We start from the raw sequence: 57,671 nt of genomic DNA, 5'->3' as shown, positions 1-57,671 counted from the left end.
TGCTGCTCGTGCCCGACTACGCCACCGCCATGCGCCACGCCGCTGAAAGGGGGCTAATTGCCAGCGATAAGGTGGTGGTGAAGGCGGAGGAGATTTGAGAAACGGAAGTTTAACTAGCTGGTGAAATGAGCAAAATCATTGATTTAGGGCCCTGGGGCTATCTCAAGACAATCCCGAAGCCCTTACCCAGCTAGCTTCTGCTACCATACACTTACCCTATCTAAGCTATCAATCAGTTATAAACCTTGCTCCAAGCGATAGAACCAGGCAAATAGCTGCGCACTACCGGCAGGCCTATCGGCAACTGATTGCTTTGCTACCGGATGCTGATTTTATGCGCCTGGGCTCACGTATTCGCCCCACCGGCATAACGGCGAAATTGAGGGTGCATCAACTGCTGTCTCTGTTGCAACAGCCGTGCGTGAATGATATAACCATCCAATCCATTGACAACCTGCCTCCTAAGGCAACAATACTAAAACCTTTGTTTTGGAGCATCCAGGCCCGTTTTGCTATTCAGATTGAAAACCAAACGACAGGGATGCAAAAATTTGAAGACCGGTTGCTGTTGATTAGGGCCCCTACCGAAGAAGAAGCAAAGCAGAAGCTGTTGCGGAGCTTCGAGGCGTATGCAGAGCCTTACTTGAATTCTGCCGGTTTATTGGTACGCTGGCAATTCGAGGCTTTTACAGATAGTTACTGCCTCGATATAAACTCTTCAGAAGAACTTCTAAGTGAGCAAGGTGTAGAGATATTCTCGACTTTGGGCAATAGACGTTTACGTATGGGAATGGATTGGAAGTCAAACCCCTAACTACCTGTCGAACCCGTTGAAGTGTCTCGTAGCAACCGTCATATCGGCAGGTTACCGGGCGCTTACTGGGCATAAAAGTTATTATAGCATTCAGAGCCTTTCCATTTGCCCGTCATGCCGAGCGCAGCCGAGGCATCTCGCGTGCAGCAGTAACCCAATCCCGTGCAACGACGCACGCGAGATGACTCGGCTGCGCTCGGCATGACGGGCAAATTTGAATTCCTAAACAATTTCATATTTCACCTCTCGTTGATGCGCCTCCCACAACTTCTGTTCCTCCCCCTTTGCCTGGGCGTTTCGGCGGCGCGGGCGCAGCGGCTCACCATCGTGCACGCCAAGATAATTGACGTGGCCACGGGTGCTATTCGGCCCGACATGACGGTGGTTATCAACGGGCCGCGCATCGTGCGGGTGGGGCCCTCCGCTCTTAACAACCCCAGGACTGGCCGGGTCGTGGACGCCCATGGGCAGTACCTTATGCCGGGGCTGTGGGACATGCACACCCACGTGTACTTCGACGGGACGGCCAACGCCGGCACCGACCTGATTCTGCCGCTGCTGCTGGCCAACGGCATCACCGGCATCCGCGACATGGGCAGCCAGCTCGATTCCGTCCTGGGGGCCCGGGCGGCCGTGGCGGCGCACCGCCGGCTGGGGCCCCGGCTGGTGGTGAGCGGGCCGATGCTCGACGGGCCCAAGTCGCCCTACCAGGCGGCCATTGCCGTCGCCACGCCCGAAGACGGGCGCCGGGCCGTCGATATGCTCAAGGCCCGGGGCGTCGATTTCATTAAAATTCAGTCCTACGTGCCCCGGGCGGCGTATTTCGCCATCGCGGCCGAGGCCAAGGCCGTGGGCCTGCCCTTCGAAGGCCACGTGCCCGACGCCGTGAGTGCCGCCGAAGCCGTGGCCGCCGGTCAGCGCACCTTCGAGCACCTGATCGGCGTTTTCGAGGCCAGCTCGACCGACGAGGCCCGGTACGTGGCGGGCGCCGAGAAGTCGCCGGGCCGCCTGCTGGCCACCTACGACGCGGCCCGCGAAGTTGCCGCTGTGCAGCTACTGGCGGCGCAGCACGTCTGGCAGTGCCCCACCCTGTTCTGGGAGCGGGGCCAGTGGCTCGTCGATTCCCTTGCCTGGCGCGACGACCCCGACCTGGCCTACGCCGGCCGCAGCTGGGTGGCGCAGCGATGGCCCAAGGCCCAGGCCAGCATCGCGCGGACAATGGACACCGAGCCGCGGCCGGTACGGGCCCGCTTCGTCGCCCACGAGCTGGACCTGGTGCGCAAGCTGCACGCGGCCGGGGTGGGCTTCCTGGCCGGGACCGACGCGCCGGCCGGCGTGGACGTGCTGCCCGGCCCCAGCCTGCACCTGGAGTTGCAGCGCTTCGTGGCGGCCGGCTTCACGCCCCTGGAGGCCCTGCAAACGGCCACCCTGAACCCGGCCCGGTTCTACCACCGCCTCCAGGACTTCGGCAGCGTCGCGCCCGGCCGCCTCGCCGACCTCGTGCTACTCAGCGCCAACCCGCTGGCCAACATCGCTAACACCCAGCGCATCGCCGCCGTGGTCGCGGACGGCCGCTACCTGTCGCGGCAGGACCTGGACCAGCTATTGGAGCATTTGAAGCAGGTGGCCGCGGGGAAGTAGGTGGTGAAATGCAGGTCATGCCCGATTATGTCACCGCCATGCGCTCCGCGGGAGCTAATTGCAAGGAAAGTAGCGGCAGTGAAGGCGAAGGGATTTGATTTATTGTCCCTTGGAAGTAGGTATTGGAACAACCTCAGGCAAACAGTCAATACCGCCGCCCTCTTTCATCAAATAGCAGCGTCAATCGTTGTGCCTCAGAAACAAGCATCGATTCAAAATCAGGCCACTCGTGCAGCGGCTCGGCAGAAAAAGACGAATTGTGGTAGACTTTTTCCGATTGCAAATCCATGTAAAGCCACGATCCGTCCCTGTACCTACTCAAGAGTAACTGCTGAGTCTGCGCAATATGCGAGCGGCCGTAACAATTAATATCTCGCAGGTGGAACGGTTGCCAGGCAGCGTCTCCGGTTCGCATATAATTGTGGCGTAAACCGTGGATGGCAAGCTCACAGGAAAAAATATTAAAGCCATTATGGTAAGCGTAGAACTTATGCAGCGCAGGCGGTAACGCTACGCCTACCTGCTGTTCTAAAGCTAAAACATCTGCGATTGGAAGCGGAGCGAAACAAGTGTGTAACCAGGTATTTGGCGCGATATGTGGCACGTAGCCCAACAATTCTGTGCCATTAGCTAATAGTCGGCACCCAAATGCTCGGGCCGGGTAGATGAGGTGGTAGACCTCTTGCAGGTATGTTGGAAGCACAGAAAAAGATTTGAGCTGGGCTACGACGTGTGGTCGGCCACGATGACCCAGCGGCCCTGGATGCGCCGGAACACCAGCAGGAAGTGGCCGCCCACGTCGCCCAGCGGGGCGGGGCGGGCCAGGTGCCAGCCGCCCACCACCTCGGCCGCGTCGGGGCCCAGCGGGGTGATGCGCAGGCCGCTGAAGCCGAGCTGGCCCATGGCGGCCGCGTTGGGGTAGCTTTTTCGGTAGTGGGCCAGCGTGGGCTGCCAGCCGTAGGTGAGGCCCTTCTGGCCGATGAACACCAGCGAGTCGGACTGCCAGTAGCCCTGCATGAAGCCGGGGATGTCGCCCCGGTTCCAGGCGGCGGTTTGGGTGGCCAGCACCTGGGCGATGGCGGCGCGGGGCGCGGGCTGGGCCCCGGCGGGGGCGGCGGCCAGCAGGGCCCCCAATACGGGCAGGGCGGCGGGCTTCCAGGAGCAAACGAAGGGCATACGCGGCGGTCAGCAGAGGGGGCAGCGGTGCCCCGGCCGCAAAGATGCGCCGTGGCCCGCGTTGGGGCCCCGGGCTTTGCCGCCGCCAGCGCGTAGCTTGCCGGCTTAATTCCGTTTCCGTTTTTCCATGGCCGACGCTACGCCTACTTCCCCGCCCCATTTCCAGCGGGCCCTCACGCTGTTCGACGCCATCATGCTCGTCACGGGCAGCATGATTGGCTCCGGCATTTTCATCGTGTCGGCCAATATCGCCCAGCAGGTGGGCTCGGCGGGCTGGCTGCTGGTGGTCTGGCTCATCACCGGCTTCATCACCACGGCCGGGGCCGTGAGCTACGGCGAGCTGGCCGCCATGTTCCCCAAAGTGGGGGGCCAGTACGTCTACCTGCGCGAGGCGTTTGGCCGGCTGGTGGCGTTTCTCTACGGCTGGACGCTGTTTTTGGTGATTCAAACCGGCGTAATTGCCGCCGTGGCCGTGGCCTTTGCCAAGTTCCTGGGCGTGCTCTGGCCGTGGTCGAGCGTGACGCACGTGCTGGCCAAAGTCGGCCCGCTCGAGTTCAGCAGCGCCCAGCTGGTGGCCATTCTGCTGATTGTCGGCATCACGGCCCTCAACGCGCGGGGCGTGCGCACGGGCAAGCTCATCCAGAACGTGCTGGGCAGCACCAAGCTGGTGGCCCTGGCGCTGCTCATCGTGTTCGGCATCGCCCTGGGCCTGAACCACGCCGCCGTGCAGGCCAACTTCCACGACGTGTGGGCCGCCGTGCGCCACCCCGCCGCCGGGGGCCCGGCCGTGCCGCTGGGCGCGGGGGCCCTGGTCATCGCCATCGGCATGGCCATGTCGGGCTCGCTGTTTTCCTCCGACTCGTGGAACAACATCGGCTTCGCGGGCGAGGAAATCCAAAACCCCGAGCGCACGCTGGTGCGCAGCATGGTCATCGGCACGGGCATCGTCACGGCCCTCTACATTTTACTGAACGTGGTGTACTTGCTGGTGCTGCCGCTGGCCGGCTCGCCCGACGCCGCCACCGTGGCCGGGCGCGGCATCATGTACGCCAAGGACGACCGGGTGGCCACGGCCGTGGCCGAGTCGGTGCTGGGGGCCCCGGGGGCCTACGTCATGGCCATCCTCATCATGCTCAGCACGTTCGGGGCCAACAACGGCATCATCCTGAGCGGGGCCCGGGCCTACTTCGCCATGGCCAAGGACGGCCTGTTTTTCCGGGGCCTGGCCCGCCTCAACCCCGCCGGGGTGCCCAGCCGGGCGCTGTGGGCCCAGTGCCTGTGGGCCAGCGCCTTGTGCCTGAGCGGCAGCTACGGCCAGCTGCTCAACTACGTGATGTTCGCCGTGATTTTGTTTTACGTCGTTACCATCGTGGGCATTTTCGTGCTGCGCCGCACCCGGCCCGCCGCGCCCCGCCCCTACCGCGCCTGGGGCTACCCGCTGGTGCCGCTGCTCTACATCGGGCTGGCCTCGGCCTTTTGCGTCGTGCTGCTCGTGGCCCCCGACACGGCCGAGTATTCGCGCCGGGGCCTGGGCCTGGTGGCACTGGGCCTGCCGGTGTTTTTCCTGTTTGGCCGCCGCTTCGGGAGCCCGGCCGCAGAATAAACTGCGCCTGCACCCGCTGAAAAGAAGCGGCCGTTCCTGCGCAGGAACGGCCGCTTCTTTTATTCCCCGCCCCGACCCTAGCGGCGGCGCTTTTTCGCGTCGGGCCGGGGCGTGAGGGTCACGCTCACGGGCTGGCCGCTGCGGGCGTGCACCACCTCGTCTTCGTAGCCGCCGTAGCCGAAAAGCAAGGTGTTGTCGCCGGCGGGCACTTCCAAACTGTAATTGCCGGCCGCGTCGGTGCTGGTGCCCTGGCTGCTGCCTTTCAGCAGCACCGTGGCCCCCACCAGCGGCCGGCCGTCCTCGTTCAGCACCCGCCCCGCCAGCGCCCCGGTGGCCGGAGCCACCGGGGCGGCCGGGATGGCTTGCACCACCGGAGCCGGCTCGGGCTCGGCGGCCGTGGCCGGCGCGGGAGCCGCCGTGGCTGCCAACGGGACCGGGGCGACGGCCACGGGCGCTTTGGGGCTGGGCACGGCAGTGATCCCGGCGGCCTTCAGGGCGGCTACCGGGGCCGCCGCTTCGGCCACGACGGGCGCTTTGGGGGCAGGCTGGGGGCGGGCGGCCGTCACGGCCGCTCCTTCGAGCAGAAACGCCGGCGGGGCCGCCGGCATGGCCGCGCCTTCCTGGCCAGGAGATAGCACATATCCAAGAGTGAGTAGCACCACGATGGAGCCGGCAAACCACGTCAGGCGGCTACCACTTGTGCTGTGTAATTCATCGGCTATTAGCTCGAAATCGGTATTATATGCCTCGGAATCGACAGGGGGTATAGGGTTGATATCCATAAGGTGGTGAAAATAAAAAAATAGTAAGAAAATAAGCCCGTTGTGGCCACCAAAAGTACGCACTTGCTTGGCAAATGCACAACTCGGGCAGCCGCAACGGGCTTCTTTTCTTACTATCTAAGCCAAAGCGGGGGCCATTCAGGCATCCTGCGGGGTTTTGGCGGGGCCGGTGGGGGCTGCGTCGCCAAACTTCTGCTCGTGGGTGCGCACGTCGTGGTCCAACTCGTAGCTGCCTTCGGTTTCGAAGCCGGGGCCCTGCTGTTGTTCGCCGGGCTTGCCGTGTTCGGTGCCGCCCTGGGGCGTGCTTTCCGAGCCGCCGATGTGCAGGTTTTCGAGTTGGTCCTTCTGGTCGTCGCGCTGCGTGTAGCCGTGGGCCCCGGTGTAGCGGGCAGCGGTGGGGTCGTTGGTTTCCTTGCCGTTGCTTTGGCTTTTTTTGTATTCTTTCTCGCGCTCCTGCTGCTCGTTTTTGGAGGTGTCTTGGTCGGAGGCGGTGGGTTCCTGGGGTTGGTCGTCGGTGCCAAACAGGCTGTCGAGTATCATGGCGGGGGGCTGAAAGTGAGAAACCGGGTAGTGTACCCCCGGTGTACGCCGTGCGCCCCGCGGCGTTGCGGCCCCGGGCGCGGCCGGCCCGCTATTTTTGTAAACGGACCGGGCTTTTCCCGCCGCTCCCCGGGCCGCCGGCCCCGCTCTTTCACCGCCCCCGTCATGAACTTTTCCAAACTCTACCGCCCGTCGGCGCTCAACAGCTTCCAGTTCGTGGCCGTCACCGGGCTCGTCATGAGCGCCGCGGCCCACTGCATCCTGGCCGTGGGCGTGGGGCGCGTGCCGCCGGGCTTTAGCTGGCTGTACGTGTGCTGGCTGGTATTTTACGCCGGGGGCACGCTGCTCAATTACTTTGGCAAGCCCAACGCCGGCCATCATCACGACCATGGTGAGGACCACGACGAGGACCACGAACACTAATCAACTAATCAATCATTGTAAGCGGCAGTATAGTTGAAGATTAATATGTATTTCTGAACCGCCACTTGAAGTAAACTAGCGTGAGGGTGAAGAGCAAATTGAAGGCATTGCCCACCAAAATGGGTGTGTTGTGGAAGTACGCCCCGTAGGCCAGCCACAGCGCCATGCCGGCCGCGCCCACCGCCAGCATAGAGCCCGACAGGCCCGCGGCGGTGCGCTTTTGCCAGGTATGCAGCACCTGCGGGAAGAACGTGAGGGCGGACAAAGCCGCCGCCAGCAGGCCAATTAAGTTGAACAGGTGCGCCGCCGAAGTTGCCATGCCCCGCATACGCAGCCAGGCCCGCCGGGTATACGGGCGCCAAAGCCTCGGCCCGCCGCTCATTCCCCACCACTGGGCCACTACTTGGGCAGGCCGGCCAGCACCTCCTTGGCGTGGCGCACGTGGTCGGTGGCCCCGCTCAACGAGTTGAAAATGTACCGGACAACGCCTTCGCGGTCAATGACAAACGTGACGCGGCCGGGGAGCAGGCCCAGCAGGGCGCGGGGCACTTCGTAGAGCTTGCGCACCTGCCCGCCGGGGTCGGCCAGCAGCGGAAACGGCAAGCGGTGCTTCTTTGTAAATTTCTGGTGCGAGGCTTCGCTGTCGGAACTGATGCCCACCACGTCGGACCCCAGGTCCTGGAAGTCTTCGTACTGGTCGCGGAACGAGCAGGCTTCGGCGGTGCACCCGGGCGTATCGTCTTTCGGGTAGAAATACAGCACAAGGTGCCGGCCCCGGCGGTCAGCCAGGCGAAAAGGCGTGCCGTCGGTGGTATTGAGGGTAAAGTCGGGGGCGGGCTGGCCTACGTGCAGCATGGCGGTACGATGTTGAATAATGGATCTATTTAGCTGCTAACCAAGCTATTTACATTTGGCAACAGCCATTTTACAGGGTTTGACCCGGGCAAGCGGCCCGCAATTAACGACCCGCCACCGGTTGGCGCGGGCCGGGGCCCAACGCAACGGCCCCCGCGACGAGTCGCGGGGGCCGTTGGTGATAACCAAAAGAAACGAGCAGCGGTTAGATCGTGCCCATGGCCTGGATGGGCATGGTGGGCGAAGCGCTGCCGCCCACGGGCTCCAGCGTGACGGCGAAGGCCTGGGCACTGGCAATGTCTTTCATGCGCTCCAGGCGTTCGCCCGCGGCAGCGTCAGCCGTGAGCACCCCGGCGTCCACGGGCTTGCCGTTGTTGAGGGCCCACAGCTGGTATTGGCGGCCGGCGGGCGGGGCGGGCAGGTGCTGCACGTCCACGTACACGCGGCGGGTTTTGGCGTTAAACAGCACCCGGGCTTTGTCGGCGGGCGCGTCGGGTGTGCCGGCCAGCGCCACGAAGCGAAACTCGGCGTCGCGCAGTACTTCGTTTTGCTGGCGTATTTCGCCGAGCTTTTTCTCCACCACCATGGTGTTAGCGGCCAAGCGGTTCTGGTTGCCCTGCATGGCCACCAGCTCGTGGTCGGCGTTCTGCCAGCGGCTGTAGAGCACGCCGTTGCCCGCCAAGCTCAGCAGCAGGGCCACGGAGGCGGCAAGGGCCATGCGGGAGCGGCCGGCCGGAGCGGGCGCGGCGGCCAGGGGCCGCACCACGGCCTCGCCCGGGGCGGGCTGCGGCCGGGCCAGGGCGTCCACGTCGGCCCGCAGGCCGGCCGAGGCCACCGGAGCGGCCGCCACTGGGGTAGGCAGGGCCACCTGGGCCAGTACCTTGCTCAGCACCCGGTCGCGCATGCCGGTGGGCAATTCCCGGGCGTGGGCATCGGCGTAGTATTCGAAGGCGAGTTGGATGGAAGCCAATTCCTGGGCAACGGCAGGCTGGCGAGCCGCTTCGGCTTCCACCGCGGCTCGTTCATTGGGTGCCAGCAAGCCCAGGGCATATTGCTCCAGGATGCCGGACTCGATATAGGTTTGAGAATCTTCCACGTCGAGGGTTAGCGAATCAGTTTGCTCAATAATTTAATGGCCGTGCGGGCGCGGGTTTTCACCGTACCCAAGGGCAGCTTTAGCTCTTCAGCCACTTCGCTTTGGGTGTACCCTCCAAAGTAGAGCAAGTCGATGATCTGGCGCTGTTCCGGTACCAGGGTCTTAACAATTTCTTGAAGCCCGATGTGCTCCGGCCGAAAACTATCGGGGGCCGGCATTCGTTGAGCAGCGAGACTATCGTCGAGTCCCTGAGTGCGAGTACCTACGCGGTGTTGGCGCGAGCGGATTTTGTCGATGGCCAAATTCCGGCTGATGTTCAGCACCCAGGTGAACAAGCGGCCTTTGCCGGGGTCGTAGGCGGGGAAAGAATTCCATATTTTGACCAGGGCTTCCTGTAGCACGTCCTCGGCCACCTCGTCGGCCTTCACGATGCGGGAGATGACGCCGAACAGGGCCGGGGCGTAGCGGTCGTAGAAGAGCGTCAGGGCCGACTCGTCGCGGGCTTGCAGCCGCCGCACGAGGTCCTCTTCCGAGGCAGTGGGCAGGGAAATAGGCGGAATTTCAGACACAGGAAACGAGAGTGGGTACGGCCCCGCAGCGATTGGGGGCGTGAGATGGTGCGTGAAAGTAAGGCACGGGGCCTCGTCGCGCATACCGGCTGCCCCTCGGCAACCCCGAAGGCCTCAACGAGGTTTTAAACGGATATTGGCCCGGCCCGTTGCCGGGCCCCGCGTTTCCCGCCCCCATGCCCATCGAATCGTACAATCCTTACACCGGCCGCGTGCTCAAGCGGTTCCGCCCTTTCTCGTGGGCCAAAACCGCCCGCATCCTGGGCCAGGCCCACCGGGCGGCGGCCACCTGGCCCGCCACCAGCTTTGCCCACCGCGCCGCCGTGCTGCGCCGCGCCGGGGCCCTGCTGCGCGAGCGGGCACCCGCGCTGGCCCGCCTCATGGCCCTGGAAATGGGCAAGCCCGTGGCCGACGGCCGCGCCGAGGCCCTGAAGTGCGCCGCCGGCTGCGACTACTACGCCGCCCACGGCGAGGAATTTTTGGCCGACGAGCTGATTGCCACCGACGCCGGGCGCAGCTTCGTGAGCTGCCAGCCGCTGGGCGTGGTGCTGGCCGTGATGCCCTGGAACTTCCCCTTCTGGCAGGTGGTGCGCTTCGCCGCCCCGGCCCTGATGGCCGGCAACGTGGGCCTGCTCAAGCACGCCTCCAACGTGCCGCAGTGCGCCCTGGCCCTGGAAAAAATCTTCCACGACGCGGGCCTGCCGCCGGCTTGCTTCCGCACGCTGCTGATTGGGTCGGATTTGGTGGAGCAGTTGATTGCCGACGACCGGGTGCGGGCCGTGACGCTGACGGGCTCGGAGCCGGCCGGGGCCGCCGTGGCGGCGGCGGCCGGCCGCCACATCAAGAAAACGGTGCTCGAGCTGGGCGGCTCCGACCCGTTTATCGTGCTGGCCGACGCCGACCTGGCCCTGGCGGCCAAAACCGCCGCCCAGGCCCGCATGATCAACGCCGGCCAGAGCTGCATCGCCGCCAAGCGCTTCATCGTGGAAAAACCCATCGTGAAGGAATTCGTGGCCCAGCTCAAAACCCACCTGCTGGCCCAGCGCACCGGCGACCCGCTCGACGAGGCCACCCAGTACGGCCCCCTGGCCCGCCCCGACCTGGCCGACGAACTGGCCCAGCAAGTGGCCGACTCGGTGGCCCAGGGGGCCCGCCTGGCCCTGGCCGGCGGCCAGGACCGGCCGGGCACGGCCCTGTTCCGGCCCGCCATCCTCACCCACGTCAAGCCGGGCCAGCGCGCCTACCACGAGGAGTTCTTCGGACCGGTGGCCCTCGTGCTCGAAGCCAGAGACGCCGCCGACGCCGTGCGCCTGGCCAACGACTCGCGCTTCGGCCTGGGGGCCTCCATCTGGACCCAGGACCTGGCCAAAGGCGAAGCCCTGGCCCGGCAAGTCGAAAGCGGGGCCGTGTTCGTGAACAGCATGGTGAAGTCGATGCCCGAGCTGCCCTTCGGCGGCATCAAGAAATCGGGCTACGGCCGCGAGCTGTCGCGCCTGGGCATCCGCGAGTTCGTGAACCAGAAATCGGTGTGGATTGGCAAAGCCACCCCGCCCGGCGGGGCGAAAACGGAGTAAGTCAATCATTGGTTGTTGGCAAGAAAAGGCCGCCGTGCTTTTCTGCTAATACCCACCACTGACAAACACCTAACACCAGCCGCGGGCCTTGTACACGGCCCAGCCGGCCACTTCGTGCAGCAGCAGGCTCCACTGTTCCAGGGCGCTGGGGTCGGGCAGCAGCCAGTACTCGGGGGTGAGGCTGCGGCCGACGCTGCGGAAGTCGGCCGGAAACAAGCGCGGGTGCAGCCCCGCCCGCTCGAAGCAGCCCTGGGCCCGGCGCATGTGGAAGGCCGACGTCACCAGCACCAGCGTGTCGAGGCCGGGGTGGCGGGCCAGCAGCTGCCGGGTGAATTGCGCGTTTTCGTGGGTGTTGCGGCTGCGCTCTTCCAACCAGATGTCGGCGGGCGGCACGGCGGCCAGGCCCAGCAGGGTGGCCAGCGCCCGGGCCTCGCTGCCGGCGGCGCCCCCCCCGCCGCCCGACACCACGATGCGCCGCACCCGGCCCGCCCGGTACAGCCACAGGGCGTTGGTGAGGCGGTCGGCCCCGGCGTGCAGGTACACCCGGTCGTTGGGCCAGCGGCCCACGTCGGTGATGCCGGTGAGCAGCACCGCCGCATCGGCGCGGGCGGGCAGGGCGGCCAGCGGCACGGCGGGGCGCTCCCAGGCGCGCAGGGCCTCGTTGCTCAGGGCGGGGTTGGTGCCCACCAGCACCAGCCCGGCGGCGGCCCGCAGCCACTGCCGCTGCCGCCGCGGCTGCCGCGCCACCAGGGCCCCCAGCAGCAGGGTGGCCAGCCACACGGTGGGCAGCAGCACGGCGTCCAGAATTTTAGAAAGAAGAAAAAACAAGCGGCTTCGTTAAGATGAACGGGCGTAGGGCCCGGCACGCCAACGCCCAGCCGCGGGGCAGCTGGCCGGGCGTTGGCGAAGAATTTCGGGGCATCGGGGGACTATGAGGCGGCGCGCCAGCAACAGCCAGGCCCCGCGCCGCACCGGTCCCATACCCTATTTGCGCAGCATAAGTTCGCGGATGTAGCGCACCGGGGCACTGCCGTAGCCCAGGAACTGCTCGTGAAAAGTCTTTAGGTCAAAGGCTTTACCCCGCTTGCGCTTCAGTTCGTCGCGCAGGGCGTAAATCTCGGTATAGCCCGAAAAGTAGCTGCTCAGCTGCACCTGGCTGAGGGTGGCCCGCAGCCACTTGCCCTCGGCTTCGGCTTTTTCCTGGAAGCCCTCGCGCTCGAGCATCGCCACGGCGGCTTTTTCGGAAATGTTGTCCACCTGCACGGCGTGGTCGAGCACGGTGTTGAGCGTCACGCGCAGGTTCCACTTGTCCCAGAGCAGCCACATTTCGTCGGTGTTCTGGCCGTAGCCCTGCTCCAGCATCATGCGCTCGGCGTACACGGCCCAGCCCTCGATCATGGCCCCGTTGCCGAAAATGCTCTTCACCAGCGAGGGCGAGCGGTTGGCGTACACGAGCTGGGTGTAGTGCCCGGGAATGGCCTCGTGGATGTTGAGGATTTGCAGGGTGTAGTCGTTGTACTCGCGCAGGTAGCTCTCGGCCTGGGCCGGCGTCCAGGCGGCGGGCAGGGGCTCCACGTTGTAGTAGGTGTTGGCCCCCTTGTCGTAGGGCCCCGGGGCGCTCACGCTGGCCCCCGCCCCGCTGCCGCGCATGTAGAGCGGCGTTTCGCGCACCACCAGCGGCTTGCTGGGGTCTTGGGTCAGCAGCTTGTGGTCGTTGACGAAGGCCACCAGCACCGGAATCTGGCGCTTCACCGCGTCCACGAAGCCGTCGCGCGGGGCGTGCTTGCGGGTGAGCTGGTCGATGACGGCGCGCACGAGCTGCAGGGTGTCGGCGGGCGCGGGCTGGCCGGGCAGGTACTTGGGGAAGAGGCGGGCGGCGCGGCGGCCCATGTCGCGCAGCAGCTCGGTTTTGTGGGCCAGGGCCTGCCGGTACACCTCGTCGGCCGGGTAGCGCGACTGAATCTCATAGGCAAACTTGCGGTCGAACAGCGCTTTGCCAATGCGGAACGAGCGGAAGTGGCCGGCCTCCAGCACGTCGGTTTTCAGGAAGGCGACGTAGCGCTCGATGGCCAGCCGCGCCGTGGCCAGGCGGTCGGCAAACACCTCCTTTTCGTGGGCGCTCAGGCCCGAGCGGCGCACCGAGTCGGCCAGGGGCCCCAGCACGGCCAGCCCGCCGGCGTTTTGCTTGATGGCCAGCAGGGTGTGCTCGCGGGTGGGGCGGCGCAGGTTGTTTTTAGCGGCGTTGTAGTATTCGGGGGCCCGGGCCAGCTGGTCGGAGATGTTGCGCAGGCGGCGCTCGAGCCGGAAGTGGCGGCCGTTGAGCAAGTCGCCCACGCTGGCCCCCAGGTTGTAGGCGGCCGGGTTCCACTGCCAGGAGCGCAGCGTATCGTCCTGCCAGCGGCTGGCCCGCAGGTAGTTGGCCAGCAGGTGGTGGTCAATTTGGTTGCCGGGGGCCAGGCTGTCGAGCGGAAACGTGGCCAGGGCCTTCAGGTTTCGGGCTCCGAACGCCGCCGCCCGCCGCCGTTGCAGCGAGTCGGGAATGACCAGCAGCGAGTCGTACTTGTGGTAGCCCACGCTGGCGGCAAAGCCGGGGTCTTCCACCCACAGGCTCTTGATGAAGCCGGTTTTGAACTTCTCAAACCGGGCATCGGCCGTGGCCCGCACGACAGGCTTCTCGGCCGGTTGGCAGGCGGGCAGGGCGGCGGCCAGGCCGAGCAGGCCCAGGGCCCGGAGCGTAAAGCGGTGGAGCATATGGAAGCGAAAAAGGGCGAAAATGCCCGGCAATTTGCACCCAATTTCCACGCCGACGCGCGGCTCCGGCATTTCTGCCTCGAGCCGGCCGCCGGGGCTTCGACATCGGCCCGCAAAGCCCGGCACTGGCCGTACTTTCGCCCCATGCACGCCCCCTCGCTTCTCTTCGGTGCCCTGGCCCTGCTGGCCTGCTCCCAAAACGCCGACCGCCGCTCTGCTTCCGACCTGCGCCAAACGCCCGCCGCTACCTTCCCCGAAACCTTTGAGGCCGGCACCAAGGGGGCCTACACCGAGGCCGACGAGGCCCTGGCCACGGGCCCCTGGCACTTCCAGGACGGCCTCATCGGCAGCACGGCAGAGGACCACAAGGACGGCCAGCACGCGGCCCGCCTGCGCGGGCTGGGCCGCCTCACCATGCAGTTCGACGCCGCGGCCGGCGTGCGCCAAATCACCGTGAGCGCCGCCGCCTACGGCAGCGACGGGCCCAGCACCTGGGAGCTGTGGCTGAGCCGCGACGGCGGCCGCAGCTGGCAGCAGGCCGGGCAGCCCGTGACCACCGCCGGCCCCGAGCTGCAGCCCCACACCTTTGCCGGGGCCGCCGGCGAGCCGCTGCGCCTGGAGATTCGCAAAACCAGCGGGGCCAAAACCCGCCTCAACTTCGACGACGTGGTGCTGACCACCGCCACCGGGCCCGCCGTGGCCCTGGGCGGCAGCGCCAGCCCCGGGGCCAGCGGCCCGGTGGCCCCCGAGCGGCCCCGGCGCGGCCAGCGCGAGCCCCGGCCCACCGCGGCCCAAACGCCCACCACCGCCCCCGGCCCGGCCACCGACCCCGGCGACAACCTGCTGCTGGGCAACCCCAGCGGGGCCACCTCCGACCCTGCCAACGCCACCAACTACCTGCTGGTGCGGCCGCAGTTCACGAGCGGCTACAACGCCACGCGCGGCATTCCGGTGTGGACGAGCTGGCACGTGGGCCGGGGCGATTTGGGGCAGTCGCCGCGCCAGAACGACTTCCGCCCCGACCCCGCCCTGCCCCGCCAGTTCTACCAGGTATCGCCCCAGAGCTACGCGGGCTCGGGCTTCGACAAGGGCCATAACTGCCCCAGCGGCGACCGCACGGCCAACCTGGACGACAACTCGGCCACCTTTTTGATGAGCAACATGGTGCCCCAGGCCCCCCACAACAACCAGCAAACCTGGGCCCACCTCGAAGAATACACCCGCGCCCAGGTGCAGCGCGGCCTCGAAGCCTACGTGCTGATGGGCAGCTACGGCCGCGGCGGCACCGGCAAAAACGGCTTCGCCCAAACCCTCGACCAGGGCCGCGTGACCGTGCCGGCGCACATCTGGAAAGTGTTGGTCATCCTGCCCGAAGGCGACAACGACCTCCAGCGCATCGCCGCCGGCCAGGCCCGCATCGTGGCCATCGACACGCCCAACGACAACGGCCTCGACCCCGACTGGAAGCAGTACCTCACGTCGGTCGATAAAATCGAAGCCGCCTCGGGCCTCGACTTGCTCAGCACCCTGCCCCCCGCCGTGCAGGCGCAGCTGCAACAGGTGATGGACAGCGGCCGGGCCAATTAGCCCTTCGCGGCTACCAGCTCACCTGCCAGAAACTGCGTGATGGCCCGCACGTAGGCGTCGCCGTAACCTTTTTCCGGTTCTTTTTTCGACAGTTCTTCCATCGCCCCCAAGTGGCCGCACACGACGGGGAGTACCTCGCGCCGCTGCTGCCGGTGGGCCGCCCGGGCGGTAGCCATTGAATCGGCCAAGGTCGTCACGGGGTCTTCGGTGCCGGCGATGAACAGCCAGGGACAGTTGACTTTGGGCGCTACCCGGCCGTAACTCGTGGCTTCGGCGGGCAGCAGGATGACCGGCCGCTTGGGGCGCGCGTGCCGGTAGTATGCCACCACGCCTTGCGGATTGGCTACGTACCCTTCGGTTATTAGGAATTCACAGTGGGTGGTCGCGGCCACTTCCGCGCCCATTATTGAACCCATCGATAGGCCCATAATGCCCACGCGCTGCCGAGGTCCGCGCCGCCGGGCCTCGGCCAGGGCCGTGCGCAGGTCGGTGGTAAACTCGGGGTAGTACAGGTAGTCCTCGTTGATGGCAAAGGCCTCGCTGTGTCCAAAGCCGCGGTAGTCGAACAGCAGCACCTGGTAACCCTGCGCGGCCAGCGCCGCCGCCGGAAATATGCAGGAAGCCATGTTGCCAGCGTCGCCATACGCCACTACCACCGTTGTATGCTGGTCGGGCACGCCGGCCGTGGGCGCTATTATCCAGGCGGCCAAATGCACGTGGTCGGGCGTGGTGAGGGTCAAGTCTTGGTAACGAAGCCCTAGCGTGTCGGGCTTGGCCCACCACTTAGCCACTGGCTTCAGGGCCCAGGCCGACCAGGTTTGCAGCAAGAAGAAGCCGAGAAAAAGCAGACGAGCCATGCGGGTGGGGCTAAATAAGTGAAAAGCCTCAGCAAAATGCCGAGGCTTTTGAATAGACTTATGATGATGAAGGTGGTTGCATTCATTACCGGCTATCGTCGGCGGCCGGCGCTTGCCGAGCAGATTTATAGTGCTTCGGGACCGGACGCAGCCCCTGCAAATCGAGTGAGCGAACGGCTGGCCGCACAGATTTGCCATTCTTGAACCAGCGCTTCTCCACATAGGCGGTGTCTTTCTCGTTGCCTCCGTTGAACTGTACTATACGCCCCACCAGCACCGAATCGCCGTTCAATTGGGCCACCCATCCGTCCGTCACCGCTTGCAGAAAGCCCGCTGGGTAGTGCATCCGGCTGTGGCCGGCGCTGCCTATGTCCGTCGCTATATAAGTCGACTCGCACAAAAGGCCGCCTTTTTCATCGTACTGCTTCCAGTTGCCAAACGGAATGAATTTTAGTTTTCCGTTCGGCAGTGGCTTAACACGCAGGGGCCCTGCCCAATAGAGTTGACTTGGATGGAAACGCCAATAAGAAGAATGCATCTTATTTACTGTCCGTCCTGCGGCCAGTTCCGTTTTTTCGTTTGGGGTTAGGTGCGATTTATAGTCCGCCTGCTCAAAAGCCTGCGGTACGCAAGAGGCACCAAGCACCCCGCAGAAGCCCACCGCCAACCAACCGGATTTTAAAGAGAATAGCTTGCGCATATCGTTGTCGCCAAATGCTACCGCCCAAACCGGGCCCCGAAAAAGTCGCCCTTGTTCCAGGTGGGGCGGGCGGTGGCCTGGGCCACCTGGTAGCCGACGAGGAAATTGAGCTGCGCGTACTTGCGGCCCGCGTCCCAGTCGAAGGTGCCGCCGGCGAAGTTGTCCTGGGGCTTGTGGTAGGTCAGGGCCCGCCACTTTTGCACCTGCTCGCTGAGGTTGTTTTTGCCGTCGGCCGTCTTGTTGCCGTACTTGAGGTGCAGGGCCGGAATGCCTTGCACCACAAAGCTGTACTGGTCGCTGCGGATGAAGCGGTGCTGCGCCGGCTCGGGGTCGTCTTCCACCGCCAGGCCCAGGTAGGCGGCGGCGGCCACCACGGGCCCCAGCAGCGACGAGTGGGCGGCCCCCAGCGGCACCACGGCCAGCAGCGGCGCGATGATGGTGGGCATGTCGGTGTTCACGTCGGCCACCAGCGCGGCTTTCGGCACGGTCGGGAACCGGGCGAAATACGCCGAGCCCAGCAGGCCCATTTCCTCGCCCGTCACCAGCACGAACAGCACCGAGCGCCGGGGCTTGACCCGCAGCCGGCCGTAGGCGCGGGCCATTTCCAGCACCGTGGCCACGCCGGTGGCGTTGTCGTGGGCCCCGTTATAAATCGAGTCGCCGTTCACGGGGGCCCCCACGCCGAGGTGGTCGAGGTGGGCGCTGTGCACCACGTACTCGCTTTTCAGCCGCGCGTCCGAGCCCTCGATTTTGCCCACCACGTTGTAGCTGTCCACGTCCTGGTAGCGGCTGCGGTAGGCGGCCAGCAGGCGGCCCGGCAGCGCCTGCGAGGCAGGATGGCCGGCCCGCAGGGCGGCCAGCGCCTGGGCCGTGTCGGCGGCCGCGCCGGCAAACAGCGTTTGCAGGGCCGCCGCGCTTAGGGCCCCCACCAGCTGCGCCGGGCCGGGCGCGTAGCTGCGCGACACCGCCACCTGGCCGTCGGGGCCCAGCGCGCTCACCGCGCCCTTAGGGGCCGGCACCGGCAGGGCCCCGGCCTTGTAGTCGGCCAGCAGCACGCCCAGCGCGCCGTGGCGGGCGGCGGTTTCGAGCTTGGTGCGCAGGTCGCCGAAGTACTGCTGCTCGTTGTCGCCGAACTGCCGCTGCGGCTGGCGCGTGAGCACCACAATTTTTCCATTGGCGTCGAGGCCCGCGTAGTCGTCGTAGCCCAGCTCGGGGGCGCTGATGCCGTAGCCGGCAAACACCAGCGGGGCTTCTACCCGCACCTCGGCCTGGCCGGGGTTGGGGTACACCGTGAAATCGGTGCCGTAGGCCAGCGGCTGGGCGGGCCCCTGCGCGGGCTGCCGCAGCAGCAGGGCCCCGGGCTCGACGAAGGCCCGCCGCAGCCGCACTTTCTGGGTAAAGCCCCCGTTTTCGCCGGCCGGCCGCACGCCCATTTGCTGGAACTGGGCCGTTACGTAGTCCACGGCCATTTGGTAGCCGGGCGTGCCGGGCAGGCGGCCGCGCAGGCGGTCGTCGGCCAGGTACTGCACGTGGGCCTTGAAGCCAGCGGCGCTGATTTGTTGCAAGGTCGTCGCCACCGGCGTGGGCACGACCAGGGCCTGGGCCGCGGCGGGCAGGGCCACAACGAGGGCTAAAAAAAGTGTAAAGAAGGTTTGCACGGCGTCTTTGTTAAGTAGGAAATATCAAATTTTTACAAGCTGTTAACACAAGCTGCCATAGTCAAGGGCTAAAATCGGTGCTCGTGTTTTCACCCCCTGGGCCCGCGCGAAGACTTTAAACCTGTTCAAAAAATGCTGAACAACTCCCTGTAAACCGGCCCCAACGGCGTGCATCTGCAACCACCCCGGCCTCGGAGGCCCGCTTGGCTACGGCCCCGTCGGCGGCAGAAACACCACGTTGTTGAAGCCGGTTGCCGGGGCGGCGTGCGTGCCGAGCGACCCATCGGCTTGCACGTAATGCGGCCGGTAGCCGAACCCGGCCAGCCACTGGGCGATGCCGGCGGCGGAATGCTCCATCTGGGCCAGGATGCCCGGCTCCAGTTCCAGCAGCAGGGCGGGGCGCTGCGTGGCCAGCAGCCGCGCCATGCCCTGCAACGCCTGCCATTCCGCGCCCTCAATGTCCAGCTTCACCAGGCGCACCGCCGCCCAGCCGGCCGTGTAGGCGTCCAGCGTCGTGGCCGACACCGTGGCCAGCGCGTGCAGTTCCGCCGTGTAGGCGTACAGGGAGGCCATGCCCGAATTGCTCGCCGGGGGCAGGTAGATGGCCACGGGGCCGGGCGCGTTGCTCACGGCCATTTCCACCACCGTTATGTTGGCCAGTTCGTTCAGGGCCACGTGCTGGCGCAGGCGGGCCGCCGTATCCGGCACCGGCTCAAATGCGTGCACCCGCCCCCGGGGCCCCACCCGCCGCGCCGCCGCCAGGGCGTAGAGGCCAATGTTGGCGCCGACGTCGATGAACACGTCGCCCGGCCGCAAGTAGCGTTCCAGAAAGCGCTGGCCCGGCTCCTCGTAGCCGCCGAGAAAATAAATGTTCTGTTGAATCCAGTCCTCCAACCGCAAGTGCAGGCGCAGGCCCGGCCCGTAGCGCACCGTCTTGCGCACCCCGTCGAACAGCTGCCACGGCGCAAACACCCGCTGGTAAAACCCGAAATAGGTACCCCGCAGCGCCGGCAGCCGGAACAGCAGCCGGAACCCCGCGGCCAGCAGCGCTTTTATAAACAAGGACGGCCCTCGCCTCATGTTTGCGTAAGCACGGTTTTGAAGCCGGCCAGGCGGCCGTTGGCGTCGCGGCCCAGCGCGTAGGCGTGGATTTGCGGCCCGGGGCCCAGCAGGTACACCTGCACGCCGTCCAGCTCCTGCTTTAGGTACACTTGCAGGGCCTTGTAGCGGTTGGCCAGGGCCGCGTCGTGCAGCACGCCGTTGTCGGCGGTGTGCTGGCTTAGGAAGTCGGTCAATTCCTTGGTGCTCACCTTGGGGCCGGCCGGCTCGCCCAGCGCTTTCAGCAGCGCGGCGGGGGCCAGGTCGCCGGCCGGGGCGGCGTAGCTCACGGCTTCGAGCGGGGCCTCCGATTCGGAGACGAAGTTCAGGCCCGCCGTCAGCTTTTGCAGCTGCTGCACCGTGGCATCGTTGGCCGGCGCGGCGGGCGCGGCGCTGGCGGCGGCTTCGGCCAGGCCGCTGCCGCCGTCCACTTGCGCGGCAATGGCGGCGGCCAGGGCCTGCATCCGCTCGGGGGCCACCGTTGTTTTGGGGTTGGCGAAGTTCATGTCCGCCACCTTGTTCATCGGGATGAGGTGGATGTGGGCGTGGGGCACCTCCAGCCCCACCACGGCCACGCCGATGCGCTGGCACGGCACGGCCGCTTGCACGCCCTTGGCCACGCGCTGCGCAAACACGTGCAGGGCCGCCAGCTCGGCGGGCGGCAGGTCGAAAATGTAGTCGATTTCCCGCTTGGGAATCACCAGCGTGTGGCCTTCCACCAGGGGCGTAATGTCGAGAAAAGCCAGGTGCTGGCCGTCCTCGGCCACTTTGTAGGCGGGAAGCTCGCCCGAAACGATGCGGGAAAAGATGGAAGGCATTTTATTTAGCTGTTAGCTGCTGGCCGATGGCGGTTAGCTTTTTGCCAACGGCCCCGAACGATGCCGCTAATTAACGACAGAAGGCCGCCGACTTGCGCCCGCGGCCTCCCGATTCACTCTCAAAAAAGCTAACAGCTAGGAGCTAGAAGCTAACAGCTAGAGATACCCTACCGCGTAATCTCCAGCACTTCAAATTCGAGCTTGCCGGCGGGCACCGTGATTTCGGCCACGTCGCCCACCGATTTGCCCAGCAGGCCCTTGCCGATGGGCGACTTGACGGAGATTTTGCCACTGGCGAGGTTGGCTTCCTCTTCGGCCACCAGCGTGTAGTTCAGCACGGTGTTGTTCTTGGTGTTTTTCAGCTTCACCTTGCTCAGGATGAGCACTTTGCTGAAATCCATGTTGGTTTCGTCGAGTTCGCGGGCGTTGCCCACCACTTCCTCGAGCTTCGATATTTTCAGCTCCAGCAGGCCCTGGGCGTCCTTGGCGGCGTCGTACTCGGCGTTTTCGCTCAGGTCGCCTTTATCGCGGGCTTCGCGCAGGTCTTCGGCGGCCTTGGCGCGGCCCTTCACTTTCAGGTCTTGCAGCTCGTCTTTCAGTTTTTGCAGGCCCTCGGGGGTGTAATAATTGATGGTGGCCATGATGAATTGGGTGGGGTTGCGGGTTGGCTAAAAAGCAAGGAGAACGGCTGGCACGCGGCCAACCGTTCTCCCTGCGTTAGGTTCGGGGCAAAGATACTACAAACCCAATTACTCCCCGCTCCCCCCCGGCCGGCCGCCCAAAAACGCCGCCAGCTTGCCCACCAGCACCTCGTTGATGCGCTGGTAGCTCTGGTGCGTCCAGCCGCCGATGTGGGGCGTAAGCAGCACGTTACCAGCATTTTTCAGGAATTCGAACCGGGCCGCCTGGGCCCCCGAGAGCGTGGCCAGCCGCTCGTTTTCGAGTACGTCGAGCGCCGCCCCGTACAGCCGCCCGGTTTGCAGCCCGTCCACCAACGCGGCGTGGTCGAGCACCTCGCCGCGGGCCGTGTTCAGCAGCCACAGCGGCCGCTGGAAACCGGCCAGAAATGCCTCGTTTACGAAGTGGTGGTTGGCCGCCGAGTACGGGATGTGCAGGCTGAGCACGTCGGCGCGGGCCTGCAATTCGGCCAGCGGCACCAGCGCGGCGTGGGCGTCGGGGCGCACCGCCGGGTCGTGGTCGTGGGCCAGCACGGTGCACCCGAAGGCCCCTAGCCGCCGGGCAAACGCCCGCCCCATGTGCCCGTAGCCGAGCAGGCCGATGGTCTTCCCTCCCACTTCCTCGCCGCGGTTGGCTTCGCGCTTCCAAATACCCTGGCGTACCTGGCCGTCGGCCCGCCCGATGTGGCGCAACAGGTTCAGCAGCAGCCCCACGGCAAACTCGCCCACCGCGTCGCGGTTGCCCTCCGGCGCGTTCAGCAGCGTCACGCCCGCCGCCGCCAGCGCCGCCTCGTCGATGTTGTCCACACCGGCCCCGGCGCGGGCCACGTAGCACAGCCCCGGGCCCCGGGCCAGCAGCTCGGCCGTCACGCGCAGCTTGCTGCGCACCACCAGCCCGTCGTAGGGCTTGGCCGCCAGGGCCCCGGGCACCTCGGCTGCGGTGAGTTCAGGCCGGTAGTCGGCCGCCACGCCGATGCCGGCCAGCAGCGGCAGCAGCGTGGGATGCATTTCGTCGACGACGAGGCAGGTACTCTTCATTTAGCGCAAGGTCCCGCGAAGTTGAAAATTAAGTTTCGCGAAGGTTTAGTTGGTGTCAATCAGTCAAAAGCAAGTCTATATCCCTTAGCGAAACTTAATTTTCAACTTCGCGGGACGTTGCGCTAAAGGCCTCCACCAGCTTCGTCAACCCCACAAATTCCGCCACGCCCAGCTGCTCGGCCCGCTGGTCGAAAATCGCCCCGGCCATGGCCTCGGGCGAGAGGCCCAGGGGCCGCAGGGCGTTGCGCAGGGTTTTGCGGCGGGTGGAAAAGGCTTGCTTTACGACGCGAAAAAACAGCTTTTCGTCGCAGCCCAGGTGCTCGGTGGCGTTGCGGGTGAGGCGCACCACGGCCGACTCGACCTTGGGCGGCGGAATAAATACGTGCGGCGGCACCGTGAACAGGTACTCGATGGTGTAGAACGCTTGCAGCAGCACGCTCAGGATGCCGTAGGTTTTCGAGCCGGGCGGCTCGGCCAGGCGCTCGGCCACTTCTTTCTGGAGCATGCCCACCACCTCGCGCACCTGCTGCCGGTGGGCCAGCACCTGGAAAAAAATCTGGCTGCTGATGTTATAGGGAAAGTTGCCGATGATGGCCAGCGGCTGCCCCGGAAACAGCACTCCAATGTCTTGCTTCAAGAAATCAGTAGCGAAAATGCGCGGCGTGAGTGCCGGGTACGTGGCCTTCAGGTACGCCACCGACTCGGGGTCGATTTCCACCACGCTGGTCGTGAACGCCGCGTCTTGCAGCAGGAATTGCGTGAGCACGCCCGTGCCGGGCCCGATTTCGAGCACCTCGCGCACGTCGTCGGGCCGGCGCAGGGCCCCCACGATGCGGCGGGCAATGTTGGGGTCGGCCAGGAAGTGCTGGCCGAGGTGTTTTTTGGGCTTGACGGGGGAATGCATGCGCGGCAATGAGGCGGCGAAAGGGCCCGCCGGGCCCGCAAAGGTAGCCCGCGCCGGGGGGCCTGTACTTGCCCGAAACCCCATTCATTCCTACCTTGCCCACAAGTGCGGGCCGCCCCTGCCGCGGGCCCCGCCGGCCCGCCCGGCCCCGCACCTCGGATTTAATCGACCTTAAGCCTTGGCCAACACCAACAAGCGGATCTCCATCGCCGAACTCGCCGCGCAGCTGGGCTTGTCCACGTCCACCGTGTCGCGCGGCCTCAGCGACCACCCCAGCATCAGCGAGGCCACCAAGGCCCGCGTGCGCCAGCTGGCCCAGGAGCTGAACTACCTGCCCAACAGCCTGGCCGCCGCCCTGCGCAAGGGCCGCAGCAACACGGTGGGCGTGATTGTGCCGCACATCAACGGCTACTTTTTCCCGGCCGTGATGAACGGCATCGAGAAAATCGCCAGCCGCGCGGGCTTCAACGTGATGATGTGCCAGTCGAACGAGGACATCCGGCGCGAGCGCCAGAACGTGGAGGCCCTGCTCGCCTCGCAGGTCGAGGGCATCCTGGTGTCGGTGTCGAAGGGCACCGACCAGGACCTCAACCACTTCCGCCAGGTGCAGCACCAGGGCACGCCGCTCATTTTCTTCGACCGCATGCCCGACCTGCCCGGCAGCACGGCCGTGGTGCTCGACGACCACCTCGGGGCCTACGACGCCGTGACGCACCTCATCCGGCAGGGCTGCCGGCGCATCGCCCACTTCGCCGGGCCCCAGCACCTCAACACCAGCCGCAACCGCTACCTGGGCTACGTGGCCGCCCTGGAGGCCCACGGCCTGCCCTTCGACGAGCGCCTGGTGTACTCGCTGCCGCGCTCCAACCAGGAGTCGGGCCGCGACGGCATGGACTACCTCATGGGCCTGGCCGAGCGGCCCGACGCCGTGTTCGCCGCCTACGCCTTCCCCGCCGTGGGGGCCCTCGAAGTGCTCGAAAGCCACGGCATCCGCGTGCCGCAGGACTTTGCCATCGCCTGCTTCAGCAACGAGCCCTTCACCACCATGACCAACCCGCGCCTGACGGCCGTGGACCAGCGCGGCGAGCAAATGGGCGAAACCGCCGTCAACCTGCTCCTGCAAATCCTCAAGCGCAGCCCCAACTACTCGCCCCCGCGCATCGTGCTCAAGCCCCAGCTCATGCTGCGCGAGTCGTCGCTGTTCGGCCAGGAAGAGCCGGTGATACAGCGGGAGTTTTAGGGCCCCGGGGGCTCATTAAACGGAGCGAGCAGTAGCAAAAAGGCCGTCATGCTTCGGCTACGCTCAGCATGACGGCCTTTTTGCTACTGCAAAAGCTGGTAATTTATCCTCTCCGCCGCTACAGCGCCTTGGTGAAGCTGACCTTGATTTTCACTTGAAAATCGGCGATGACCTTGAAAATCTCTTTCAGCGTTACGCGCTCTACTTGGGTCAGTTCTTTGGGGTCGAGGTAATTGGTGGCGGGCATTCGGTCGTCGATGAGCTGGCGGGCTTGCTTTTTCAGGCGCATGCCCATCAGGTAGTAGTAGGCTTGCAGCAGCTCCTGGTACTCTTTTTCGGTGAACACGCCGCGCGCGCGCAGCTGGGCCAGGCGGGCCCCGGTGTTGGTTTGGAACACCTGGTGGCGCAGGGCGTACACGCGCACCAGGTCCACGATGGGGGTCATGGTTTTCTTGAGGTCGAACACCTGCTGGTCGCCCTGGGCGAAGGTGCGGAAGTTGCGGAAAAACGTGAGCGGCGGCTCGTACTGCAAGGCGTTGGTGGCCATGTAGTGCAGGAAACGGTCGAGGGGCCGCTCCAGCTCGGTGCGGATGTAGGCGCGCAGCTCGTCCATGATTTCGGGCTCGCCGTAGAGCAGGCGGCAGTCGAAAAACGTCGAAAACTGCATGGCCGTCTCCGGGTTCGAATCGTCGATCCAGGCGTGGTAGCTGCGTTTCCAGTGCGAGACTGAGTGCGTCCAGCGCGGGTTCTGGGCGATGAAGCCGCCCGTGCACAGGCTGAGCCCGATTTGGTCGAGGCGGTCGGACACAATGCCGGCGAAGCGCAGGAAGTATTCCCGCACCAGCTCGCGCTGCTCGTTGGCCTTGTCCTCGTACACGATGGCGTTGTCCTGGTCGGTGAGCAGGGTTTGCTCCTGCCGGCCCTCGCTGCCGAGCACCATGAACACGAACTTGGCCGGCGCGGGCCCCATTTCGGCCAGCACGCCCTCAATCACTTTCAGGGCGATGGTGTCGGCCACCGTCGTGATGACCTGGTTCACCAGCTCGGCCTTCACGCCGCGGCTCAGCAGCTGGTTCACGATTTCGGGCACTTTGCGCCAGCGCAGCCGCAGCTCGCGCGGCGACTGCGCCAGTTTCACGGCCTGGATGAACATGAACGGCGACTGCGCCAGGTCGCTCAGCAGCTTGTTGCGGCTCAGAAAGCCTACGAACTCGCCGCCTTTCTCGATGAGCAGGTAGCGCGTTTTGGTCTGGAACATCAGCAGGATGGCCTCGTGCACGAAGGCGCTGCTGGCGATGGACACGATGGGCGTGGCCAGGATGTCGGCCACCGGCCGGCGGGCGTCCAGGCACTGGGCCACCACGGCGTCGCGCAGCACGATGTCCGTCACGTAGCCCACGATGGCCCCCCCGGCGTCGCGCACAAACAGGCAGCTCACCTTGCCGCGGGCCATGCGCTGGGCCGCCTCGAAGATGGGCGTGTTGCCGGGGCACTCCACCAACTCGCGGGTTTCGAGGGTTTCGATTTTGCGCGAATAAATCTGGTCGGCGGCGATGAAGTTCTCCTCCGGCACCGCCGTGGGGCGGATGAAGTGGGCGTACTCCGCGTTCAGCATCCGCTCGCCGTAGCGGGTGGTGAAGTAGTGGAAGAAGTCCTTGTAGGCCAAGCACAGGGCCCGAAAGTCGCGCCGGTGCAGGAAGTACACCCGCGTGCCTTTGCGCGCCACCACCGTGCGGATGGAGCGCTTTTTGTTCAATAAAATGGACATGCCGCCGTAGCAGGCCCCCGGGCCGTATTCCTCCGGCAGGCGCTTGTGCTGCTCGCTGTCGTAGAAAAACGTTTCGTAGCTGCCGGCCACCAGCAGGTCCACGCCGCGCAGCTTGGTGATGTCCTGCTGGTAAATCAGGGTTTCCTTGGCGTATTCCACTTCCTGGAGCAGGTCGGCCACACCGGCCAACACCTCGGCGGGCAGCTCGTCAAACGGCTGCACGGTTCGCAGGAATTCGAAGCGGGTAGCCCTAACGGTCTTATCCATAATAGTATAGCAAAAGTAGTAAAACCCCCACTAGCCCGGCGGCCGCGGCGGCCCAGCGCCCGCCCCGGGGCCCCAGCCAGGCGAAGGGCCCCGGGGCTGCGACGGGCACCGCCAGCGGGGCCTGCTGGGCGAGGCTGGCTTCGGTGAGGTAGCCGGTGCGCCAGAGCTCAAAAAAAGCCTGGGCCGTGGCTTCGGCGTCGGTTTGGGCGTCGTGGTGGCGGTCCAGCGGCTCACGGAACAAGTGCTCGTACAGCTCGTTGAGGCGCAGGAACTGGCGGCCGGGCGGGGGGCCCAGCGTCCGCGCCAGGGGCCCCGTGGGCAGCATGGTGCAGAAAGTGGGCAGGCCCGGCAGCGGGTTGGGCAGCCCCGCCCGGTGGAAGCCCACGCCCAGCATGTGGAAGTCGAGCTGCACGAAGTGGCCCACCACCAGCGGCCGGTACCGTTCCAGGTCGGCCGCCAGAGCTCCCAGCACGGGGCCCAGCTCCTGCCCTTCGGCCGCCAGGAACTCGGTGCTGAGGCCGTGGATGGCCTGGGCCGTGGGCTGCATGGTGCCGGGGGGCACGCGCAGGTAGTGGTTTTCGGTTTTCACCAGCTCGCCGGCGCGGGTGTAGAGCACCCAGGCCAGCTGGGCCAGGTGGGGCCAGGCCGCGTCGTCGGCGTAGGGCCGGTGCCAGCCGGCGGGCAGGCCGGTGGTTTCGGTGTCAACGAAGAGCAGGTAGTCTTGCAACGGGCGGCGGCGGGGGGTGGGATTCGGCCAAATTTAGGGGCCCCGGCGGGCAAAAGCCGACGGCCGGGCCCCCGGCCGCGCCGCTTCTTGCGTAAACGGGCTGGTTCTTTCGCAAAGAAAGCCCACCTTCGCACCCGCATTCCTGCTCATCCCTCCCCGATATGAACCCACTGGTTGCCATCCGCCCCCTCGACCAAAGCATCTGGCTCGACTTCATCCGCCGTAAAATCCTCATCAACGGCGAGTTGCAAAAACTCATCACCGACGACCAGCTGCGCGGCGTCACGTCCAACCCCGCCATTTTCGAGAAAGCCATCGGCGGCAGCGACGACTACGACAACGCCATCAAGGCGCTGGCCCTGCAAGGCAAGTCGACCAACGACATCTACGAGGCCCTGGCCATTGCCGACGTGCAGGCCGCCTGCGACCTGTTCCGGCCGCTGTACGACGACGCCGCCAACGCCGGCGACGGCTACGTGAGCCTCGAAGTATCGCCCAAGCTGGTGAACGACACCGCCGGCACCATCGCCGAGGGCCTGCGCTTCTGGAAGGCCGTGGCCCGGCCCAACGTGATGATCAAGGTGCCCGCCACGCTGGAGGGCCTGCCCGCCATCCGCCAGCTGATTTCGGAAGGCGTAAACGTGAACGTGACCCTGATTTTCAGCGTGGAGCGTTATAAGGCCGTGGCCGAAGCCTTCCTCGCCGGCCTCGAAGACCGGGTGAAAGCCGGCCATTCCATCGCCCGCATCGACTCGGTGGCCAGCTTCTTCCTCAGCCGCATCGACGTGCTGATTGACCCGCAGCTGGAGAAGATGGTGGCCGCCGGCGGCGACCAGGCCAAAATTGCCGGGCCCCTGGTGGGCCAGGTGGCCGTGGCCAGCGCCAAGCAGGCGTACCAGGACTACAAAAAGATCTTCGCCGGGGCCCGGTGGGAGGCGTTGAAGGCCAAGGGCGCCGAATCGCAGCGCCTGCTGTGGGCCAGCACGGGCAATAAAAACCCAAAATACGACGACCTCAAGTACGTGGACGGCCTCATCGGGCCCCATACCGTGAACACCATCCCGCTGGAAACCCTGAACCTGTTCCGCGAAAAGGGCCAGCCCGCCGTGCGCCTGGAGGACGGCCTTGACCAGGTGGCCGCCGTGCTGAAGGCGCTGCCCACCGTGGGCCTCGACCTCGAAGCCCTGGCCCACGAGTTGGAAGTAGACGGCGCCAAGAAATTCAACGAGCCCTTCGGCAAGCTGATGGACTCGCTGGACAAGAAGCGCGTGGCCGCCCTGGCCGAAACCACGGCCCCCGCCACCATGCAGCTGGGCCAGTACCAGGCCGCTGTAGACGCTAAGCTGCAAGCGTTTAACACCGCCCAGTTCACCCAAGGCTTCTGGAACACGGAGGCTGCGCTGTGGACCGACGACGCGGCGGCCCAGCAGAGCATCCGCGACTTCACGGGCTGGCTGCGGGTGGCCGAAACGATGGTGTCGGCCGTGCCGGCCCTCGAAACCTTCGTGAACGAAGTGAAGGCCGCCGGCTTCCAGCACGTGCTCGTGATGGGCATGGGCGGCAGCACAATGGCCCCCATCGTGTTCCAGAAATCCTTCCCGCAGGGCGCGGGCGGCCTGCCCATCTCTATCCTCGATACCACCGACCCCGGCACGGTGCAGCACTTTGCCGACACGCTGCCGCTGGCCGACACGCTGTTCATCGTGGCCAGCAAGTCGGGCACCACGGCCGAGCCGCTGGCTTTCGGCGACTACTTCTACGACAAGGTGAAGGCCCTGAAGGGCGACAAGGCCGGCGAGAACTTCGTGGCCATCACCGACCCGGGCTCGAAGTTCATCGCCACGGCCAACGGCCTGGGCTACCGCCACGTGTTCCTCAACTTCGCCTCGGTGGGCGGCCGCTTCTCGGCCCTCACCTACTTCGGCCTGGTGCCGGCCGCGCTGTACGGCCTCAACGTGGGCGAGCTGCTGGAGCGCGCCATCCGCATGATGCGCGCCTGCGGGGCCTACGGCCCGGTGGACCACAACCCCGGCCTGGCGCTGGGCACGGCGTTGGGCGTGCTGGCCACGCAGGGCCGCGACAAGCTGACGCTGGTCACGCCGCCATCGCTAAGCGACCTGGGCCTGTGGCTGGAGCAGCTCACGGCCGAGAGCACCGGCAAGCACGGCAAGGGCATTCTGCCCGTGGCCGGCGAGCCCGTGGGGGCCCCGGAGGTGTACGGCCACGACCGGGTATTCGTGTACGTGGGCTACGAAAGCGAGGAAGACGCCGATAACAAAGCCAAGCTGAAGGCGCTGGAAGCTGCCGGCCACCCCGTTATCAGCATCGTGCTGAAGGATGCGCTGGACCTGGGCCAGGAGTTTTTCCGCTGGGAAATGGCCATTTCGGTGGTGGGCGCCGTGCTGCGCATCAACCCCTTCGACCAGCCCAACGTGCAGGAAAGCAAGACGGCCACCGACCGCCTGATGAAAGTAGTGGCCGACGAAGGCCACTTGCCCGAGCAGGAAAAAGCCCTGTCGGCCGGCGGCCTTGACTACTACGGCGTGCCCCAGGCCGCCGACGCCAAGCAGTTGGTGGCCAACTTCTTCAAGCAAGCCAAGGCGGGTGATTTCGTGTGCATCCAGGCCTACCTCACCGAGTCGCCAGCGCTGAACGCGGCCTTTGACAAGCTGCGCACCAGCCTGATGGCACGCCTGCACACGGCCACCACGTTTGGCTACGGGCCGCGCTTTTTGCACTCCACCGGCCAGTACCACAAGGGAGGGCCCAACACCGGCCTGTTCTTGCAGCTCACCCACGACCACAGCCCCGACCTGCCGCTGCCGGGCCGCTCCTACACCTTCGGCACCCTCGAAAATGCCCAGGCCCAGGGCGACCTGGAGGCCCTGCAGAAGTACGAGCGCCGGGCCCTGCACGTGCACCTCGGCGCCGACCAGTTGAAGGGCGTGCAGGCCATCCAAGCGGCTTTCGACGCCCAGGCCTAGCCGCCAACGCCCCGCAAAGGCCCGCCGCGCACCGCACGGCGGGCCTTTTTGCTAAGTTTGTGGTTAAATTGATTGTTCTGCTTTTTCTTCCGCCATGCTTCCTATCCTTGCCCACGCGGCTGCCGCGCCTTCCGGGGCGACCCAGGTGTTTCTGCTGCCCCCCGGCACCACCGCCCTGCCCGAAGCCGCCGTGGGCGACTTATCCGCCGCCGCCCGCACCTACGCCGAAACCGCGCTGGCCCACGACCAAACGCTGGTGCCCCTCAACCATTTCAGCCACCAGCATTACTACGTAGTGCTGGCCGATAAACCCACTGCCGACCAGGTATTGGAGGCCCTGCGCCGCAGCGGCCACCAGCTCCACGGCCTGCTAAAGGCAGCGCGGGTAACCGAGGTTTTCATCCAGAACCTGGCCGACGAGCCCGCCGGGGCCCTGGCCCTGGCCGAGGGCCTGGCCCTCACGGCCTACCAATTCGAAGGCTATAAGACCGACGAGAAATCGCGCCAGGCCCCGGCCTTGACCACAGTTAACCTAGTGGGCGATGCGGCCACCGAAACCCAAGTGGCCGCGCTGCAGGGCCTGCTGCAAGGCGTGGCCCTGGCCCGCGACCTGGTGAACGCGCCCGTCAATAAGCTCAACGCCGAGCAGTTTGCGGAGCGCATGGCGGCCGCCGGCGACGAAGCCGGCTACACCACCGACATCCTCGACCTGGCCCGCATCGAGGCCCTGCGCATGGGCGGCCTGCTGGCCGTGAATCTGGGCTCGCCCGAGCCGCCCACGTTCAGCATTTTGGAATGGAAACCGGCCAACGCGCAGAATGCCAAGCCCTACGTGCTGGTGGGCAAGGGCGTGGTGTTCGACACCGGGGGCCTCAGCCTCAAGCCCACGCCCAACAGCATGGACCTGATGAAGTGCGACATGGCCGGCGGCGCGGCTGTGGCCGGCACGCTCTACGCACTGGCCAAAAACCAGGTCCCGCTGCACGTCATCGGCCTGGTGCCCGCCACCGACAACCGCCCCGGGGGCCTCGCCTTCGTGCCCGGCGACGTCATCACGATGCACAGCGGCCTGACGGTGGAAGTGAAAAACACCGACGCCGAAGGCCGCCTGTTGCTGGCCGACGCCCTCAGCTTCGCCAAGAAATACGACCCCGAGCTGGTCATTGACCTGGCCACCCTCACCGGGGCCGCCGTGCGCGCCATCGGCACCGAGGGCAGCGCCGTGCTGGGCACCGCCGGGGCCCCCACGGTGCAGCTGCTGCACGCCGCCGGCCACCGCACGCACGAGCGCCTGGTCGAGTTCCCGCTCTGGGACGAATACGCCGACCACATCAAGTCCGACATTGCCGACCTCAGCAACCTGGGCAAGGGCGAGGCCGGCCACATCTCGGCCGCCAAGTTCCTGGAGCGCTTCGCCGAAGGCTACCCCTGGCTGCACCTCGACATTGCCGGCCCGGCCTTTCTCACCGCCCCCGACAACTACCGCGGCAAGGGCGGCACGGGCGTCGGCGTGCGGCTGCTGTACGAGTTCTTAACCAAGCAATTGACCAATTAAAACGTCATGCTGAGCGCAGCGCAGCGGAGTCGAAGCATCTCTCCCGCGGCAGTAAACCAATCGATTGGAATAGTTAAGCAGTAGAGATGCTTCGACTCCGCTCCGCTGCGCTCAGCATGACGTTCATTACCAACCTTATGCCTAAAACCCTCCCCCGCCTCGGTTTTTCCGTGGGCGACCTCGCCGGCATCGGCCCCGAAGTCATTTACAAAACGCTGCTCGACGAGCGGGTATTAAAGCTGTGCACCCCGGTGGTGTATGGCACGGCCACGGCCCTGTTCGACGAGTTTCCGGTGGCCAAAGACGCCGAGCCGCTGGCCTTCCGGCAGCTGCGCGACGCCGCCGACATTGCCCCCGGCCGCCTGAACGCCGTGACCTGCTGGGACGAAGACTTCCACCTGGCCCCCGGGCAGCCGTCGGCCGCGACCGGGCAGGCGGCCCGCGAGAGCCTGCTCGCCGCCTGCCGCGACCTCAAGGCCGGCCTGCTCGACGGGCTCGTGACGGCCCCCATCAGCAAGGAAAATACCCAGGGGCCCGACTTCCGCTACCCCGGCCACACCGAGTTCCTGACGGCCTACTTCGGGGCCCCCGAGAGCCTGATGCTGCTGGCCGACGAAGAATCGGGCCTGCGCGTGGCCACGGCCACCGGCCACGTGGCCCTGCGCGATGTACCCACCCGCCTCACGGCCGAGCTGCTGCGCAAGAAGATTCACTTGCTGCTCAAGTCGCTAAAAACCGACTTTGGCATCGACAAACCCAAGGTAGCCGTGCTCGGCCTCAACCCCCACGCCGGCGAAAACGGCTTACTGGGCCGCGAAGAAATCGACCTGGTGGGGCCCGTGCTCCAGCAGTTTCAGCAAGACGGCCACCTGGTGCTGGGCCCGTACCCGGCCGACGGTTACTTCGGCACCGGGCAGTTCCGGCAGTTCGACGCCACCCTCTCGCTCTACCACGACCAGGGCCTGGTGCCGTTCAAGCTGCTGGCCTTCGAGCACGGCGTGAATTTTACGGCCGGCCTGCCGGTGGTGCGCACCTCCCCCGACCACGGCACGGCCTACGGCATCGCCGGCCAGTTCCGGGCCGATGCGTCGTCGTTCCGGGCCGCTGTATTCATGGCAGCCGACATTTGGCGCAAGCGCCAGGAAGCCGCTGCGCCCCGCAGCGCCCGCTAAGGTCCTTGCTGGCAACCAGTTGATGCGCAAAATTCAGTCCATTGCTTGCCAAACCGCCGATTTTTTGCTACTTTTGCGCCCTGCAATTGAGTGCGCCGTGAAAAAAGAAAGCCAATACGACTTGAATCTGGTGAAGCTGGGCCCGAAAACGGTCCGTTTCGACTACGAGCTGGGGCCCGATTTTTTCGCCCTGTTCGAGCAGCCGCTCGTGGAGCAGGGCCAGCTGCACGCCGAGGTAGCCGCCACGCGCACCGAGCGCCTGCTTACGCTCGACTTCCACATTACGGGCACCGTGCGCCTGGCCTGCGACCGCAGCCTCGACGAGTTCGACCAGCCCCTGGACGTGGAAGAGCAGCTGTTGGTGCGCTTCGGCGACGAGGCCAAGGAGCTGGACGACAACGTGCTGCAAATCACGCCCGACACCCAGGTACTGCCGCTGGCCCAGCACTTGTACGATTACATCGGCCTGGCCCTGCCCATGAAAAAGCTGCACCCGCGCTTCCAAAACGAGCCCGACGACCAGCCCGACGCGCCTACTAAGCACATTTTTTCGACCCGGCGCGACGCGGATGATTCCGACGACGACGAGCCCGCCGACCCGCGCTGGGCCGCCCTGCGCAACTTGAATTAACCCGATTTAATAGGGCCGGCCCGGGGATGGCCGCCCCGCTAGCTGGCGCTGGCGTGTTACCATTTCGTTCCCCGGGCCGTTTCCGTCGGCCAAGCTCTTCACTAAAAATCTCAACTCTCAACCCTCTGCATCATGGCCCATCCTAAGCGCCGCACCTCCTCTGCCGTTCGCGACAAGCGCCGCAGCCACCACAAACTGACCCCTAAAGCCGTGACGCTGTGCCAGAACACCGGCGAGCTGCACTTGCGCCACAAAGCCTACGTGGTGGACGGCGACCTGTACCGCCACGGCAAAGTGGCCATCAAGAACTTCAGCAAAGTAGCGGCCGCCGCCGCCCCCGATACCGACGAGGAATAGCCCGCGAAGTCGTTACTTCGCGGCACCGGAGGCGTTCCGGGCCGGCCCTCCTCCCCGGGCGGGGGCTGGTTCGGAACGCTTTTTTGTGGGAACCCTATCCGCTGAATTCCTAATTTCTTGTTCATGAAAATTGCCCTGGACGCCATGGGCGGCGACTTCGCCCCCCAGGCTGCCGTCGCGGGGGCCCTGCTGGCGGCGGAACGGCTCGCCGGCAAAGCCACCATCGTTTTAATTGGCCAGGAAGACGCGGTGCGGCCCTTGCTGCCCACCACCGGCTTCGCGCCGGATGCTTTTGAGTTCGTGCCCGCCACCCAGGTCATCGAAATGGGCGAGCACCCGGCCAAAGCCTTCCAGCAAAAGCAGGATTCCAGCATTGCCGTGGGCTACCGCCTGCTGCACGGCGGCGAGGTCGATGCGTTTTGCTCGGCCGGCAGCACGGGGGCCATGCTCGTGGGGGCCATGTTCACGGTGAAGCCCGTGTCGGGGGTGCTGCGGCCGGCCATCGCCAACTTTGTGCCCAAGCTCAACGGCCAGTTTGGCATCCTGCTCGACGTGGGGGCCAACGCCGAGTGCAAGCCCGAGATGCTGGAGCAGTTCGGCGAGCTGGGCTCGCTCTACGCCCAGTACGTGCTGGGCATCGAGCACCCGTTGGTGGGCCTGCTGAACCTGGGCGAAGAGGAAGGCAAGGGCACCGCCCTCACCCAAGCCGCGTACCAGCTGCTGAAAATCAACCCCCACATCCACTTCGTGGGCAACCTGGAGGGGCGCGACCTGTTCAACGACAAGGCCCACGTGGTGGTGTGCGACGGCTTCACGGGCAACATTTTGCTGAAAATGGCCGAATCGGTGCACGAGATAATGGCCCACAAGAACATGCACGACCCGTTTTTCGACCGCTTCAACTACGAGGACATCGGCGGGTCGCCCATTTTGGGCATCAACGACAACGCCATCATCGGCCACGGGCGCAGCACGCCCATGGCCATCGGCAACATGCTGGTGCAAGGCTACAACATGGCCGCCTCCGGCATTGCCGACCAAATTAAAGCTACTTTTAAGTCCTGACCGGGGGCCGCGGCCTCCAACTGAAAAATCCGGCTCCGGCCGGATTTTTTGGTAATAAGCCTTTTAGGGCCGGGCTCCGCAGTCTGGCCGCGGCTTCCGTCCTCGTTTCTCCCGTCCCGCCCCTACTTTTGCCCGTATGAAGATTACCGCTGCCATTACCGGGATAGGTTCCTACGTGCCCGACTACGTGCTGACCAACTTGGAGCTTGAGAAAATGGTGGACACCACCGACGAGTGGATTACCTCGCGCACGGGCATCAAGGAGCGCCGCATTCTGAAGGGCGAGGACCAGGGCACTTCGGTGATGGGCATCAAAGCCGTGCAGCAGCTGCTGGAAAAAACCGGCACCCGCCCCGAGGAAGTGGACCTGCTGATTTGCGCCACCGTGACGCCCGACATGCTGTTCCCGGCCACGGCCAACATCATTGCCAACGGCGTGGGCATCGCCCGGGCGTTTAGTTACGACATGAACGCGGCCTGTTCCGGCTTTTTGTTTGCCCTGGCCACCGGGGCCCAGTTTGTGCAGTCCGGCACGTACAAGAAGGTGGTTATTGTGGGGGCCGACAAGATGTCGGCCATCGTGGACTACACCGACCGCGCCAACTGCATCATTTTCGGCGACGGGGCCGGGGCGGTGCTGCTCGAGCCCAACACCGAGGGCTACGGCCTGCTCGACCAGGTGCTGCGCACCGACGGCAGCGGCGAGGCGTACCTGTACCAGAAAGCCGGCGGCAGCCGCCGCCCGCCCACCCACGAAACCGTGGACCGGCGCGAGCACTTCATTTACCAGGAAGGGGCCACGGTGTTCAAGTTTGCCGTGAAGAGCATGGCCGACGTGGCCGCCCAGGTGATGGAGCGCAACCACCTCGGCAACGACGACGTGGCCTGGCTGGTGCCGCACCAGGCCAACAAGCGCATCATCGACGCCACGGCCCACCGCATGGGCGTGGGCCCCGAAAAAGTGATGCTCAACATCCAGCGCTACGGCAACACCACCAACGGCACCATCCCGCTGTGCCTGTCCGACTACGAAAGCCAGCTGCGCCGCGGCGACAACCTCGTGCTGGCCGCCTTTGGCGGGGGCTTCACCTGGGGCTCCGTGTACCTGAAATGGGCGTATGATTATCAAGCTGTTAGCTAATAGCTGTTAGCTGTTAGCTTGCGTTTATCGATTTTTAATTCTCTCCTTATTCCATCAAAAGCTAATAGCTAGCAGCTATCAGCTAATAGCTCAAAAATCATGGCTTCAACCGCCGACTTTCGCAACGGGCTCGTGCTCAACTACAACGGTGAGCTGCACGTCATCACCGAATTCCAGCACGTGAAGCCCGGCAAGGGCCCCGCCTTCGTGCGCACCAAGCTGCGCAACATCAAAACCGGCCGCGTGATTGACAACACCTTCAACGCCGGCGTGAAGGTGGAAACGGCCCGCGTGGAGCAGCGCCCGCACCAGTTCATCTACAAAGACGACTACGGCTACACGTTCATGGACGCGGCCACGTTCGAGCAGATTGTGCTGCCCGACGCCATGGTGCCCTTTGCCGACCTGATGAAGGAAGGCCAGGAAGTGACCATCCTCATGCACGCCGAAACCGAGCTGCCCCTCACCGCCGAGCTGCCCACCACCGTGGAGCTGATGGTGACCTACACCGAGCCCGGCCTGCGCGGCGATACGGCCACCAACACCCTCAAGCCCGCCACCATGGAAACCGGGGCCCGGGTGCAGGTGCCGCTCTTTATCGACCAGGACACCAAAATTCGGGTCGATACCCGCACCTACACCTATGTCGAAAGAGTCAAGTAAAGGCCCATCGCCCAAAAAGGACGCCCCTATGAAAGCCAAAGAACTACAGGAACTGCTCGATTTTATCGCCAAATCCGGCCTGAACAAGGTGAACATCGAGACGGAAGAATTCAAGATTTCGGTGCAGCGCGAGCCCAACACCAAGCAAGTGGTGAGCCTGAGCGCCCCGGCCCCCCAGGCCGCGCCCGCGGCGGCCTTGGCCCCGCTGGCCCCCGCCGCGGCCCCGGTTGCCGCCGCTGCGCCCGCCGCAGCGGCCGTGCACACCGCCCTGAAAGCCCCTATGATTGGCACCTTCTACCGCAGCAGCGGGCCCGATACGGCCGCTTTTGTGCAGGTGGGCGACGTGGTGGAAAAAGGCCAGGTGATTTGCATCATCGAGGCCATGAAGCTTTTTAACGAGATTGAAGCCGAGCAGAGCGGCCGCATCGTGAAGGCCCTGGTAGAAAACGCCACCCCGGTGGAGTACGACCAGCCGCTGTTTTTGATCGAGTAATCAAGCGCCTGTTTTGCCCCGTGTAGGGGCGGGGCTTGCCCCCGCCCGTCGTTCGCGCCGCCTAGGGCATCGTGCAGCGACGGGCGGGGGCAAGCCCCGCCCCTACTGAACTTTCATCTCCTCTCCACCCCCATGTTTAAGAAAATTCTCATCGCCAACCGGGGCGAAATTGCGCTGCGCATCATCCGCACCTGCAAGGAAATGGGCATCAAAACGGTGGCCGTGTACTCGACCGCCGACAAGGAAAGCCTGCACGTGAAGTTCGCCGACGAGGCGGTGTGCATCGGCCCCCCGGCCTCGGCCCTCTCGTACCTGAGCATGCCGAACCTGATTGCGGCGGCCGAAATTACCAACGCCGACGCCATTCACCCGGGGTACGGCTTTTTGAGCGAAAACGCGGAATTCTCGCGCATCTGCCAGGAAAACGGCATCAAGTTCATCGGGGCCTCGCCCGAGATGATCAACCAGATGGGCGATAAGGCCACCGCCAAGGCCACGATGATTAAGGCCGGCGTGCCGTGCATTCCGGGCTCGGTGGGCCTGCTCGATTCGGTGGAGCAGGGCAAGAAAATCGCCAACAAAATCAAGTACCCCGTCATCCTCAAGGCCACGGCCGGCGGCGGCGGGCGCGGCATGCGCGTGATCCACGCCGAGGAAGAATTCCAGAAAGCCTGGGACGACGCCCGCACCGAGTCGAAGGCCGCCTTTGGCAACGACGGCATGTACTTGGAGAAGTACGTGGTGGAGCCCCACCACATCGAGGTGCAACTCGTGGGCGACCAATTCGGCCACGTGTGCCACCTCTCGGAGCGCGACTGCTCCATCCAGCGCCGCCACCAGAAGCTGGTGGAGGAGGCTCCTTCGCCGTTTATGACCGACGATTTGCGCGAGCGGATGGGCGCGGCGGCCATCGCCGGGGCCTCGGCCATCGGCTACGAGGGCGTGGGCACCATCGAGTTCCTGGTCGATAAAAACCGGGATTTCTACTTCATGGAGATGAACACCCGCATCCAAGTGGAGCACCCCGTGACGGAGGAAATCATCAACTACGACCTTATCAAGGAGCAGATTAAGGTGGCGGCGGGCATCCCGATTTCGGGCAAGAACTACTTCCCCAAGATGCACGCCATCGAGTGCCGCATCAACGCCGAGGACCCGCGCAACGGCTTCCGGCCGGCCCCGGGGCGCATCACCACGCTGCACATCCCCGGCGGCCACGGCGTGCGCGTGGACACCCACGTGTACGCCGGCTACCAGATTCCGCCCAACTACGACTCGATGATTGCCAAGCTCATCACCGTGGCCCAAACCCGTGAAGAAGCCATTGTGAAGATGAAGCGGGCCCTGAGCGAGTTCGTGGTAGAGGGCGTGAAAACGACCATCCCGTTCCACCTGGCCCTGATGGATAACGAGCAATTTAAAGAGGGCTACTTCACCACGGCCTTTCTGGAATCGTTCGATTTCTCAGAAATTTAATTAATCAGTATTCGGGGGTTACTAAAAAGGCCTGTGCGATGGATTCGCACAGGCCTTTTTAGTAACCCCCGAATACTGATTATCAGCTACTTAAACTCATTATTTACGCAAACGTTTGTTTTAATAATTAGGGGCCGCTACCTTGCGCAAAATAACTGGGATTGGCCGGGGCCGTCCGTCCTTTTTAATCTTCCGTTTCATGTGTTTGCGCAGTGCAATGTTGTTAGTGGGGGCCCTGGGGGCCCTGGCGTTTCCGCGGGCGGCTGCTGGCCAGGCGGCGCACCGCGGCGACGTGTTTGTAGATAAGGCGGGGGTGTTGCGCTGGCAGCAGGGCAAGCAGGAAGTGGCCCTGTTCGGGGTGAACTACACCGCGCCGTTTGCCTACTCTTATAGGGCCCTGGGCAAGCTGGGCGTGGACCGCGAGCAGGCCGTCCGGCAGGACGTGTACCACTTGGCGCGGCTGGGCGTGGACGCGTTTCGGCTGCACGTGTGGGACGTGGAAATCAGCGATACGCTGGGCAACTTGCAGGAGAACGACCACCTGCGGCTGCTCGATTACCTGGTGGACCAGCTGGAACGGCGCGGCATCAAAATCATCCTCACCCCGATTGCCTACTGGAACAACGGCTACCCCGAGCAGGACACCGGCACGGGCTTTTCGAGCATTTACGGCAAGGGCGAAGCCTACACCAACCCGCGGGCCGTGGCGGCCCAGGAGCGCTACCTCACGCAGTTCCTGAACCACCGCAACCCCTACACCAAACAACTGAACTGGCAGGACCCGGGCATTATCGCCTTCGAGGTGTGCAACGAGCCCCACTACCACTTGCCCGAGGGGCCCGTGACGGCTTTCGCCGACCGCATGGCCGGGGCCATCCGGGCCACGGGCTGCCGCAAGCCGGTGTTCTACAACATCGCCGAGAGCCCGCAGGTGCACGACGCTATTTTGAACGCCCGGGTGGACGGGCTCACCTTTCAGTGGTACCCCGAGGGGTTGGTGGGCGGGCACGCACTGCGCGGCAATTTCCTGCCCTACGTGGACCGGTACCCGATTCCGTACGCCAACGACCCGCGCTTCAAGCGCAAGGCCAAGATGGCTTATGAGTTCGAGTCGGCCGATGTGGTGCAGCCGGTGATGTACCCGTTCATGGCCCGCAGCTTCCGCACGGCGGGTTTGCAGTGGGCCACCATGTTTGCCTACGACCCGCTGGCCCTGGCCTACGCCAACACCGAGTACCAGACCCACTACCTGAACCTGGCCTACACGCCGGCCAAGGCCATCAGCCTGCTCATTGCCGGCGAAGCATTTCGGCGCGTGAAGCGCGGGCAAGTCTTCAAAGGCTACCCGGCTGATTCCGTGTTCGACGCCTTTCGGGTGAGCTACCGCGAGCAGCTGAGCGAGATGAACACGCCCGCGGCGTTTTATTACACTGGCAGCACGGGCACGCGGCCGGTGGCCCCGGCCCAGCTGCGGCACGTGGCGGGCACGGGCGCGTCGGCGGTGGTGCGCTACGGGGGCACGGGGGCCTACTTCCTCGACCGGCTAGCCCCGGGCGTGTGGCGGCTGGAGGTGCTGCCCGACGCCGTGCCCATCCGCGACCCGTTTGCCAAAACCTCGCTGGCGCAGCCCGTCACGCAGATTTTGTGGAACGAGCAGCCGTTGCAACTCGCGCTGCCGGAGGTGGGCGATACCTACTCGCTGCGGGGCCTAAACGCGGGCAACGCCGTGCAGGCCACGGCCGCCGGGGGCCGCGTGGCCGTGCGGCCCGGCGTGTACCTGGTGGCCGCGGCCGGCCGGGCCGCGGCCGCCTACACGGCCCAAACTGCCTTTGGCACGGGCCAGCTGGGCGAATTCGCGGCCCCCGCCCCCACCGCGCTGGGCCCCCAGGTGCGGCACACGCCCCCGGCCCAGGCCGTGGCCGGGCAGCCCCTGCGCCTCGAAATAACCTTGACCGGCGCGGGGCCCCAGGACACCGTGCTGCTCGTAGCCCAGCACTACTACGGCCGCACCCAGGCGCTGCCGATGGCGGCCACCGGCTACGCCACTTACGCGGCCACCGTGCCCGCCGCGCTGGTGTACCCGGGGTTGGTGAGGTACTGGCTGGTGCTGCGGCAGGCCGGCAAAACCCTGACGTTTCCGGGGGCCTTCGCGGGCCAGCCCGCCGACTGGGACTACGCCCACCCCGAGCACTGGGAAGTGCCCGTGGTGGCCGCCGGGGCCCCGCTGCCGCTGTTCGGCGCCGGGGCCGACAAGGATGCGGCGGAGGCCCACGGCGTGGACAACCAAGGCTGGACCGACTACGTGACCACGCCCGCCGGAGCCCTGGCCCTGCGCCTGGTGCAGGGCCCCGCCAACGACAAGCGGCCGGCTTCGGCCGCGGGGGCACCCGTGGCCGCGCTGCGGATCTATTTCGGTGATAAGCTGGCCGGCCGCGCGGCTGATTTGGCCTCGTACCAGGCCGTGGTGGTGCGGGTGCGCCCGGGCGCGGGCGCGGGCCCGCTGCGCCTGTGCCTGGCCACGCGCGACGGCGCCGCCTATGCCGCCGACGTGCCCGTGGCCGGCCCCGATTGGCAGGACGTGCGCGTGCCGCTGGCGGCGTTCCGGCCCGCGCCGCTGCTGCTGGTGCCGCGCCCCTACCCCGGCTTCCTGCCCCTCACCTACGCCGCCCCGGGCGCCCCCGGGGCCCTTCGGCTGGCCGAAGCGGAGGTGCTGCAAGTGGTGCTGGGGGCCGCCCCCGCCGGGGCCGCGCCGCTCACGGTGGACCTGGAATCGGTTTCGTTGCAATAAGTTGTATTGTTTTTCTTCCCTTTTTAATTGCTGCCGACCATGCCAACTTTTACGCGCCTGTTATTTTTTACGGTCCTGGTGCTGGGCCTGGGCCGGCCCGCCGGGGCCCAGACCGTCCCCTTCGCCAAGGGGGCCGACGTGAGCTGGGTGACCCAGATGGAGGCGTCTAATTACAGCTTTTACACCACCGCCGGCGTCCAGAAGGACTTGTTCCAGCTGTTGCACGACGACTACAACCTGAACACCGTCCGGCTGCGGGTATGGGTGAACCCGGCCGGCGGCTGGAACGGCAAGGCCGACGTGCTGGCCAAGGCCCTCCGGGCCCAGGCACTGGGCCAGCGCCTGCTGATTGACTTCCACTACAGCGACGACTTTGCCGACCCGGGCAAGCAAACCAAGCCCGCTGCCTGGCAGGCCTACACCGTGGCCCAGCTGAAACAGGCCGTGTACGACCACACGACCGACGTGCTCAGCACGCTGAAAGCCAACAACATTACCCCCGAATGGGTGCAGGTGGGCAACGAAACCAACGACGGCATGCTGTGGCCCGAAGGCCGCATCTCGCAGGGCGGAGCCGTGAATTTTGCGCAGTTCATCGACCAGGGCTACCAAGCGGTGAAGGCCGTGAGCCCCACCACCAAGGTGGTGGTACACATCGCCAACGGCTACAACAACGCCACGTTTCGCTACATCTTCGACGCCCTGGCCGTGAACGGGGCCCACTGGGACGTCATCGGCCTGTCGCTGTACCCCTCGACCACCAACTGGCCCACCTACACGGCCCAGTGCCTGGCCAACATGAACGACATGGTGGGCCGCTACCCCGGCAAGGAAGTGATGGTGGTGGAAACCGGCATGCCGGCCGCCTACCCCATTCCCGCCCAGCAAATGCTGCTCGACCTCATCGCCAAGACCAGGTTGGTGGCCGGCGGCAAGGGCCTGGGGGTGCTGTACTGGGAGCCCCAGGCCTACAACTGGATGGGCTACGCCCTGGGGGCCTGGGGCACCGACGGCCGCCCCACGGCCGCGATGGACGCCTTCCTGGACGTGCCGCCGGCCCCGGGCCTCGTGTACAACCCGGGCTTCGAGTACACCGGGGCCACCCCCACGCCGCTGGGCTGGAGCACGGCCTCGGCCGCCGACGCCGACGCCGACTACACCGAGGGCGGCAGCCACAGCGGCTTTTTCCGCCTCACCCACTACAAGGCCACGGCCTACCAGGTGCGCACCTACCAGCTGCTCAGCAACTTGCCCAACGGTACGTACACCCTCAGCGGCTGGGTGACGAGCGGCGGCGGCCAGAACTCGTGCCAGCTCTACGCCAACGGCTTCGGAGGGGGCGAAAAAGCGGTAAACGTGCCCCAGGCCGTCAACTTCACGCAAATTCAGGTGCCGGGCATCGTGGTGACGAACGGGCAGTGCGAAATCGGCCTGCGCTCCGACGCCAACGCCGGCAACTATTGCAGCCTCGACGACGTGACGTTCACCGCTTCGCAGGCCCTGGCCACGGTCGCGGCGCGGGCCGCGCCCGCCGTGCAGCTGTACCCCAACCCCACCGCGGGCCCCTACGCCCTGGCCTTCGCCCTTGACCGCCCCTGCCCGGTGCGGGCCACGCTGCTCACCCTCACCGGGCAGGTGGTGCGGGTGCTGGCCGACGAGCCCCAACTGGCGGCCGGCCCCCACGTGCTGGCGCTGGGGCCGGGGGCTCCGCTGCCGCCCGGGGCCTACCTGGTGCGCCTGGCCTGCGGCGACCGAGTGACCGTGCAAAAGCTTATTCAGTTGTGAGCTAAGCCCAAGGACCAATACTTTTTTACCAGATGGTAAAAAAGTATTGGTCCTTGGGCCAAAATTTAGTTTATTTGCCACAATCGATTGCCTCGGGCCTCCCCGCAACGTTTTTTCTCCTTCACACCAATTTCTTCCTCACCGCATGAAAAACCTCTTCTCGCTTCTTACCGCTGGCACGTTGGCCTTGGGGGCCCTCAGCGCCCAGGCCCAGTTCACCGTCGACGGGGTGCTGTCGAGCACCGAAATCGGTACGGGTGTTGGCAAGTACCAGCTGGCCGGTTCTTACACTGGCACCCACCTCGAAGCCGACCGGGGCCTGCAAGCCTTGTACGTGGGCTACACCGCCACCACCCTCAACATCATGGTGGTGGGCGTGGGCGAATCAGCCTCGGGCAACTACCGGGCCCTGATTCTGTACCTGAACACGGCCGGCCGCACCGGCACCGCCAAGGGCACCAAGCTGATTGGGGGCAACGATGGTCCCTCACCCCTTGTTCACAAGCCTACGCTGGACATGGAAGTAGATTACGGCTTTCGCGCGTCGATTGGCGCGACCTCCAACACGGCGAGCGACGTTTACTTCAGCCGCGTATCCTACGTGACCGGGACCACTATTGCGCCCGGCACCGACAGTTACATCGGCCAGGGCAGCAAGGCCGGAGCCCAGGTAGTAGCCGGCTCGAGCACGGCCGACCTGGCCGGGTCTAAGTTTGCCTACAAGAACGCCGGCACGATTACGACCAACACGGCTAACAACGGCTTCGAAGTGGAAATACCACTGACCATGCTCGGCACCGCCACGTCGCCCGTGACGGTGGGCAGCACCATCGACTTATTCGCGGCCTTCACTGATGGTGGCGGGGTGTTCACGTCGGCCGACATTATCCCGCAGGTGGCGGGCCGCACTACGGCCTTCGGGGCCGACCCCGACTTCACCCTCATCCCCGGCACCCAGGCGGTTTCGTTCGTCCTCGGCACCGGGGCGCTGGCTTCGCGGGCGGGCGTGGCCACCGGCCTGGGCTTCGGGGTGTACCCCAACCCCGCCGAGCAGGCGGCGGCCACCGCTGCCTACCTGGTGCCCTCGGGCCGCCAGGACGTGGCCCTGAGCGTGTACAACACGATGGGCCAGCTGGTGCGCTCGGTGGCCCGGGGCCCGCAGGTGGGGCCCCAGCAGGTGAGCCTGGGGGCCCTGCCCGCCGGGGCCTACCTGGTGCGCCTGCAAGTGGGCGACCAAGCCACCAGCCGCACGCTGCTGGTGCACTAAGCCTTCGCCAACCAGGCACCCAAAAAAGGGCCCACCACCACGGCGGGCCCTTTTTTTATGCATCCGCACCGCGCACCACGGCAACGCTAGGGCTGGCCCGGTTGGGCCGGCGCGGCGCGGGGGCCGTGGCGTTGGGGGTCGAACAGCCACTCGTAGGCCGCCGCGAACTCGCGCTGCCAGAACCACTCGCGGTGCTCGCCGTCGGGGGCGGCGCGGTAGGCCAGGTGGGCGGCGGGCACGCCCTGGGCGTGCAGCAAGTCGCGCCACTGCGCCATCAGGGGCAGCATGGACGAATCTTCCCGGGCCCCGGCCACGAAGTAGAACTTAGCAGTTGGGGCCGGCGGGTGCTGGCGGGCGTAGGCCCGCAGCGAGTCGTCGCACACCCAAAACGCGGGCGAAAAGGCCCCGACCCGCCCAAACACCGCCGGGTGGCGCAGGGCCGCGTACACCGAGATTAGGCCCCCCAGGCTGGAGCCCCCGATGCCGGTGTGGGCCGCGTCGGGCCGGGTGCGGTAGTGGCGGTCGATGTAAGGTTTGAGGGTGAGGGCCAGGAAATCGACGTAGGCCGCGCCCTGGCCCCCGGTTTTGAGGCGCGGGTTGGGCCACGGGATGTACTCGTCGCCCCGGTAGCGGCTGCCGTTGTCCACGGCCACCACGAGGCAGCCGGTGGGGTCCTGGCCGCTGGCGCGGAGGCGGTCGAGGGTTTCGTCCACGCCCCACTCGCCGGCGTAGGCCGTGGCGGCGTCGAACACGTTTTGGCCGTCGTGCAGGTACAGCACCGGGTAGCGGCGCTGGGGCTGGCGGGCGTAATCGGCGGGCAGGTACAGCCACACCCGGCGGTGGCGGCCCAGCTGCGGCATCCAAAACGCCGTGTCGAGCACCTGTACCTGCGGGCTGGCCGTGTGGGCGGGCGGCGCGGGCACGCCGGCCGGCCGCGGCGGCAGGGCCGCGCAACTGGCGGCAGCCGGGCCCGGGGCCGGCAAATGGGGGCAAACGAAAGACATGAGTAAACTAAAAAGCGCGCCGCTAGCGCAGGGTAGCCCCCGCGCCGGCCCCCCGCTCGGCCGCGTCCACTTTGCGCAGGGTGTACACGGCCCGCACCGAATCGATGCCCGGCAGGCCGTTGGTTTGAAAATCGATGCGGTAGCCCTGTTGGCCCGGGGCTGCCACAAAGTGGCGGTACTCCTCGGCCGACTCCCGCACCACGTATAACTCGCCCGGGGAGGGCACTTTCAGGCGGGCGTAGGTGCTGCGGCCGTCGCCGGCCGGCTTGCGCTCGGGGCCCGCTAGCAGGCTGGTGCCGGCCAGCCGGAACTTCTGGGCGTCGGTGCCGGGCAGGGCCAGGTTGCCCAGGCCGTCCACGAACACGTCGCGGCGCTGCGCCAGTTCCTCCAGCGACAGGGTGCGCAGCAGCGGCAGCTGGTTCTTGTCGAGCACCAGCTGCTGCACGGCCGTGCCGGGGCCCGCCGGCCGGTAAAACACCAGCACCGGGCTGGCCAGCCGCACGCGGCCGATGACGGGCTGCGGCTCGCCGGGGGCCGGGCGGCCGTGCCGGGCCCGGGGCGCCGACTGGGCCATTCCCGCCACGGGCAGCAGGGCTAATGCAAAGAATAGCAAGGTATTCATATAGAAAAATAGTTAGCGCGGCGAAAGAATCAAAGGTAGGCAGGGGCCGCCATTACCAAGGCCGGGCGCGCGGGGCCGTGCAACGGGTTGCGTTAGCACATTTTGCCGGTTTTTTGGATTTTTCAAGGCCCTAAAAATGGGGTTCGGGCGGGGCCGTTTCGAATCCTCACCCTGGCTTCACCAGCAAACCGCCTAAAACGCTTGTTCTGGCCCTTTTAGCAATTAATTCGGGTCGATTTTGCGCAGTTTTAGTTAAATTTTGAGTAATTTGCAGCCGCAAAGCCTACCCGTACCAGCTCGTTATTCTTTGCTTTAACCAATCTTCACCCAATACCGTTTCCGATGAAACACACCTACCTGGCAAAAACCTGGTTTTTGCTTTTATTTGCCCTCCTCGGCCTCCAGGCCGGGGCCCAGGCCCAGACCACCGGCTCCGTGAGCGGCCGGGTGCTGGACGAAAAGAACACCGGCATTCCCGGCGCCACCGTGCTCGTGGAAGGCACTTCGCTGGGCGTTTCCAGCGACGTGGACGGCAGCTTCCGCATCGCTAATATTCCGGCCGGCCCGCAAACGATTGTACTGACGTTTGTTGGCTACAATGCCACCCGGCGGCCGGTAACCATCGTGGCCGGCCAGAACACCACCGTTTCGGCGTCCTTAACGGTAAATGCTACCGAGCTGGGCGAGGCCGTGGTCATCGGCTACGGCACCCAGCGCCGGCAAGACGTGACCGGGGCCATCACGACGGTGACGGCGAAAGATTTTGTGCAGGGGCAAATCACCAACCCCGAGCAGCTCATCCAGGGCAAAGTGGCCGGCGTGCAGATTACCACGGCCGGCGGGGCCCCGGGCGGGGCCACCACCATCCGCATCCGCGGGGGCTCGTCGCTGAACGCCAGCAACGACCCGCTCATCGTGATTGACGGCGTGCCGGTGGACAACTCCGCCGTGAGCGGCGCGGCCAACCCGCTGAGCCTCATCAACCCCAACGACATCGAAACCTACACCGTGCTGAAGGACGCCTCGGCCACCGCCATCTACGGCTCGCGGGCCTCGAACGGCGTTATCCTCATCACCACCAAGAAGGGGAACGTGGGCGATAAGCTGACTGTCAACCTGGTGTCGAACACCTCGCTCGCCGCCCGCTACAACTCGGTACCGGTGTTGTCGGCCGACGAGTTCCGGGCCACGGTGCAGGCCGTGGCGCCCCAGCAGGCCAAGCTGCTGGGCACGGGCAACACCAACTGGCAGAACCAGATTTTCCGGACGGCCATGACCTACGACAACAACGTGAGCCTGGCCGGGGCCGTGGGCAAGCTGCCCTTCCGGGCCTCGATTGGCAACCTCGAGCAGCAGGGCATCCTCAAAACCGACGGCCTCATCCGCAACACGGGCTCGCTGAGCCTGAACCCCGTCCTGCTCGACAACCACCTGCGCGTGAACCTGAACGTGAAGGGCACCTGGACCGACAACAACTTCGGCGACACCGGGGCCATCGGCTCGGCCCTGGCCTTCGACCCCACCCAGAACGTGTTCAGCGACAACGCCAACTACAGCAACTACTTCCAGTACCTGCAAGGCAACGGCACCCCCCAGCAGAACGTGCCCACCAACCCGGTGGCCACGCTGATGCTCCAGCGCAACCGCAGCACCGTGAAGCGCAGCATCGGCAACGTGCAGCTCGACTACAAGCTGCACTTCCTGCCCGACCTGCACGCCAACGTGAACCTGGGCTACGACGTGACCCGCGCCACCGGCACCAACCTGATCGACGCCCGCTCGGCCGGCTCCTACTTCAACACGCCCCTCGACCCCGCCAACACCACGGCGCGGGGCGGCTCGTATAATTACTACTCGCAGCAGCGCAACAACAAGCTGCTCGAAACCTACCTGAACTACACCAAAGCGTTTGGCGAAACCAGCCGCCTGGAGCTGCTGGCCGGCTATTCGTACCAAGACTTTGTGACCACGGCCCCGGCCTACGCCAACTACCTGGGCGACGCCACCACGGTGCGCACGCTGGCCGCCAGCAACCCGTTCCGCACCCAGTACACGATCATCTCGTACTACGGCCGGGCCAACCTAACGCTCAACAACCGCTACATCTTCACCGGCACGCTGCGCAACGACGCCTCGTCGCGCTTCTCGCCCAGCAACCGCAACGCCCTGTTCCCGGCGGCCTCGTTTGCCTGGCGCATCAAAGACGAGGCCTTCCTGAAGGATAACTCCACGTTTGCCGACTTGAAGCTGCGCCTGGGCTACGGCGTCACCGGCCAGCAGGACGTGGTGGCCGCCGCCGGCAGCGACTACCCCTACATCCAGCGCTACTTCCTGAACGTGCCCACGGCCCAGTACCAGCTCGGCGGTATTTACTACACGCCGTACTCGCCCCTGGGCTTTAACAGTAACCTAAAGTGGGAATCGACGGCCACCTACAACGCCGGCCTGGACTTTGGCTTCTTCAACAACCGCCTGACGGCCAGCGCCGACGTGTACTACCGCAAAACCACCGACCTACTGGCCGTTATTCCCATCCCCGGCGAGATTAACTACACCAACCGCTTGATTTCCAACGTGGGCTCGCTGGAGAACAAGGGCGTTGAATTCAACCTCATCGGCACAGCCATTCAGGGCGAGCGCCTGAACTGGACTTTGAACGCTAACGCTACTTACAATGTGAACAAAATCCTGTCGCTGGGGCCGCAGGCGCCCGATTTCCAAGGCATCGAGAACACGGTGGTTGCGGGCGGCGTGGGCACCAACATTGGCAACTATTCGGTGGGCTCGCCCTCGTCGTCGTTCTACGCCTACCAGCAGGTGTACGGGCCCGACGGCAAGCCGATTGACGGCGTGTACACCGACATCAATGGCGACGGCAAAATCGATTCCAACGACCGCCGCATCTACAAGCAGTCGGCCCCGAAAGTGTTGCTGGGCTTCGGCTCCAACCTAAGCTACAACCGCGTGAGCCTGGCCTTCTCGCTCCGCGCCAACCTGGGCAACTACGCCTACAACAACGTCAACTCGAACCTGGGAAACTACCAAGGCATCGTGGGCTCCAGCAACTTCGTTTCCAACGTGGTGCGCGACGCCAACAACACCGGTTTCCTCAACTCCAGCCAGGCCCGCTACTCGTCGGATTACTACATCCAGAACGCCTCGTTTTTACGTATGGACAACGCTACCCTCGGCTACAACGTGGGTAAAGTCCTGAACGGCAAAGGCAGCCTGCGCCTGAGCGCGGCCGTGCAAAACGTATTTGTGGCCACGAAGTATACCGGCCTTGACCCCGAGATTCCGAACGGCGTGGACAACAACGTGTACCCCCGTCCGCGCACCTACACGTTTGGACTGAACCTGAGCATTTAATTTTTTAATTCAAGCCTCCTATGAAAAATACTATTTTTCGGAACGCTGCCGTCTTGGGCTTCACCTCCTCCCTGCTCGTGGTCGCGTCCTCGTGCAACAAGGACCTCGACCGCACCCCGACTTACGACCTCAGCACCGACGCGGTGTTCAAGGACGCGGCCGGCTACCGGGCCGTGGCCGCCAAGGCGTACAGCGGCTTCGCCGTGACGGGCCCCAACGGCCCCGACGCTTCGACGGGCGACATTCTGGGCATCGACCAGGGCACGTCGGACTACGTGCGCCAGCTGTGGAGCGCCCAGGAGCTGACCACCGACGAGGCCGTGATTCAGTGGGGCGACCCCGGGGTGCAGGACTGGCACAACATGAACTGGACCTCGAGCGGGGTGTTGATTCAGGGCCTGTACAGCCGCATCCTCTACGAAATCACGCTTTGCAACGGCTTCCTGGCCGAAGCCACCGACGATAAACTCGCCGCCCGTGGCATCACCGGCACCGACCTGACCGACATCAAGGCGTTCCGGGCGGAGGTGCGCTTCCTGCGAGCCCTGGCCTACTACCACGCCATGGACTTGTACGGCAACCCGCCCTTTGCCATCGAAACCGACCCCATCGGGGGCACCACGCCGCCCAAGCAAACCACCCGGGCCGCGCTCTTCACCTACCTCGAATCGGAGCTGAAGGCCATCGACGCCGACCTGCTGGCCCCCAGCCAGAGCGCCAGCCAGTACGGCCGGGCCAACAAAGCCGCCGCCTGGACGCTGCTCGCCAAGATGTACCTGAACGCGCAGGTCTATACGGGCACGGCCCGCTACGCCGACTGCCTGACCTACGCCGCCAAGGTGATTGACACCGGCGGCTACTCGCTGCAAACCGCCGCCACTGGCAAGGCCACGGCCTACGCCCGCAACTTCCTCACCGACAACTACGCGTCGCCGGAAATCATCTTCCCGATTGTGTTCGACGGCAAAAAGACCCAGACCTACGGCGGCACCACGTTCCTGACGCACGCGGCCGTGTCGGGCACGTCCGACGCCAACTGGAACCCGGCCAAGTACGGCATCGGCGGCGGCTGGGGCGGCGTGCGCACCACGCCCAAGCTCTACCAGCAATTTGCGGACACTGCGTCGGATACCCGGGGCAAGTTTGTGACCGGCGGCCAGACCCTGGACGTGGTTTCGCAGACCAACTTCAACAATGGCTACGTGCCCATCAAATTTAAGAACGTCAGCTCGGCGGGGGCCGCCGGGGCCGACGCCACGTTCGTGGACACCGACTACCCCATGTTCCGCCTGGCCGACGTGTACCTGATGTACGCCGAAGCCGCCGTGCGCACGGGCACCAACCTGCCCCAGGCCCTCGCCTACGTGAACCTGGTGCGGGCCCGCGCCTACAAGAACACGACGGCCGGCAACATCACCGCCGCCGCCCTCACCACCGACTTCCTGCTCAACGAGCGCTCGCGCGAGCTGTACTGGGAAGGCACCCGCCGCACCGACCTCATCCGCTACGGCCGCTTCACCAGCGGCTCGTACCTGTGGCCCTGGAAGGGCGGCGTGGCCGCCGGCACCAGCGTGCCCGACACCCGCAGCCTGTTCCCCATCCCCTCGTCGGACCTGAGCGTGAACCCCAACCTGGTGCAGAACCCGGGCTACTAACCTTTTCTTGTTTCCCCGGCCCACCGGCCCGGCCCCAACGGCCGGCGGTGGGCCGGGGAGGCACTTTTTTTCCACCCATTAACCGATAGTCCTCATGAAAAATTGGCTTACCCAAACGGCGGGGTTGTGCGCGGTAGCGGCACTGGCCCTCACAGCCTGCAAGAAAGACGAAATGCAGGCCACCCTGACGCCCAGCAACTCGCCTACCCTCACGGCCTCTACCAACAGCGTGGTGCTGCAACAGGCCAACAGCACCCAAACGGCGGTAACGTTCACCTGGACGCCCATTGCCTCGTTCGCGTGGTCGGGCGTGGACCACCCCTACACCCCGGCGGTGGCTTACCAGTTCCAGATTGACAAGAAAGGCAACAACTTCGCCGCCCCCGTGACGATTAGCGCGGGCGCGGGCCCCGCCACGGCGGTTTCGATGGGCGACCTGAACGCGGCCCTCGTGAACCTGGGCCTCACGCCCAACACGGCCGCCCCGCTCGAGGTGCGCCTGAACGCCAACTATGCTTCTAACGCCCAGCTGAACTCGCCGGTGGTGGCGCTCACGGCCACCCCGTTCGCCTTCTGCGCCCAGCCCCAGAAAGCCTGGAGCATCATCGGCCCCGCCGGCCCGGGCTGGAGCAACGACTACACGATGACCTACGACTGCGACGCCAAAACCTTCAGCTACACCGGGCCGCTGACGGCCGACCAGTTTAAGTTTCGGTTTGGCAAGCACTGGACCACCAACCTGGGCGGAGCCGGCCCCACCGTGCCCCTGGCCAAGGACGGCAACAACCTGATGATTGCCAGCAGCGGCACTTACACGGTGACTCTGTACAACGCCACCGATTCCACGAAGCTGGCCACCGCCTACTACACCGTCAAGTAGCATCCCGCCGCTACTTCACAAAAAAAGCCGCTGCCCGTCAGCGGTTTTTTTTATGCCTAGCTTTCTGGACCGGTGCGGCGGTCCTGCCGGCTTTTTCTTACTTTCGCCCCCCATCCCCACAGCCTTCATCTCCGCAGCCTCATGATTCTTATTGCCGACGGTGGTTCCACCAAATGCAGCTGGTGCCAGCTCGACGACGCCCAGCAGCGCGTTTATTTCAACACCGAGGGCTACAACCCCGATTTCATCGACACGCCGGGCATCGTGCGCTCGCTCGGCCAGAGCCTGCCCGACACGCTCCCGCGCGAGGAGGTGCGCGAGGTGTATTTCTACGGGGCCGGGGTGTCGTCGGCGGCCAAGGCGGCCGTGATTGGCAACGCCCTCAAGCAGCTGTTCCCGAACGTGCGCACCGTGGACGTGACCGAGGACCTGCTGGCGGCGGCCCGCGCCCTGCTGGGCCGGGGCCCCGGCTTCGCCGCCATCCTGGGCACGGGCACCAACTCGTGCATCTACGACGGCAAAAAGATTACCTACAACGTGGATTCGCTCGGCTACTTCCTGGGCGACGAGGGGTCGGGCTCGTTCATCGGCAAGCGGCTGCTGCGCGACTACATGCGCGGCCTGCTGCCCGACGGCCTCCAGGAGGCCTTCCGCGACACCTACGACCTGGGCACGCGCAACGACATCATCGACCGCCTCTACAACCAGCCGCTGCCCAACCGCTTCCTGGCCAGCTTCGCCAAGTTCACCTACGACCATAACAACGTGAGCTACTGCCGCGACATCGTGCTGCAAAGCTTCGAGGCGTTCTTCCAGAACATCGTAGTGCACTACCCCCGCTTCCAGGATTACACGTTCAACTGCATCGGCTCGGTGGCCTACAACTTCCGCGACGCCCTCACGCAGGTAGCCAACGGCCACGGCATGCAAGTGGGCAAAATTCTCCGCTCGCCCATCGACGATTTGGTCGAATACCACTTGGTTAAAGAGTAATTAGTTAAGCCCTATAATTCCTCCAAGCGCAAAAAAAGGGGCCCCGGCGGGGCCCCTTTTTTTGCGCCGCCCGCAGCGGCTAGTGCTGCACCAGCAGGCGGGCGGTTTGCTGCTGGCCGTCGGCTTGCAGGCGCACCAGGTACACGCCGTTGGCGAGGTTGGCCACGGGCACGGGCAGCTCGTGGGCCCCGGCGGCCTGGCGGCCGGCGGTGGGCACGGTGGCCACCGTGGCCCCGAGCACGTTGCACACCACCACGCTCACGCGGGCGGCGGCCGGCAGCTCGTAGTGCAGGGTAGCCACGGCGGCGGCGGGGCTGGGGAAGGCCGCCAGGCGGAAGGCCGCCGTGGCCTGGGGCCGGGCGGCCAGCACGGTGCCGGTGGCCGCATTGAGGGGCTTCGACGTGTACACGGCGTACTCGCCGGGCTGGAGCGTCAGGGGCGCGTTCACGTCCGTCACCACGCGGCTGGTGCCGGTGAGGTAATTGTACCAGGTGCCCGGGCTCTGGAAGGCCGGCACCACGCTCTGGGCCGTCACGTCGAAGTTGCCCACCACGGTCACCCCCAGGCTGGCGTCGGCCAGGTGAATGAGCTTGGTGGCCCCGGTCAGTTGCTGGTCGTAGCTGGTGGGGTTGGCGAATACCGGCTGCGTCTTTTTCAGGGCAATGAGGCTGCGGTACACGTTGTAGAGGGCGCGGCGCTCGGGCACGGTTTCGTAGTCCCAGCGGATGGGCTTGTCGGCCGTGCGGCAGTCGTTGCTCACGGTGCCGTCGGGGCAGCGGTTGATGGTGAAGTCGTAGCCCACCTCGCCGAACTGCCACACCATTTTGGGCCCCGGCACGGTGAAGAAAAACGCCGCCGCCAGGGCGTTGCGGGCCATCGAGGTGGCGAAATCCTTGGTGCTGTAGGTGCCCGAACTGTTGCCGTAAGCGGCGTTTTTAAAGGCCAGGCGCTCTTCGTCGTGGCTTTCCATGTACGTCACCAGGTTGGGGTTGTTGAAGCCCCTGGTCTTGTAGTAGCCCCGGGTGAGGTCGGAGGTGCCCACGTAGCCCATCGTGGCCTCGTTGTAGTTGTAGTTCATGTTGCCCCAAATCATGAAGCCGTAGTCGGTCAGCGTCTTGGCTTCGAGGTCCACGGGGAAGTGCTCCAGGATGGGGTACGCGGTGGCGTCGGCGGCCACCAGCGTCTGGTAGTAGTCTTTCCAGATGTCGACGCGCGACTGGTCGTAGTCGGCGTAGGTGGCCTCGGTGGTGGGCTTGTTGGTGAAGCCCCCGGCCAAATCGAAGCGGTAGCCGTCGATGTGGTACTCCTGGAGCCAAAACTGCATCACCTTCTTGCTGAAGTACTTCGTGTAGGGGCTCTCGTGGTTCAGGTCGTTATAGACGTTGTAGGGGTGCGGGGCACTCACGTTGAACCACGGGTTGTTGGCGGCGGCGCTGTTGCCGTTGGCGTAGAGCTGGAACATGGGGCTCTGGCCGGTGGAGTGGTTCAGCACCATGTCCAGCACCACGGCAATGCCGCGGCGGTGGCACTCGTCAATAAACTGCTTCAAGGCCGTCTTGGTGCCGTAGTACTTGTCGGGCGCGAAGTAGAAATCGGGGCTGTAGCCCCAGTTGTCGTTGCCGTCGAACTCGTTGACGGGCATCAGCTCGATGGCGTTCACGCCCAGGCGCTGGAGGTAGCCGAGCGTGTCGCGCAGCGTCTGGTAGTTGTGGGCCCCCACGAAGTCGCGCACCAGCAGCTCATACGTCACCAGGTTGGTGCGGGCGGGGCGCTGGAAGCCGGTGGCCTGCCACGCGTAGGGCGCCTGGCCGCTTTGCAGCACCGACACGATGCCCGTGGTTTTGCCCGTCGGGTAGGGCTTCAGGGCCGGGTAGGTGGCGGCGGGAATGTACGAGTCGTCGTTCGGATCCAGGATTTTCTCGCAGTAGGCGTCGGCCACCCGCAGCTGGCCGTCCACCAGAAACTGGTAGGCGTACTCCTGGCCCGGCGTGAGGCCGTCCACCTGCACCCACCAGCGGCCGGTGGCGGCCACCGTGGCGGGCGTGGCGCTGGTGTTGTCGGCCGTCTGGCTCATGAAGCCGGCGACCGTGGGCTGCCAGTTGTTGAACTCGCCCAGCACGTACACGAACTGCTTGCCCGGGGCGCTCAAACTCAGAATAGCTGAGGTGCCGCCGTTGATGTAGGTGATGCCGTCGGGCTTGGCCCCGGCCGGCAGCGGGGCCGTGGCCACGGCCGGGCGCACCACCAGGGTCTGGTTGTCTTCCACGGTCTGGGTGCCGTCGCTGGCCGTCAGGCGCAACGTGTTATTACCGGTTTGCGTTACGGTCACGGTGGCGCTCAGCGACGTGGCGTTGGCCTGCTGGGCCACCTGCGTGCCGTTGAGGTAGAGCGTGAGCGTGGCGGCGGCCGAGGCGGTGCCCGTCACGGCCACTTGCTGGTTCAGGGCCACGAACTGTGGGTTGCCGCCGCTGGCCACCGGCTGCGTAATGGCCACCTGCAAGGCGGCGTTCTGCGCCACGTTCACCAGGATGTCGGCCCCGCCGGGGCCCTTGCCTTCCGGCGAGCCCCCGGCGGCCCGGAACACCATCGCCAGCTTCTGCACCGTTTCGCCGGAGCCGGCCAGGCCCGGGTAGTACGTGCGCGGCGTGAACGAGAGGCTGTACTTGTGGTTGCCCAGCGGCGTCATCTTTTCCGCGGCGATGGGGCTGCTGTAGCTGGTGCCCACCACGTGCTTCCAGTCGGTGGCGTTGGCGCTGAGGTTGGTGATGACGCCGGTCCAGATGTACACGTCGCCGGTGTAAGCGGCCAGGCCAGCGCTGCCCTGGGTGGCGTCAAACGTCAAGGTGATGGGCGTGTCGGCCGTGAAAAATACGGGCGCGGTGGTCACAACCTGCGCTTGCGCCGCCAGGCCCAGCAACCCAAGCCACACTACCCCGAAGAGTCGAATTATTTTCATGAAGGTTAAATTAAGAGCAGAAAATGTTAATAAACAATTACTGGTAACGATTGCGTCGATTTGCAAAGCTACGGCTCAAACCCCGTGCTCCGATACGTGGGGCCCCCTTTTATGGCTCTTTAACTTGGGCGAAACGTGCCAGAACCAGGAGTCGCGCTCTAAGTGGACTGCTTTTTCATAAGAACTAAGAACCGGGCCCGCGGGGCCCCGGCCAGTCCGCCTGGGCGCTCCGCGCCGCGCGCCGCCGTATTTTTGTCGGTTCCACCCGTACAAGGAGTTTTCGGGGCCGCTTCTGGTCCCGTCGTCCTGTCCCATTCCGCCCCCGAATTATTATGAACGTAGGAGATAGAGTACGCCTGCTCACCGGCACCGAAGAAGGCATCGTGACCCGCCTGCTCGACAGCGAGCTGGTGGAAGTGGCCATCGACAACGATTTCACCATCCCCGTGCTGCGCCGCGAAGTGGTGGTGGTGGCCGCCGACGAAAGCAAAAACTTCAATCGCGCCGCCCCCACCTACGGCCCCGGCCAGCAACCCGGCCGCAACGCCAACGCCAGCAAAAAAGACCGCAGCCAGGTGCCCAAGCCCACGGCCGCCAGGGCCACCCCTACCCTGGCCGAGGCCCTGGCCGCCGTGGCCAGCAGCGGCCCCGCCGCGGCCAAGGCCCCCGGTGGCAAGGTGCCATCGGCTGGGGCCGCCCCGGCCGCCAAGGGCCTGTTCCTGGCCTTGGTCAACCAGTCGCCCGAGCTGCTGGGCGTCACGCTCATCAACAACACCGAGGCCGACGTGCTCTTCACCTACGGCGAGGAAACCCCGGCCCGCCCTTACCGGGCCCTGGCCGCCGGCCAACTGGGCCCCAAGGCCAGCACCAAGCCCTTGGCTTTTTTACACCTGAAGGACTTTGAAACCTGGCCCGCCACCGTGGTGCAGCTCCTGCCCCACCGCCACAACGGCGACGCGGCCTACGAGCTGATTAACAAGCGCCAGGGTTTTAAGGCCAGCACGTTCTATTCCAGCCGCCGCTCCGCCCCGGTCATCAACGCGGATGCATACCTATTTCAACTCGACGAGAGAGCCGCCGCCGCCATTGCCCCCGAGAAGCTGGCCCAGGAGGCGCCCGCGACACCCGCTCCCGAAGCCGCCCAGGCCCCGGCCGGCATTGATGCGGCCGCCCTGCGCACCCAACTCACCGGCGACGCGCCCGCCAAGCCCGCCGCCGTAGTAGCCGCCGCGACCCCCAAGCCCGCCGCGCCCGTACTGGCCCCGCCCCACGAGTTCGACCTGCACTTCGAGGCCCTGCGCCCCGACAACACCGAGGAGCTGAGCAACACCGCCATCCTGCGCCTCCAGCTCGATGCCTTCGAGGACGCGCTGAGCCGGGCCCTGGCCACCAACATGCACGAAATCGTGTTCATCCACGGCATGGGCAACGGCACGCTGCGCAAGGAAATCCACCGCCAGCTCAGCCGCAACAAGGACATCAAGTTCTTCGAAGATTCCCGCAAGGAGAAGTTCGGCTACGGCGCCACGCTGGTGCGGCTGAAGTGACCACAATTATTTTAGGTAGTGGATTAATTCAGGGTGGCGGTTGTAGATTGGTTTATGGTTTACACCCAGCATTATTGCGCCAAGTGCGCCAGTGACCAAATCCGC

The 57,671-nt window shown here is 65.4% G+C and carries 49 protein-coding genes (1 of these 49 running past the window's edge); 26 read left to right on the top strand and 23 right to left on the bottom strand.

The genetic code is table 11. From position 1 onward, the window contains the following. From HNP98_RS19555 to HNP98_RS19545, 3 genes are all read left to right on the top strand, one after another. On the top strand, positions 1-98 hold the 3' end of the coding sequence (locus tag HNP98_RS19555) for an App1 family protein (RefSeq protein ID WP_173811874.1). The gene continues 1,030 nt to the left of window position 1, outside the view; only the last 98 of its 1,128 coding nucleotides appear in the window; its start codon lies beyond the left edge, outside the window; its stop codon occupies positions 96-98. 236 nt (positions 99-334) lie between these two features. Beyond that, entirely contained in the window at positions 335-814 is a 480-nt protein-coding gene (locus HNP98_RS19550; protein WP_173811873.1) for a DUF4288 domain-containing protein, read from the top strand. Between the two features lie 252 nt (positions 815-1,066). Then, on the top strand, positions 1,067-2,455 hold the full coding sequence (locus tag HNP98_RS19545; protein ID WP_173811872.1) for an amidohydrolase family protein: 1,389 nt from the start codon (positions 1,067-1,069) through the stop codon (positions 2,453-2,455). Positions 2,456-2,600: 145 nt separating this feature from the next. Here HNP98_RS19545 and HNP98_RS19540 read toward each other — a convergent pair whose 3' ends face one another. Next, on the bottom strand, positions 2,601-3,158 hold the full coding sequence (locus tag HNP98_RS19540; RefSeq protein ID WP_173811871.1) for an SMI1/KNR4 family protein: 558 nt from the start codon (positions 3,156-3,158) through the stop codon (positions 2,601-2,603). 20 nt (positions 3,159-3,178) lie between these two features. After that, positions 3,179-3,631 carry a YybH family protein gene (locus HNP98_RS19535; RefSeq protein ID WP_173811870.1) on the bottom strand — a complete coding sequence of 151 codons (453 nt, stop codon included), beginning with the start codon at positions 3,629-3,631 and terminating at the stop codon, positions 3,179-3,181. A gap of 127 nt (positions 3,632-3,758) precedes the next feature. On the opposite strand from HNP98_RS19535, the gene HNP98_RS19530 reads away from it, so the two are divergent. Beyond that, positions 3,759-5,234, top strand: a complete 1,476-nt coding sequence (locus HNP98_RS19530) for an APC family permease (protein ID WP_173811869.1) — start codon at positions 3,759-3,761, stop codon at positions 5,232-5,234. A gap of 77 nt (positions 5,235-5,311) precedes the next feature. Here HNP98_RS19530 and HNP98_RS19525 read toward each other — a convergent pair whose 3' ends face one another. Then, positions 5,312-6,016 (bottom strand): carboxypeptidase-like regulatory domain-containing protein, encoded by a 705-nt coding sequence (locus tag HNP98_RS19525; RefSeq protein ID WP_173811868.1) that lies wholly within the window; start codon positions 6,014-6,016, stop codon positions 5,312-5,314. A gap of 138 nt (positions 6,017-6,154) precedes the next feature. Next, positions 6,155-6,556: a hypothetical protein gene (locus HNP98_RS19520; protein WP_173811867.1), complete on the bottom strand. Its 402-nt coding sequence runs from the start codon at positions 6,554-6,556 to the stop codon at positions 6,155-6,157. A gap of 165 nt (positions 6,557-6,721) precedes the next feature. Between HNP98_RS19520 and HNP98_RS19515 the strand changes: the two genes are divergently transcribed. Next, on the top strand, positions 6,722-6,979 hold the full coding sequence (locus HNP98_RS19515; protein WP_173811866.1) for a hypothetical protein: 258 nt from the start codon (positions 6,722-6,724) through the stop codon (positions 6,977-6,979). Positions 6,980-7,019: 40 nt separating this feature from the next. Here the strand turns inward: HNP98_RS19515 and HNP98_RS19510 are convergent, their stop codons facing one another. From HNP98_RS19510 to HNP98_RS19495, 4 genes are all read right to left on the bottom strand, one after another. Then, on the bottom strand, positions 7,020-7,298 hold the full coding sequence (locus HNP98_RS19510; RefSeq protein ID WP_173811865.1) for a SemiSWEET family sugar transporter: 279 nt from the start codon (positions 7,296-7,298) through the stop codon (positions 7,020-7,022). A gap of 80 nt (positions 7,299-7,378) precedes the next feature. Continuing rightward, the gene (locus HNP98_RS19505) at positions 7,379-7,834 is read right to left on the bottom strand and encodes a peroxiredoxin (RefSeq protein WP_173811864.1); all 456 of its coding nucleotides are present in this window, start codon (positions 7,832-7,834) and stop codon (positions 7,379-7,381) included. A gap of 205 nt (positions 7,835-8,039) precedes the next feature. Continuing rightward, positions 8,040-8,930 carry an anti-sigma factor domain-containing protein gene (locus tag HNP98_RS19500; protein ID WP_173811863.1) on the bottom strand — a complete coding sequence of 297 codons (891 nt, stop codon included), beginning with the start codon at positions 8,928-8,930 and terminating at the stop codon, positions 8,040-8,042. Positions 8,931-8,938: 8 nt separating this feature from the next. Then, on the bottom strand, positions 8,939-9,499 hold the full coding sequence (locus HNP98_RS19495; RefSeq protein ID WP_317171152.1) for a sigma-70 family RNA polymerase sigma factor: 561 nt from the start codon (positions 9,497-9,499) through the stop codon (positions 8,939-8,941). Positions 9,500-9,675: 176 nt separating this feature from the next. Between HNP98_RS19495 and HNP98_RS19490 the strand changes: the two genes are divergently transcribed. Then, the gene (locus HNP98_RS19490; protein WP_173811861.1) at positions 9,676-11,073 is read left to right on the top strand and encodes an NAD-dependent succinate-semialdehyde dehydrogenase; all 1,398 of its coding nucleotides are present in this window, start codon (positions 9,676-9,678) and stop codon (positions 11,071-11,073) included. 69 nt (positions 11,074-11,142) lie between these two features. Here HNP98_RS19490 and HNP98_RS19485 read toward each other — a convergent pair whose 3' ends face one another. Then, positions 11,143-11,901, bottom strand: a complete 759-nt coding sequence (locus HNP98_RS19485) for a YdcF family protein (RefSeq protein ID WP_173811860.1) — start codon at positions 11,899-11,901, stop codon at positions 11,143-11,145. A 156-nt stretch (positions 11,902-12,057) separates the two neighbouring features. Beyond that, positions 12,058-13,824 carry a DUF885 domain-containing protein gene (locus tag HNP98_RS19480; RefSeq protein ID WP_173811859.1) on the bottom strand — a complete coding sequence of 589 codons (1,767 nt, stop codon included), beginning with the start codon at positions 13,822-13,824 and terminating at the stop codon, positions 12,058-12,060. A 144-nt stretch (positions 13,825-13,968) separates the two neighbouring features. Here HNP98_RS19480 and HNP98_RS19475 point away from each other — a divergent pair, with 144 nt between their 5' ends. Beyond that, positions 13,969-15,411, top strand: coding sequence for a DNA/RNA non-specific endonuclease (locus tag HNP98_RS19475; protein WP_173811858.1), 1,443 nt, complete (start codon positions 13,969-13,971; stop codon positions 15,409-15,411). Here HNP98_RS19475 and HNP98_RS19470 read toward each other — a convergent pair. The 8 genes from HNP98_RS19470 to rsmA form a co-directional block, all read right to left on the bottom strand. Next, complete coding sequence (locus HNP98_RS19470) at positions 15,408-16,268, bottom strand: alpha/beta hydrolase (RefSeq protein ID WP_173811857.1); 861 nt, start codon at positions 16,266-16,268, stop codon at positions 15,408-15,410. The genes HNP98_RS19475 and HNP98_RS19470 overlap by 4 nt on opposite strands. An 85-nt stretch (positions 16,269-16,353) precedes the next feature. Further along, positions 16,354-16,968, bottom strand: a complete 615-nt coding sequence (locus HNP98_RS19465; protein ID WP_173811856.1) for a hypothetical protein — start codon at positions 16,966-16,968, stop codon at positions 16,354-16,356. A gap of 17 nt (positions 16,969-16,985) precedes the next feature. Next, on the bottom strand, positions 16,986-18,590 hold the full coding sequence (locus HNP98_RS19460) for a M28 family peptidase (protein WP_317171151.1): 1,605 nt from the start codon (positions 18,588-18,590) through the stop codon (positions 16,986-16,988). A 243-nt stretch (positions 18,591-18,833) separates the two neighbouring features. Further along, positions 18,834-19,688 (bottom strand): FkbM family methyltransferase, encoded by an 855-nt coding sequence (locus tag HNP98_RS19455; protein ID WP_173811854.1) that lies wholly within the window; start codon positions 19,686-19,688, stop codon positions 18,834-18,836. 14 nt (positions 19,689-19,702) lie between these two features. Further along, a complete protein-coding gene (locus HNP98_RS22400; protein ID WP_173811853.1) occupies positions 19,703-20,542 on the bottom strand; it encodes a nuclease A inhibitor family protein in 840 nt (279 codons plus the stop codon). Positions 20,543-20,709: 167 nt separating this feature from the next. Next, positions 20,710-21,183 (bottom strand): transcription elongation factor GreA, encoded by a 474-nt coding sequence (gene greA, locus HNP98_RS19445; RefSeq protein ID WP_173811852.1) that lies wholly within the window; start codon positions 21,181-21,183, stop codon positions 20,710-20,712. A 108-nt stretch (positions 21,184-21,291) separates the two neighbouring features. After that, on the bottom strand, positions 21,292-22,257 hold the full coding sequence (locus tag HNP98_RS19440; RefSeq protein ID WP_173811851.1) for an NAD(P)-dependent oxidoreductase: 966 nt from the start codon (positions 22,255-22,257) through the stop codon (positions 21,292-21,294). Positions 22,258-22,351: 94 nt separating this feature from the next. Further along, positions 22,352-23,161 carry a 16S rRNA (adenine(1518)-N(6)/adenine(1519)-N(6))-dimethyltransferase RsmA gene (rsmA, locus tag HNP98_RS19435; RefSeq protein ID WP_173811850.1) on the bottom strand — a complete coding sequence of 270 codons (810 nt, stop codon included), beginning with the start codon at positions 23,159-23,161 and terminating at the stop codon, positions 22,352-22,354. A gap of 178 nt (positions 23,162-23,339) precedes the next feature. Between rsmA and HNP98_RS19430 the strand changes: the two genes are divergently transcribed. Then, on the top strand, positions 23,340-24,401 hold the full coding sequence (locus tag HNP98_RS19430; protein WP_173811849.1) for a LacI family DNA-binding transcriptional regulator: 1,062 nt from the start codon (positions 23,340-23,342) through the stop codon (positions 24,399-24,401). 118 nt (positions 24,402-24,519) lie between these two features. Here the strand turns inward: HNP98_RS19430 and HNP98_RS19425 are convergent, their stop codons facing one another. Beyond that, the gene (locus tag HNP98_RS19425; protein WP_173811848.1) at positions 24,520-26,436 is read right to left on the bottom strand and encodes a DUF294 nucleotidyltransferase-like domain-containing protein; all 1,917 of its coding nucleotides are present in this window, start codon (positions 26,434-26,436) and stop codon (positions 24,520-24,522) included. Continuing rightward, positions 26,429-27,163 carry a 3'-5' exonuclease gene (locus tag HNP98_RS19420; protein ID WP_173811847.1) on the bottom strand — a complete coding sequence of 245 codons (735 nt, stop codon included), beginning with the start codon at positions 27,161-27,163 and terminating at the stop codon, positions 26,429-26,431. Before HNP98_RS19420 ends, HNP98_RS19425 begins: the two co-directional genes overlap by 8 nt. Positions 27,164-27,324: 161 nt before the next feature. Here HNP98_RS19420 and HNP98_RS19415 point away from each other — a divergent pair, with 161 nt between their 5' ends. The 13 genes from HNP98_RS19415 (at position 27,325) to HNP98_RS19355 (ending at position 44,540) form a co-directional block, all read left to right on the top strand. Beyond that, positions 27,325-30,147, top strand: a complete 2,823-nt coding sequence (locus HNP98_RS19415; RefSeq protein WP_173811846.1) for a bifunctional transaldolase/phosoglucose isomerase — start codon at positions 27,325-27,327, stop codon at positions 30,145-30,147. 94 nt (positions 30,148-30,241) lie between these two features. Then, the gene (locus HNP98_RS19410; RefSeq protein ID WP_173811845.1) at positions 30,242-31,702 is read left to right on the top strand and encodes a leucyl aminopeptidase family protein; all 1,461 of its coding nucleotides are present in this window, start codon (positions 30,242-30,244) and stop codon (positions 31,700-31,702) included. Positions 31,703-31,839: 137 nt separating this feature from the next. Next, a complete protein-coding gene (pdxA, locus tag HNP98_RS19405; protein WP_173811844.1) occupies positions 31,840-32,874 on the top strand; it encodes a 4-hydroxythreonine-4-phosphate dehydrogenase PdxA in 1,035 nt (344 codons plus the stop codon). 73 nt (positions 32,875-32,947) lie between these two features. Then, positions 32,948-33,505: a YceD family protein gene (locus HNP98_RS19400; protein WP_246275234.1), complete on the top strand. Its 558-nt coding sequence runs from the start codon at positions 32,948-32,950 to the stop codon at positions 33,503-33,505. Between the two features lie 132 nt (positions 33,506-33,637). Next, positions 33,638-33,862, top strand: coding sequence for a 50S ribosomal protein L32 (gene rpmF, locus HNP98_RS19395; RefSeq protein WP_173811843.1), 225 nt, complete (start codon positions 33,638-33,640; stop codon positions 33,860-33,862). 123 nt (positions 33,863-33,985) lie between these two features. Beyond that, entirely contained in the window at positions 33,986-34,927 is a 942-nt protein-coding gene (gene plsX, locus HNP98_RS19390; RefSeq protein WP_173811842.1) for a phosphate acyltransferase PlsX, read from the top strand. Positions 34,928-35,063: 136 nt separating this feature from the next. Then, a complete protein-coding gene (locus HNP98_RS19385; protein WP_173811841.1) occupies positions 35,064-36,068 on the top strand; it encodes a beta-ketoacyl-ACP synthase III in 1,005 nt (334 codons plus the stop codon). Positions 36,069-36,167: 99 nt separating this feature from the next. After that, positions 36,168-36,731, top strand: a complete 564-nt coding sequence (efp, locus tag HNP98_RS19380) for an elongation factor P (protein WP_173811840.1) — start codon at positions 36,168-36,170, stop codon at positions 36,729-36,731. A 28-nt stretch (positions 36,732-36,759) separates the two neighbouring features. Next, positions 36,760-37,224, top strand: a complete 465-nt coding sequence (accB, locus tag HNP98_RS19375) for an acetyl-CoA carboxylase biotin carboxyl carrier protein (RefSeq protein WP_173811839.1) — start codon at positions 36,760-36,762, stop codon at positions 37,222-37,224. A gap of 132 nt (positions 37,225-37,356) precedes the next feature. Further along, the gene (gene accC, locus HNP98_RS19370) at positions 37,357-38,700 is read left to right on the top strand and encodes an acetyl-CoA carboxylase biotin carboxylase subunit (RefSeq protein WP_173811838.1); all 1,344 of its coding nucleotides are present in this window, start codon (positions 37,357-37,359) and stop codon (positions 38,698-38,700) included. A gap of 205 nt (positions 38,701-38,905) precedes the next feature. Further along, complete coding sequence (locus tag HNP98_RS19365; protein WP_173811837.1) at positions 38,906-41,488, top strand: CIA30 family protein; 2,583 nt, start codon at positions 38,906-38,908, stop codon at positions 41,486-41,488. A gap of 39 nt (positions 41,489-41,527) precedes the next feature. Beyond that, on the top strand, positions 41,528-43,273 hold the full coding sequence (locus HNP98_RS21610) for a glycosyl hydrolase 53 family protein (RefSeq protein WP_217425841.1): 1,746 nt from the start codon (positions 41,528-41,530) through the stop codon (positions 43,271-43,273). A 145-nt stretch (positions 43,274-43,418) separates the two neighbouring features. Next, on the top strand, positions 43,419-44,540 hold the full coding sequence (locus HNP98_RS19355) for a T9SS type A sorting domain-containing protein (RefSeq protein WP_173811836.1): 1,122 nt from the start codon (positions 43,419-43,421) through the stop codon (positions 44,538-44,540). Positions 44,541-44,626: 86 nt separating this feature from the next. On the opposite strand, the gene HNP98_RS19350 is transcribed toward HNP98_RS19355, so the two are convergent. Then, complete coding sequence (locus tag HNP98_RS19350) at positions 44,627-45,544, bottom strand: alpha/beta hydrolase (RefSeq protein ID WP_173811835.1); 918 nt, start codon at positions 45,542-45,544, stop codon at positions 44,627-44,629. A 22-nt stretch (positions 45,545-45,566) separates the two neighbouring features. Beyond that, positions 45,567-46,166: a hypothetical protein gene (locus HNP98_RS19345; protein WP_173811834.1), complete on the bottom strand. Its 600-nt coding sequence runs from the start codon at positions 46,164-46,166 to the stop codon at positions 45,567-45,569. Positions 46,167-46,508: 342 nt separating this feature from the next. Between HNP98_RS19345 and HNP98_RS19340 the strand changes: the two genes are divergently transcribed. The 4 genes from HNP98_RS19340 to HNP98_RS19325 all read left to right on the top strand — a co-directional run bounded on the left by HNP98_RS19340 (position 46,509) and on the right by HNP98_RS19325 (position 53,063). Next, positions 46,509-49,535, top strand: coding sequence for a SusC/RagA family TonB-linked outer membrane protein (locus HNP98_RS19340; protein ID WP_173811833.1), 3,027 nt, complete (start codon positions 46,509-46,511; stop codon positions 49,533-49,535). 20 nt (positions 49,536-49,555) lie between these two features. Then, entirely contained in the window at positions 49,556-51,190 is a 1,635-nt protein-coding gene (locus HNP98_RS19335) for a RagB/SusD family nutrient uptake outer membrane protein (protein ID WP_173811832.1), read from the top strand. 94 nt (positions 51,191-51,284) lie between these two features. Then, positions 51,285-52,070: a SusE domain-containing protein gene (locus tag HNP98_RS19330; protein WP_173811831.1), complete on the top strand. Its 786-nt coding sequence runs from the start codon at positions 51,285-51,287 to the stop codon at positions 52,068-52,070. A 141-nt stretch (positions 52,071-52,211) separates the two neighbouring features. Then, positions 52,212-53,063, top strand: a complete 852-nt coding sequence (locus HNP98_RS19325) for an N-acetylglucosamine kinase (RefSeq protein ID WP_173811830.1) — start codon at positions 52,212-52,214, stop codon at positions 53,061-53,063. A 79-nt stretch (positions 53,064-53,142) separates the two neighbouring features. On the opposite strand, the gene HNP98_RS19320 is transcribed toward HNP98_RS19325, so the two are convergent. After that, complete coding sequence (locus HNP98_RS19320; protein WP_173811829.1) at positions 53,143-56,019, bottom strand: alpha-amylase family glycosyl hydrolase; 2,877 nt, start codon at positions 56,017-56,019, stop codon at positions 53,143-53,145. A 332-nt stretch (positions 56,020-56,351) separates the two neighbouring features. Between HNP98_RS19320 and HNP98_RS19315 the strand changes: the two genes are divergently transcribed. Next, entirely contained in the window at positions 56,352-57,566 is a 1,215-nt protein-coding gene (locus HNP98_RS19315) for a Smr/MutS family protein (protein WP_173811828.1), read from the top strand. Positions 57,567-57,671: the final 105 nt, after the last annotated feature.

The organism is Hymenobacter caeli (assembly GCF_013294115.1).
Classification (GTDB): Bacteria; Bacteroidota; Bacteroidia; order Cytophagales; family Hymenobacteraceae; genus Hymenobacter; species Hymenobacter caeli.
This window is presented reverse-complemented; position numbering and strand designations above follow the sequence as displayed.

Bases quoted from the DNA above. Each gene is read 5' to 3' on its own strand.
- HNP98_RS19545 (WP_173811872.1), top strand. From the start codon at position 1,067: ATGCGCCTCCCACAACTTCTGTTCCTCCCCCTTTGCCTGGGCGTTTCG.
- HNP98_RS19330 (WP_173811831.1), top strand. From the start codon at position 51,285: ATGAAAAATTGGCTTACCCAAACGGCGGGGTTGTGCGCGGTAGCGGCA.
- HNP98_RS19515 (WP_173811866.1), top strand. From the start codon at position 6,722: ATGAACTTTTCCAAACTCTACCGCCCGTCGGCGCTCAACAGCTTCCAG.
- HNP98_RS19385 (WP_173811841.1), top strand. From the start codon at position 35,064: ATGAAGATTACCGCTGCCATTACCGGGATAGGTTCCTACGTGCCCGAC.
- pdxA (WP_173811844.1), top strand. From the start codon at position 31,840: ATGCCTAAAACCCTCCCCCGCCTCGGTTTTTCCGTGGGCGACCTCGCC.
- HNP98_RS19480 (WP_173811859.1), bottom strand. From the start codon at position 13,824: ATGCTCCACCGCTTTACGCTCCGGGCCCTGGGCCTGCTCGGCCTGGCC.
- HNP98_RS19475 (WP_173811858.1), top strand. From the start codon at position 13,969: ATGCACGCCCCCTCGCTTCTCTTCGGTGCCCTGGCCCTGCTGGCCTGC.
- HNP98_RS19345 (WP_173811834.1), bottom strand. From the start codon at position 46,166: ATGAATACCTTGCTATTCTTTGCATTAGCCCTGCTGCCCGTGGCGGGA.
- HNP98_RS19325 (WP_173811830.1), top strand. From the start codon at position 52,212: ATGATTCTTATTGCCGACGGTGGTTCCACCAAATGCAGCTGGTGCCAG.
- HNP98_RS19410 (WP_173811845.1), top strand. From the start codon at position 30,242: ATGCTTCCTATCCTTGCCCACGCGGCTGCCGCGCCTTCCGGGGCGACC.
- HNP98_RS19320 (WP_173811829.1), bottom strand. From the start codon at position 56,019: ATGAAAATAATTCGACTCTTCGGGGTAGTGTGGCTTGGGTTGCTGGGC.
- HNP98_RS19520 (WP_173811867.1), bottom strand. From the start codon at position 6,556: ATGATACTCGACAGCCTGTTTGGCACCGACGACCAACCCCAGGAACCC.
- HNP98_RS19350 (WP_173811835.1), bottom strand. From the start codon at position 45,544: ATGTCTTTCGTTTGCCCCCATTTGCCGGCCCCGGGCCCGGCTGCCGCC.
- rsmA (WP_173811850.1), bottom strand. From the start codon at position 23,161: ATGCATTCCCCCGTCAAGCCCAAAAAACACCTCGGCCAGCACTTCCTG.
- HNP98_RS19550 (WP_173811873.1), top strand. From the start codon at position 335: ATGCGCCTGGGCTCACGTATTCGCCCCACCGGCATAACGGCGAAATTG.
- HNP98_RS22400 (WP_173811853.1), bottom strand. From the start codon at position 20,542: ATGCCTTCCATCTTTTCCCGCATCGTTTCGGGCGAGCTTCCCGCCTAC.
- HNP98_RS19535 (WP_173811870.1), bottom strand. From the start codon at position 3,631: ATGCCCTTCGTTTGCTCCTGGAAGCCCGCCGCCCTGCCCGTATTGGGG.
- HNP98_RS19525 (WP_173811868.1), bottom strand. From the start codon at position 6,016: ATGGATATCAACCCTATACCCCCTGTCGATTCCGAGGCATATAATACC.
- HNP98_RS19425 (WP_173811848.1), bottom strand. From the start codon at position 26,436: ATGGATAAGACCGTTAGGGCTACCCGCTTCGAATTCCTGCGAACCGTG.
- greA (WP_173811852.1), bottom strand. From the start codon at position 21,183: ATGGCCACCATCAATTATTACACCCCCGAGGGCCTGCAAAAACTGAAA.
- HNP98_RS19315 (WP_173811828.1), top strand. From the start codon at position 56,352: ATGAACGTAGGAGATAGAGTACGCCTGCTCACCGGCACCGAAGAAGGC.
- HNP98_RS19415 (WP_173811846.1), top strand. From the start codon at position 27,325: ATGAACCCACTGGTTGCCATCCGCCCCCTCGACCAAAGCATCTGGCTC.
- HNP98_RS21610 (WP_217425841.1), top strand. From the start codon at position 41,528: ATGCCAACTTTTACGCGCCTGTTATTTTTTACGGTCCTGGTGCTGGGC.
- HNP98_RS19530 (WP_173811869.1), top strand. From the start codon at position 3,759: ATGGCCGACGCTACGCCTACTTCCCCGCCCCATTTCCAGCGGGCCCTC.
- HNP98_RS19470 (WP_173811857.1), bottom strand. From the start codon at position 16,268: ATGGCTCGTCTGCTTTTTCTCGGCTTCTTCTTGCTGCAAACCTGGTCG.
- HNP98_RS19340 (WP_173811833.1), top strand. From the start codon at position 46,509: ATGAAACACACCTACCTGGCAAAAACCTGGTTTTTGCTTTTATTTGCC.
- HNP98_RS19465 (WP_173811856.1), bottom strand. From the start codon at position 16,968: ATGCGCAAGCTATTCTCTTTAAAATCCGGTTGGTTGGCGGTGGGCTTC.
- HNP98_RS19505 (WP_173811864.1), bottom strand. From the start codon at position 7,834: ATGCTGCACGTAGGCCAGCCCGCCCCCGACTTTACCCTCAATACCACC.
- HNP98_RS19355 (WP_173811836.1), top strand. From the start codon at position 43,419: ATGAAAAACCTCTTCTCGCTTCTTACCGCTGGCACGTTGGCCTTGGGG.
- efp (WP_173811840.1), top strand. From the start codon at position 36,168: ATGGCTTCAACCGCCGACTTTCGCAACGGGCTCGTGCTCAACTACAAC.
- accB (WP_173811839.1), top strand. From the start codon at position 36,760: ATGAAAGCCAAAGAACTACAGGAACTGCTCGATTTTATCGCCAAATCC.
- accC (WP_173811838.1), top strand. From the start codon at position 37,357: ATGTTTAAGAAAATTCTCATCGCCAACCGGGGCGAAATTGCGCTGCGC.
- HNP98_RS19440 (WP_173811851.1), bottom strand. From the start codon at position 22,257: ATGAAGAGTACCTGCCTCGTCGTCGACGAAATGCATCCCACGCTGCTG.
- plsX (WP_173811842.1), top strand. From the start codon at position 33,986: ATGAAAATTGCCCTGGACGCCATGGGCGGCGACTTCGCCCCCCAGGCT.
- HNP98_RS19490 (WP_173811861.1), top strand. From the start codon at position 9,676: ATGCCCATCGAATCGTACAATCCTTACACCGGCCGCGTGCTCAAGCGG.
- HNP98_RS19510 (WP_173811865.1), bottom strand. From the start codon at position 7,298: ATGGCAACTTCGGCGGCGCACCTGTTCAACTTAATTGGCCTGCTGGCG.
- rpmF (WP_173811843.1), top strand. From the start codon at position 33,638: ATGGCCCATCCTAAGCGCCGCACCTCCTCTGCCGTTCGCGACAAGCGC.
- HNP98_RS19335 (WP_173811832.1), top strand. From the start codon at position 49,556: ATGAAAAATACTATTTTTCGGAACGCTGCCGTCTTGGGCTTCACCTCC.